This is a genomic window from Xanthobacter nonsaccharivorans, assembly GCF_043194755.2.
In the GTDB taxonomy this organism is placed as follows: Bacteria; Pseudomonadota; Alphaproteobacteria; order Rhizobiales; family Xanthobacteraceae; genus Xanthobacter; species Xanthobacter autotrophicus_G.
Window position 1 is genome coordinate 4,660,006 of sequence record NZ_CM195526.1, and the last position, 55,481, is coordinate 4,715,486.

At 69.7% G+C, this 55,481-nt stretch carries 53 protein-coding genes (1 of these 53 running past the window's edge); 29 read left to right on the forward strand and 24 right to left on the reverse strand.

The annotated features are described in order from the left end of the window. The 4 genes from sufB to V5F59_RS21265 all read right to left on the reverse strand — a co-directional run. Positions 1 to 725, reverse strand: the beginning of a protein-coding gene (gene sufB, locus V5F59_RS21250) for a Fe-S cluster assembly protein SufB (protein WP_393981055.1). Its footprint begins 760 nt before the window's first position; only the first 725 of its 1,485 coding nucleotides appear in the window; its start codon is at positions 723 to 725; its stop codon lies beyond the left edge, outside the window. A 278-nt stretch (positions 726 to 1,003) separates the two neighbouring features. Then, positions 1,004 to 1,198 carry a 4Fe-4S binding protein gene (locus V5F59_RS21255; protein WP_393981053.1) on the reverse strand — a complete coding sequence of 65 codons (195 nt, stop codon included), beginning with the start codon at positions 1,196 to 1,198 and terminating at the stop codon, positions 1,004 to 1,006. A gap of 382 nt (positions 1,199 to 1,580) precedes the next feature. Continuing rightward, positions 1,581 to 3,341, reverse strand: a complete 1,761-nt coding sequence (nifA, locus tag V5F59_RS21260) for a nif-specific transcriptional activator NifA (RefSeq protein WP_393981051.1) — start codon at positions 3,339 to 3,341, stop codon at positions 1,581 to 1,583. A 332-nt stretch (positions 3,342 to 3,673) separates the two neighbouring features. Next, entirely contained in the window at positions 3,674 to 5,938 is a 2,265-nt protein-coding gene (locus V5F59_RS21265; protein WP_509211139.1) for an EAL domain-containing protein, read from the reverse strand. Between the two features lie 327 nt (positions 5,939 to 6,265). Between V5F59_RS21265 and coaBC the strand changes: the two genes are divergently transcribed. From coaBC to cysK, 4 genes are read left to right on the forward strand one after another with little or no spacing between them, the layout of a single operon-like run. Then, complete coding sequence (gene coaBC, locus V5F59_RS21270; protein WP_393981047.1) at positions 6,266 to 7,483, forward strand: bifunctional phosphopantothenoylcysteine decarboxylase/phosphopantothenate--cysteine ligase CoaBC; 1,218 nt, start codon at positions 6,266 to 6,268, stop codon at positions 7,481 to 7,483. Next, positions 7,480 to 7,956, forward strand: a complete 477-nt coding sequence (gene dut, locus V5F59_RS21275) for a dUTP diphosphatase (RefSeq protein WP_393981045.1) — start codon at positions 7,480 to 7,482, stop codon at positions 7,954 to 7,956. Before coaBC ends, dut begins: the two co-directional genes overlap by 4 nt. Before the next feature lie 10 nt (positions 7,957 to 7,966). Beyond that, positions 7,967 to 8,407: an RrF2 family transcriptional regulator gene (locus tag V5F59_RS21280; protein ID WP_393981043.1), complete on the forward strand. Its 441-nt coding sequence runs from the start codon at positions 7,967 to 7,969 to the stop codon at positions 8,405 to 8,407. A gap of 51 nt (positions 8,408 to 8,458) precedes the next feature. After that, positions 8,459 to 9,445 carry a cysteine synthase A gene (gene cysK / locus V5F59_RS21285; protein WP_393981041.1) on the forward strand — a complete coding sequence of 329 codons (987 nt, stop codon included), beginning with the start codon at positions 8,459 to 8,461 and terminating at the stop codon, positions 9,443 to 9,445. Between the two features lie 73 nt (positions 9,446 to 9,518). Here the strand turns inward: cysK and V5F59_RS21290 are convergent, their stop codons facing one another. Continuing rightward, on the reverse strand, positions 9,519 to 9,797 hold the full coding sequence (locus V5F59_RS21290) for a hypothetical protein (RefSeq protein ID WP_393981039.1): 279 nt from the start codon (positions 9,795 to 9,797) through the stop codon (positions 9,519 to 9,521). Positions 9,798 to 10,007: 210 nt separating this feature from the next. Between V5F59_RS21290 and V5F59_RS21295 the strand changes: the two genes are divergently transcribed. Further along, positions 10,008 to 10,385: a helix-turn-helix domain-containing protein gene (locus V5F59_RS21295; protein WP_393981037.1), complete on the forward strand. Its 378-nt coding sequence runs from the start codon at positions 10,008 to 10,010 to the stop codon at positions 10,383 to 10,385. 3 nt (positions 10,386 to 10,388) lie between these two features. Further along, on the forward strand, positions 10,389 to 10,967 hold the full coding sequence (locus V5F59_RS21300; RefSeq protein WP_393981035.1) for a DUF6456 domain-containing protein: 579 nt from the start codon (positions 10,389 to 10,391) through the stop codon (positions 10,965 to 10,967). Here the strand turns inward: V5F59_RS21300 and V5F59_RS21305 are convergent. Continuing rightward, complete coding sequence (locus V5F59_RS21305; protein ID WP_393981033.1) at positions 10,936 to 12,348, reverse strand: pyridoxal phosphate-dependent decarboxylase family protein; 1,413 nt, start codon at positions 12,346 to 12,348, stop codon at positions 10,936 to 10,938. The two genes, V5F59_RS21300 and V5F59_RS21305, sit on opposite strands and share 32 nt — an antisense overlap. 257 nt (positions 12,349 to 12,605) lie before the next feature. Here V5F59_RS21305 and ilvD point away from each other — a divergent pair, with 257 nt between their 5' ends. Further along, entirely contained in the window at positions 12,606 to 14,459 is a 1,854-nt protein-coding gene (gene ilvD, locus V5F59_RS21310) for a dihydroxy-acid dehydratase (RefSeq protein ID WP_393981031.1), read from the forward strand. 112 nt (positions 14,460 to 14,571) lie between these two features. Here ilvD and V5F59_RS21315 read toward each other — a convergent pair whose 3' ends face one another. Further along, positions 14,572 to 15,249 carry a CVNH domain-containing protein gene (locus tag V5F59_RS21315; protein ID WP_393981029.1) on the reverse strand — a complete coding sequence of 226 codons (678 nt, stop codon included), beginning with the start codon at positions 15,247 to 15,249 and terminating at the stop codon, positions 14,572 to 14,574. Between the two features lie 178 nt (positions 15,250 to 15,427). On the opposite strand from V5F59_RS21315, the gene V5F59_RS21320 reads away from it, so the two are divergent. The 5 genes from V5F59_RS21320 (at position 15,428) to rpoN (ending at position 20,545) form a co-directional block, all read left to right on the forward strand. Then, positions 15,428 to 16,048, forward strand: coding sequence for a ribonuclease D (locus tag V5F59_RS21320; protein ID WP_393981027.1), 621 nt, complete (start codon positions 15,428 to 15,430; stop codon positions 16,046 to 16,048). A 165-nt stretch (positions 16,049 to 16,213) separates the two neighbouring features. Beyond that, positions 16,214 to 17,107, forward strand: coding sequence for a hypothetical protein (locus V5F59_RS21325; protein WP_393981026.1), 894 nt, complete (start codon positions 16,214 to 16,216; stop codon positions 17,105 to 17,107). Between the two features lie 20 nt (positions 17,108 to 17,127). Continuing rightward, a complete protein-coding gene (locus tag V5F59_RS21330) occupies positions 17,128 to 17,802 on the forward strand; it encodes an LptA/OstA family protein (protein WP_393981024.1) in 675 nt (224 codons plus the stop codon). A gap of 186 nt (positions 17,803 to 17,988) precedes the next feature. Continuing rightward, positions 17,989 to 18,957 carry an LPS export ABC transporter ATP-binding protein gene (lptB, locus tag V5F59_RS21335; protein WP_393981022.1) on the forward strand — a complete coding sequence of 323 codons (969 nt, stop codon included), beginning with the start codon at positions 17,989 to 17,991 and terminating at the stop codon, positions 18,955 to 18,957. 31 nt (positions 18,958 to 18,988) lie between these two features. Then, positions 18,989 to 20,545, forward strand: a complete 1,557-nt coding sequence (gene rpoN / locus V5F59_RS21340; RefSeq protein WP_393981020.1) for an RNA polymerase factor sigma-54 — start codon at positions 18,989 to 18,991, stop codon at positions 20,543 to 20,545. Between the two features lie 44 nt (positions 20,546 to 20,589). Here rpoN and V5F59_RS21345 read toward each other — a convergent pair whose 3' ends face one another. Continuing rightward, complete coding sequence (locus V5F59_RS21345; protein WP_393981018.1) at positions 20,590 to 21,018, reverse strand: organic hydroperoxide resistance protein; 429 nt, start codon at positions 21,016 to 21,018, stop codon at positions 20,590 to 20,592. A 144-nt stretch (positions 21,019 to 21,162) separates the two neighbouring features. Here V5F59_RS21345 and V5F59_RS21350 point away from each other — a divergent pair, with 144 nt between their 5' ends. Both V5F59_RS21350 and V5F59_RS21355 read left to right on the forward strand, forming a co-directional pair. After that, a complete protein-coding gene (locus tag V5F59_RS21350; RefSeq protein WP_393981016.1) occupies positions 21,163 to 21,615 on the forward strand; it encodes a MarR family winged helix-turn-helix transcriptional regulator in 453 nt (150 codons plus the stop codon). Between the two features lie 117 nt (positions 21,616 to 21,732). Further along, positions 21,733 to 22,422: an alpha/beta hydrolase gene (locus V5F59_RS21355; protein ID WP_393981014.1), complete on the forward strand. Its 690-nt coding sequence runs from the start codon at positions 21,733 to 21,735 to the stop codon at positions 22,420 to 22,422. Positions 22,423 to 22,449: 27 nt separating this feature from the next. On the opposite strand, the gene V5F59_RS21360 is transcribed toward V5F59_RS21355, so the two are convergent. From V5F59_RS21360 to V5F59_RS21370, 3 genes are all read right to left on the reverse strand, one after another. Further along, positions 22,450 to 23,880 carry a homospermidine synthase gene (locus V5F59_RS21360; protein WP_393981012.1) on the reverse strand — a complete coding sequence of 477 codons (1,431 nt, stop codon included), beginning with the start codon at positions 23,878 to 23,880 and terminating at the stop codon, positions 22,450 to 22,452. Between the two features lie 335 nt (positions 23,881 to 24,215). Next, entirely contained in the window at positions 24,216 to 25,472 is a 1,257-nt protein-coding gene (locus tag V5F59_RS21365) for an MFS transporter (protein ID WP_393981010.1), read from the reverse strand. 108 nt (positions 25,473 to 25,580) lie between these two features. Then, on the reverse strand, positions 25,581 to 26,798 hold the full coding sequence (locus tag V5F59_RS21370; RefSeq protein WP_393981008.1) for a polyhydroxyalkanoate depolymerase: 1,218 nt from the start codon (positions 26,796 to 26,798) through the stop codon (positions 25,581 to 25,583). 362 nt (positions 26,799 to 27,160) lie between these two features. Here V5F59_RS21370 and V5F59_RS21375 point away from each other — a divergent pair, with 362 nt between their 5' ends. Together V5F59_RS21375 and V5F59_RS21380 are read left to right on the forward strand one after the other, a co-directional pair. Further along, positions 27,161 to 27,811, forward strand: a complete 651-nt coding sequence (locus V5F59_RS21375) for a glutathione S-transferase family protein (RefSeq protein WP_393981006.1) — start codon at positions 27,161 to 27,163, stop codon at positions 27,809 to 27,811. A 5-nt stretch (positions 27,812 to 27,816) separates the two neighbouring features. Continuing rightward, entirely contained in the window at positions 27,817 to 28,587 is a 771-nt protein-coding gene (locus V5F59_RS21380; RefSeq protein WP_393981004.1) for a sulfite exporter TauE/SafE family protein, read from the forward strand. Between the two features lie 31 nt (positions 28,588 to 28,618). Here V5F59_RS21380 and V5F59_RS21385 read toward each other — a convergent pair whose 3' ends face one another. The 3 genes from V5F59_RS21385 to V5F59_RS21395 form a co-directional block, all read right to left on the reverse strand. Then, positions 28,619 to 29,770 (reverse strand): patatin-like phospholipase family protein, encoded by a 1,152-nt coding sequence (locus tag V5F59_RS21385; RefSeq protein ID WP_393981002.1) that lies wholly within the window; start codon positions 29,768 to 29,770, stop codon positions 28,619 to 28,621. An 84-nt stretch (positions 29,771 to 29,854) separates the two neighbouring features. Beyond that, on the reverse strand, positions 29,855 to 30,604 hold the full coding sequence (locus V5F59_RS21390) for an acetoacetate decarboxylase (protein WP_393981000.1): 750 nt from the start codon (positions 30,602 to 30,604) through the stop codon (positions 29,855 to 29,857). A 295-nt stretch (positions 30,605 to 30,899) separates the two neighbouring features. Further along, a complete protein-coding gene (locus V5F59_RS21395) occupies positions 30,900 to 31,892 on the reverse strand; it encodes a WD40 repeat domain-containing protein (protein WP_393980998.1) in 993 nt (330 codons plus the stop codon). Positions 31,893 to 32,086: 194 nt separating this feature from the next. On the opposite strand from V5F59_RS21395, the gene hrpB reads away from it, so the two are divergent. After that, positions 32,087 to 34,564: an ATP-dependent helicase HrpB gene (hrpB, locus tag V5F59_RS21400; protein ID WP_393981179.1), complete on the forward strand. Its 2,478-nt coding sequence runs from the start codon at positions 32,087 to 32,089 to the stop codon at positions 34,562 to 34,564. A gap of 180 nt (positions 34,565 to 34,744) precedes the next feature. Here the strand turns inward: hrpB and V5F59_RS21405 are convergent, their stop codons facing one another. Next, a complete protein-coding gene (locus V5F59_RS21405) occupies positions 34,745 to 35,143 on the reverse strand; it encodes an acyl-CoA thioesterase (protein ID WP_393980996.1) in 399 nt (132 codons plus the stop codon). A gap of 402 nt (positions 35,144 to 35,545) precedes the next feature. Between V5F59_RS21405 and V5F59_RS21410 the strand changes: the two genes are divergently transcribed. From V5F59_RS21410 to V5F59_RS21450, 9 genes are all read left to right on the forward strand, one after another. Further along, entirely contained in the window at positions 35,546 to 36,742 is a 1,197-nt protein-coding gene (locus V5F59_RS21410; protein WP_393980994.1) for a linear amide C-N hydrolase, read from the forward strand. A gap of 195 nt (positions 36,743 to 36,937) precedes the next feature. Continuing rightward, complete coding sequence (gene rplU, locus V5F59_RS21415) at positions 36,938 to 37,282, forward strand: 50S ribosomal protein L21 (protein ID WP_393980992.1); 345 nt, start codon at positions 36,938 to 36,940, stop codon at positions 37,280 to 37,282. Between the two features lie 21 nt (positions 37,283 to 37,303). Beyond that, positions 37,304 to 37,576, forward strand: coding sequence for a 50S ribosomal protein L27 (gene rpmA / locus V5F59_RS21420; RefSeq protein WP_393980990.1), 273 nt, complete (start codon positions 37,304 to 37,306; stop codon positions 37,574 to 37,576). 262 nt (positions 37,577 to 37,838) lie between these two features. Further along, entirely contained in the window at positions 37,839 to 38,468 is a 630-nt protein-coding gene (locus V5F59_RS21425) for a GNAT family N-acetyltransferase (protein WP_393980988.1), read from the forward strand. 107 nt (positions 38,469 to 38,575) lie between these two features. Beyond that, positions 38,576 to 39,082: an RNA pyrophosphohydrolase gene (locus V5F59_RS21430; RefSeq protein WP_393980986.1), complete on the forward strand. Its 507-nt coding sequence runs from the start codon at positions 38,576 to 38,578 to the stop codon at positions 39,080 to 39,082. Between the two features lie 138 nt (positions 39,083 to 39,220). Next, a complete protein-coding gene (locus V5F59_RS21435; RefSeq protein WP_393980984.1) occupies positions 39,221 to 39,664 on the forward strand; it encodes a DUF2946 family protein in 444 nt (147 codons plus the stop codon). Between the two features lie 55 nt (positions 39,665 to 39,719). Further along, positions 39,720 to 40,187 carry a hypothetical protein gene (locus V5F59_RS21440; RefSeq protein ID WP_393980982.1) on the forward strand — a complete coding sequence of 156 codons (468 nt, stop codon included), beginning with the start codon at positions 39,720 to 39,722 and terminating at the stop codon, positions 40,185 to 40,187. 8 nt (positions 40,188 to 40,195) lie between these two features. Next, positions 40,196 to 40,573, forward strand: coding sequence for a copper homeostasis periplasmic binding protein CopC (gene copC / locus V5F59_RS21445; protein ID WP_393980980.1), 378 nt, complete (start codon positions 40,196 to 40,198; stop codon positions 40,571 to 40,573). Between the two features lie 7 nt (positions 40,574 to 40,580). Further along, complete coding sequence (locus V5F59_RS21450) at positions 40,581 to 41,504, forward strand: CopD family protein (RefSeq protein ID WP_393980977.1); 924 nt, start codon at positions 40,581 to 40,583, stop codon at positions 41,502 to 41,504. 7 nt (positions 41,505 to 41,511) lie between these two features. On the opposite strand, the gene paaZ is transcribed toward V5F59_RS21450, so the two are convergent. From paaZ to paaN, 4 genes are read right to left on the reverse strand one after another with little or no spacing between them, the layout of a single operon-like run. Further along, entirely contained in the window at positions 41,512 to 43,572 is a 2,061-nt protein-coding gene (gene paaZ / locus V5F59_RS21455; RefSeq protein WP_393980975.1) for a phenylacetic acid degradation bifunctional protein PaaZ, read from the reverse strand. After that, positions 43,569 to 45,659: a 3-hydroxyacyl-CoA dehydrogenase NAD-binding domain-containing protein gene (locus tag V5F59_RS21460; RefSeq protein WP_393980973.1), complete on the reverse strand. Its 2,091-nt coding sequence runs from the start codon at positions 45,657 to 45,659 to the stop codon at positions 43,569 to 43,571. The genes paaZ and V5F59_RS21460 overlap by 4 nt, the downstream gene beginning before the upstream one ends. A gap of 3 nt (positions 45,660 to 45,662) precedes the next feature. Continuing rightward, positions 45,663 to 46,871: a 3-oxoadipyl-CoA thiolase gene (gene pcaF, locus V5F59_RS21465; RefSeq protein WP_393980971.1), complete on the reverse strand. Its 1,209-nt coding sequence runs from the start codon at positions 46,869 to 46,871 to the stop codon at positions 45,663 to 45,665. A gap of 25 nt (positions 46,872 to 46,896) precedes the next feature. After that, positions 46,897 to 48,546: a phenylacetic acid degradation protein PaaN gene (paaN, locus tag V5F59_RS21470; protein ID WP_393980969.1), complete on the reverse strand. Its 1,650-nt coding sequence runs from the start codon at positions 48,544 to 48,546 to the stop codon at positions 46,897 to 46,899. Between the two features lie 123 nt (positions 48,547 to 48,669). On the opposite strand from paaN, the gene paaG reads away from it, so the two are divergent. Genes paaG through paaK form a run of 3 tightly spaced genes read left to right on the forward strand, consistent with a single transcriptional unit; the run spans position 48,670 to position 51,278 of the window. Beyond that, positions 48,670 to 49,455 carry a 2-(1,2-epoxy-1,2-dihydrophenyl)acetyl-CoA isomerase PaaG gene (gene paaG / locus V5F59_RS21475; RefSeq protein WP_393980967.1) on the forward strand — a complete coding sequence of 262 codons (786 nt, stop codon included), beginning with the start codon at positions 48,670 to 48,672 and terminating at the stop codon, positions 49,453 to 49,455. After that, positions 49,452 to 49,937: a hydroxyphenylacetyl-CoA thioesterase PaaI gene (paaI, locus tag V5F59_RS21480; RefSeq protein ID WP_393980965.1), complete on the forward strand. Its 486-nt coding sequence runs from the start codon at positions 49,452 to 49,454 to the stop codon at positions 49,935 to 49,937. The genes paaG and paaI overlap by 4 nt, the downstream gene beginning before the upstream one ends. Before the next feature lie 18 nt (positions 49,938 to 49,955). Continuing rightward, positions 49,956 to 51,278 (forward strand): phenylacetate--CoA ligase PaaK, encoded by a 1,323-nt coding sequence (paaK, locus tag V5F59_RS21485; RefSeq protein ID WP_393980963.1) that lies wholly within the window; start codon positions 49,956 to 49,958, stop codon positions 51,276 to 51,278. A 314-nt stretch (positions 51,279 to 51,592) separates the two neighbouring features. Here the strand turns inward: paaK and paaE are convergent, their stop codons facing one another. From paaE to paaA, 5 genes are all read right to left on the reverse strand, one after another. Next, entirely contained in the window at positions 51,593 to 52,741 is a 1,149-nt protein-coding gene (gene paaE, locus V5F59_RS21490) for a 1,2-phenylacetyl-CoA epoxidase subunit PaaE (protein ID WP_393980961.1), read from the reverse strand. Between the two features lie 12 nt (positions 52,742 to 52,753). Further along, the gene (gene paaD, locus V5F59_RS21495; protein WP_393980959.1) at positions 52,754 to 53,260 is read right to left on the reverse strand and encodes a 1,2-phenylacetyl-CoA epoxidase subunit PaaD; all 507 of its coding nucleotides are present in this window, start codon (positions 53,258 to 53,260) and stop codon (positions 52,754 to 52,756) included. Next, a complete protein-coding gene (gene paaC / locus V5F59_RS21500) occupies positions 53,257 to 54,033 on the reverse strand; it encodes a 1,2-phenylacetyl-CoA epoxidase subunit PaaC (protein ID WP_393980957.1) in 777 nt (258 codons plus the stop codon). The genes paaD and paaC overlap by 4 nt, the downstream gene beginning before the upstream one ends. Before the next feature lie 81 nt (positions 54,034 to 54,114). Continuing rightward, on the reverse strand, positions 54,115 to 54,402 hold the full coding sequence (gene paaB, locus V5F59_RS21505; RefSeq protein WP_393980955.1) for a 1,2-phenylacetyl-CoA epoxidase subunit PaaB: 288 nt from the start codon (positions 54,400 to 54,402) through the stop codon (positions 54,115 to 54,117). A 26-nt stretch (positions 54,403 to 54,428) separates the two neighbouring features. Beyond that, positions 54,429 to 55,415 (reverse strand): 1,2-phenylacetyl-CoA epoxidase subunit PaaA, encoded by a 987-nt coding sequence (gene paaA / locus V5F59_RS21510; RefSeq protein WP_393980953.1) that lies wholly within the window; start codon positions 55,413 to 55,415, stop codon positions 54,429 to 54,431. Positions 55,416 to 55,481 lie beyond the last annotated feature (66 nt).

The window sequence follows — 55,481 nt, forward strand, 5'->3', positions numbered from 1 at the left end:
TTGTCGGCGATGATGAGGGTGCGCTCGAACTGCCCGGTGTTCTTCTCGTTGATGCGGAAGTAGGTGGACAGCTCCATCGGGCAGCGCACGCCCGGCGGGATGTAGACGAACGACCCGTCCGAGAACACCGCCTGGTTCAGCGTGGCGAAATAATTGTCGGTCGACGGCACAACGGAGCCGAGATACTGCTTCACCAGCTCCGGATGCTCGCGCAGGGCCTCGGATATGGGCATGAAGATGACGCCCGCCGCCTTGAGCTCCTCCTTGAAGGTGGTGGCCACCGACACCGAATCGAACACCGCGTCTACCGCAATCTTCGGGCGCTCGCCCTCGGGGATCTCGATGCCGGCGAGGATCTCCTGCTCCCGCAGCGGGATGCCGAGCTTCTCGTAGGTCTTCAGGATCTCGGGATCCACCTCGTCCAGGGACTTTGGCGCCTTGAACTTCTTCGGCTGGGAATAATAATAGAGGTCCTGGTAGTCGATGGGCGGATAGTGGACCCGCGCCCACTCCGGCTCCGGCATGGTGAGCCAGCGGCTGTAGGCGTCGAGGCGCCACTGCAGCATCCACTCCGGCTCTTCCTTCTTGGCGGAGATGTAGCGGATCACCTCCTCCGAGAGGCCCTTCGGCGCCTTTTCGGATTCGATATTGGTCTCGAACCCATATTTATACTGGTCGACGTCGATGGAGCGAACCTGTTCGACTGTGTCCTGTACGGCCGCCATATGTCCCTCCGTTCAACTTGCGGCTGCGCGCTCACGGTCGGGCGCTGCACTCCGCTTCAGGCCAGGGACCCGGAACGGGTCCTGAAATCCTTCGGCCGCGCATCCGGAAGTCGGACGGCCCGCGGCCACGTGGGCAAGTCGGGAGGGGATGGACACGGTGTCATCGCGGCCCTTCACCCGTCCCTCCCTCGGGAGCGCCCTGGACGGGCACTCCGGGGAGCCCGGCCCGACATTGCGCCGCCGAGCGGCGCGCCGCAGGGCCGCCCGCCGTCAGGCCGTCACGCCGGAACGCAGGTGTTCTCGACCGGACACACCACAGCGCACTGGGGGGTGTCGAAGCTCCCCTCGCATTCGGTGCACTTCTTGGGGTCGATGACATACATGTCCCGCTTGAGGCTGATGGCGGCGTTCGGGCATTCGAACTCGCAGGCGCCGCAAACGGTGCACTGGGACGCAACGATCTTGTAGGCCATGGGCTAGCTCCGCGCTGTGCAGATAATGGCAGGCACGTCTCCCTTTCAAGTCGCGTGCCACCCGCTAACCATTTGATTATGTTTTATTATTTTTCACGCTTTCGGCGAGCCGCGCTGTCGCTCCCCCGACAGAGTGTCGCAAGTGCGACAGCTCGCATGTCGCGATCGGATGGCCTGTCGCAGCCCACCCGTTGCACGCGGCGCCGCGTAAGCCTGTCCCGCGTGGCGCCACTCCACCCACCCGTCCGCTCCGTGCGATGGCGGAGCGTCGGTCGCCACGGCGCCTTCGTCCGGCCAGAACAAAAATGCCCGGCGCAGGCCGGGCATTTTCTGGAAGGAGGGTCCGCAGCATGGACAGCCGGCCCGTATACGGGCCGGAGCCTCAGAAGCGCTTGATCTCGATGTCGTGCTTCTTCAGCGCGTAGCCGATCTGGCGGGGGGTGAGGCCGAGCAGGCGAGCGGCCTTGGCCTGGACCCAGCCGGCCCGCTCCATGGCATCCACCAGCCGGTCGCGCTCGGTCATTTCTTCCTCGCTGGTGGCCGGCCGTGCCGGAACCACCGCAGGAGCCGTCGCCACCGGCGCCGGGAGCCGCGCCACCGCGTTGGAATTGGCAGCCTCGGCGCTCACCGGCGGCGCGCTGGGCATGACCGGCAGGGGGATTTCCATGGGCCGGCGCGTGGTGGCGATTTCCGCGGGGCTGCGCCACAGGAGAGCGGAGAGGCACTCGTTGTGGCGGCAGGCGAAGTCGTCGCCGGCGATGGACCCGCCCTGGGCGAGGGTCGCCGTGCGCTGCACGCAGTTTTCCAGCTCGCGCACATTGCCGGGGAAGCCGCAGCCCATGAGCACTTCCATGGCGTCGGGATCGAACGCCAGCTCGCGGCCGTTCTCGCGGTTGAAGCGGTCCAGGAACTCGTTGGCCAGCAGCGGGATGTCGCCGCGGCGGTCCCGCAGGGAGGGCACGATCACCGGGATGACGCTGATGCGGTAGTAGAGGTCGGCGCGGAACTCGTTCTTTGCCACCGCTTCCTCGAGGTTGCGGTTGGTGGCCGCGACGACACGCACGTTGACCTTCAGCGTGTGGCTGCCGCCCACGCGCTCGAACTCCTGCTCCTGCAGCACGCGCAGCAGCTTCGCCTGGAAGGCGGGCGAGATCTCGCCGATCTCGTCGAGGAAGAGCGTGCCCTTGTCCGCCAGCTCGAAGCGGCCCTTGCGGGCCCCCACGGCGCCGGTGAAGGCGCCCTTCTCGTGGCCGAACAGCTCGCTTTCCAGCACCGATTCGGGCAGAGCCGCGCAGTTGAGCTTGATGAAGGGCCCCTTGGCGCGCGGCGAAAGCTCGTGGATGGACTTGGCGATCAGCTCCTTGCCGGTGCCCGATTCCCCGCGCAACAGCACCGGCGAGTGGGACTTGGCGACGATCATGATCTTGTCGAGCAGCGCGCGGATCTCGCGGCTGTCACCGATGATCCCGTCCACATAGACGCGCTTGCGCTCGCGGCTGGGCTTCAGCTCGGACAGGGCCTTCTGCAGGCGGCCGCTCTCGGCCATCAGGCGCTCGCGATCCCGGGAGACGACGCGATGCAGCTGCACGGTCTGGCCGATGAGGTTCGCCACCATGGTGAGGAAGCGCACGTCGGAATCGAGCCGGAAGACGGAGCGCCCGTCCCACACCCGGTCGATGGTCAGGGTGCCGATGACCCGCGAGGCGACGCGGATCGGCACGCCGATGAACGACACGCGGGATTCTTCCGTCGCCCCGAGGGCGGCGGCATCCGCCTCGCTGAAGGCGGGATGGGAGGCGACGTTCTCGGCGATGAGCGGAACAGCGGTGGCGATCACCTGGCCGATGGCCTTTTCCGGCAGGCGCGCGCGATAGCGCGCATCCGTGCCCTCGTGCCAGCCCACGCCAACCGTGATGTCCGGGATCCCGTCATCCTCCAGCAGGGAGATGACGCCGTGGCGCATCTGCATGAAGGACGACAGGAGATTGACGACGCTCGACAGCGTGGTCTCGAGCCGGTTGGGCGCCGTCAGGATCTTCGATATCTCATAGATGCCTGTCAGAGCGACATCGCTCAGGGACACCAGAGGAACGTGGGCCGGGGCCGCATCCCGTTCGACTTGCAACGCTTCTTGCTGAACCATGGTGCTGTCTCCATCACCCCAGGCTCTCCATCCCACCGTTTTTGTATGATTAGCGACACTTTGATTTAGTTTCATTCTGATGTCGTGCCCAACCTGCGGGCAAACCTTGCTGTCTGTTTGGGCACAATCCTGCAAAGGTCTATCAAAGCGCCGAAATCGGTCACGATCCGGCCGAATTTTCCGGAAGGGTTGTCAGGAAAGGGACGAAATGTCTCAGGCGCCGAAAAAAGATTTCGCTTTGCGAAAGCTTTCCAGCATTCGCCTGCCGCAACTTTCCTCAGCATTGGATCAAACCTTTCGCACCCCGCGCACACACGGGAGCGCCGGCCGGCTCAGCCCGGCATGAACAGGGCGAGGCGGGCCGCAGCCGCTCCGTCGCCTTCGGCCCGCAGGACGTCGGTCATCTCCGCAACGCCGAGCGGACGGAAGAAAAGGAAGCCCTGAGCCTGTTCGCAGCCCTTCTCGCGCAGGAAGCGGGCCTGGCCCGCGGTCTCCAGCCCCTCGGCGACCACGTGCATCCCGAGGTTCCGCCCAAGCTCGATGACCGCGCACACGATGGCCGTGTCGAAGGCATCGCTCTCGATATCCTTCACGAAGCTCTGGTCGATCTTGATGGTGTCGATGGGCAGCTGCTTCAGATGGATGAGGCCGGCATAGCCGGTGCCGAAATCGTCGAGGGCGATGCGCACGCCGGCGCGGTACAGCTCGTCGAGAATGGGCGCCACGTGGTCGGAGCTGCGGCCGAGGAATACCGTCTCGGTGATCTCCACGTCGAAGGTGGAGGGCTCCACGCCGGCGGCATGGAACTGGCGCAGCAGGGTGGCCGCGAGGTCGCGGTGGGTGAACTGGGCGGACGAGAGGTTCACCGCCACCCGCCCGCAGTCGAAGCCGGCCTCGACCCAGCCGCGCACGTCGCTCGCCACCCGGCGTACCATGCGCTCGCCGATGAGCACCGCCAGTTCCGGATCGGCCAGCGCCGCCTCGAAAGCCGAGGGCGACAGGATGGAATGCGCGGAGCGCCGCCAGCGCACCAGCGCCTCGAGCCCGGTGATCCGCCCGGTCTCCAGCGAGACCTTGGGCTGGTAGAAGGGGATGATCTCGTCCTCCGCCAGCGCCGTCAGCATCGAGCGGTTCAGCGCCACCCGCTCCACCACCGCCTGCCGCATGGCCGGGGCGTAGACCACCACGCGATTGCGCCCCTGCTGCTTGGCCGCATAGAGCGCGAGGTCCGCGTCCTTCATCAGCTCGCCATAGCTGCAGTCGTGGTCCGGACAGGCGGCGATGCCGATGCTGGCGCGGGTGGCGAAGTGCCGGCCGGCATGGGGAATCGGACGCCGCAGGTCGGCGAGGATGGAGTGGGCCAGCCGCCGCCCCTGCTCCACCGGCTCCGATCCCTCCACCACCGCCACGAACTCGTCGCCGCCGAGCCGGGCCAGCAGGCCCTTGCCCTCCAGCAGCAGGTCGAGCCGGTGCGCCGTCTCCAACAGCACCGCATCCCCCGCGTCATGGCCGAGGGTGTCGTTCACGTCCTTCAGCCCGTCGAGGTCGATGAGCAGCACGCAGATGCCCTGCCCCTCCGTGCGGCGGGCCAGGGCCGCATCCAGATTGGCGTGGAAGTCGGCCCGGTTGGGCAGGCCGGTCAAGGAATCGTGGGTGGCGGCATAACGGGCCTGCTGCTCGGCCACCAGGCGGTCGGTCACGTCCAGGAGCGCGCTCACCATGCCGGGCGACTGGCCTCCGGGCGTGACCGCGGAGGCGATGACCACCCGGCGCTCCGTGCCGTCGGCAAGGTGCAGCGGCACCTCGAAACCGGCGGCGCTGCCATCCTCCACGAGGCGCCGATGCAATTCCGCGCGGTCTTCCGGGGTGAGGCACAGCTTGCACAGGCTGCCCGGCGCATCCAGCGTGCCGCTCGGCCCAAAGTAGCGGCGGGCGGCCTCGTTGGCCTTCAGGAGCGTGCCGTCGTCGATCCGCGTCACCACTAGCGGGATGGGCACGGCCTGGAAGGTGTTCTCAAGGATGTTCTCGCTGGCCCGCAAGCGCTCGTTGACCGCACGCTGGGACAATTCCGAGGCCCAGTACTGACGTTCCATCCGGTTCATGCGCGAGACCAGCAGCACCAGCGTCACATTCAGCACGGCGACGCCGAGGGCGAGGCCGGTGGCGAACTGCCAGCTCATCTGCCAGTCGAGATAGCCGGCCAGCATGAGCACGCTGCAGCCGACGCCCCCTGCCAGTTGCCAGGCAAAGGGCACCGGCACCGCCAGATAGAAGACCGTGGGCAACAACAGCACCACGAACAAGGCGAGGTCGCTCTGCGAGCTGACCAGCACGGCGACCGCCAGCGCCGTGCTCCACTGCCACACGATATATATGGCATCGGTGAACCGGACCGTGCCGGCGACCTGCACCGCGATGAGGCAGGCCAGAGATACGGCGACCACCGTGAGGCGCGCCGCCACTGCGACGAAGAAGTGGGACGTGCCGGCGAAGCGCCAATCGCTCAGCAGGAACAGGGAATTGAGGATGACCGAGGTGGCGAACAGGATACGCGCGTGCCGGCGGCTCTCATCGAGCCGGCTGAGGCGGAACATCATCTCCCGCGCCCGATCGAGGAATTCCCCGCCGACCGCCGTGAGCTGAAGTCCGACAGCGTCCGGCGTTTGCCCCGGATCGCCGGAATGCGATGAGCCCCTCATATGTAAAGTGTAACAAGGTGGAGCGCCACAACGCCAGCTTCCCGAGCAAATCCCCAAACAAATTAAACGGTTGCATGCAAACACAGGATCCCTTCGCGGTAGGTCCGTGCCGGCGCCGGCGCCCCGCGCGGGACGCGTTCGCGCGGGGCCACCTCGCATCGCCGCGACGCGCACGCTATATGGCGCTGAAATGGCTACGCCGCGCGCACCGGGAGGGGCAGGTCCATGCTCGACGAGAAACGCATCCTGCTGATCATCTCGGGGGGCATCGCCGCCTACAAGAGCCTCGACCTCATCCGCCGCCTGAAGGAGCGCGGCGCCCGGGTGCGGGCCATCCTCACGCCCGCGGCGCAGCAGTTCGTCACCCCGCTCACCGTGGGCGCCATCACCGGCGAGCGGGTGTTCACCGACCTGTTCGACCTCACCGCCGAGCACGACATCGGCCACATCCGCCTCTCGCGGGAGGCCGACCTGCTGGTGGCGGCGCCCGCTACCGCCGACCTGATCGCCAAGATGGCGCACGGCTTCGCCGACGACCTCGCCACCACGGCGCTGCTGGCCACCGACACGCCGGTGCTCATCGCCCCCGCCATGAACCCGCGCATGTGGGCGCACCCGGCGACCCGCCGCAACATGGCCCGGCTGACCGCGGACGGCATCGCCACGGTGGGCCCCAATTCCGGGGCCATGGCCGAGCGCGACGAGTTCGGCGAAGGCCGCATGGCCGAGCCTTTGGAAATCCTCGCCGCCATCGAGGCCCACTTCAAGGTGCGGGAGGCCCCTCCGCTGAAGGGTCGGCGCATCCTCGTCACCTCCGGCCCCACCCATGAGCCCATCGATCCGGTGCGCTACATCGCCAACCGCTCGTCCGGAAAGCAGGGCCATGCCATCGCCGCCGCCGCCCAGGCCGCAGGGGCCGAGGTGGTGCTGGTGGCCGGGCCGGTGGAGGTGCCCGACCCGCGCGGCGTGCGCGTGATCCACGTGGAGAGCGCCCGCGAGATGATCGCCGCGGTGGAGGAGAACCTGCCCGTCGATGCCGCCGTCTTCGCTGCCGCGGTAGCCGACTGGCGGGTGGCCGACGCCGCGGAACAGAAGATCAAGAAGGGGGCGGACGGCGCCCCGGCCCTCCATCTTGTGGAGAATCCGGACATCCTCGCCTCCATCGCCCGGCATCACACCCTGCGTCCGCGCCTAGTGGTGGGCTTTGCGGCGGAGACCGAGCGCGTGGTGGCCCACGCCCGCGAGAAGCTCGCCCGCAAGGGCTGCGACTGGATCGTCGCCAACGACGTCTCCCCGGCCACCGGCATCATGGGCGGAGATGCCAACACCGTGCATCTGGTGACGGCCGGGGGCGTGGAGGACTGGCCTTCCGCCTCCAAGAGCGAGGTGGCGCGCCACCTGGTCGCCCGCATCGCCGCAGAACTTGCCGGAGGAAACGCGTGACCCGCCCGCTCGTCCACATCCAGCGCCTGCCCCACGCCGCCGACCTGCCCCTGCCCGCCTATGCCACGACAGGCGCGGCCGGGCTCGACCTCGTCTGCGCCGCGCCGGAGGACGCGCCGATCACCCTTCAGCCCGGCGCGTTCGCCGCCGTTCCCACCGGCTTCGCCCTCGCCCTTCCCGAAGGCTACGAGGGACAGGTGCGTCCCCGCTCGGGCCTCGCGCGCAATCACGGCGTCACGGTGCTCAACACGCCGGGAACGGTGGATTGCGACTATCGCGGCGAGGTCATGGTGCTGCTCATCAATTTCGGGCAGGCGCCGTTCCCCGTCACGCGCGGCATGCGCATCGCCCAGATGGTGGTGGCGCCCGTCACCCAAATAATGCTGGAAGAATCCGGAGATTTGAGCGAAACTGCACGCGGTTCCGGTGGTTTTGGCTCAACAGGCCTCGGGACAGCGTTATTGAAGAAATAGCTACATCCCGATGCCGCGTTTATCCGACAAGAGCCTCCTCGCCATCGCCGCCGTGGTGGACGTCGCCGTCCACGCTCGTGGCACGCCCGTCGCCGCGAAGGCCCTGGCGGCACGCCACGGCCTGCCGCCGCGCCGCCTCGAGCCCGTGCTCCAGGCCCTGGTCCATGCCGGCGTGCTGAAAGGCGTGCGCGGTCCCCGTGGCGGCTATGAGCTCGCCCGCGAGCGCCGGCGCGTGTCGGTGGCAGAGATCGTCCGGGTCGTCGAGGGGGCGGAGGAGGAGAAGGAGATCATCCTTCCGCCGCTGGTGATCGAGGTGGTCCAGCCGGCCGTGGCCTCCGCCGAGGACACCTTCGACACCGCGCTCGATGCGGTGACGCTGGAGGATCTGTGCCGCTCTGCCGACGAGAAGGGCCACGGATCCGAGCACGAGCGTATCGATTTCACCATCTGAAGGGCGCACGCCGCCCGCCCGCCGGGCGGCGAAACGAAGAGGAGACCGCCCATGGCCGAACCCGCCGCAAAGATCGTGCCTGCCGCCTTGCCCCGCCCGGGGCGCGGCCGGGTCTATGATTCCATCACCGAGACCATCGGCAATACCCCCCTCGTGCGCCTGAAGCGCCTGCCGCAGCTGCGCGGCGCCAAGGCCGAGATCCTCGCCAAGCTCGAGTTCTTCAACCCCATCGCCAGCGTGAAGGACCGCATCGGCGTCGCCATGATCGACGCCATGGAGCAGGCCGGCGTGCTGGACGAGGACACCGTGCTGGTGGAGCCCACCTCCGGGAACACCGGCATCGCCCTCGCCTTCGTGGCGGCGGCGCGCGGCTACCGGCTGGTCCTCGTCATGCCCGAGAGCATGTCGGTGGAGCGCCGCAAGATGCTGGCGCTGCTGGGCGCCGAGCTGGTGCTTACCCCCGCCAACCTCGGCATGAAGGGCGCCGTGGCCCGCGCCGAGCAGCTCATCGCCGACCTGCCCAAGGCGGTGATGCCGCAGCAGTTCAAGAACAAGGCCAATCCCGAGGTGCACCGTCGCACCACGGCGGAGGAAATCTGGAACGACACCGACGGCAAGGTGGACGCGGTGGTGGCCGGCGTGGGCACCGGCGGCACCATCACCGGCATCGGCCAGGTGCTGAAGCCGCGCAAGTCTTCGGTGCGCATGATCGCGGTGGAGCCCGAGGATTCCCCGGTGCTCTCCGGTGGCCCTCCCGGCCCCCACAAGATCCAGGGCATCGGCGCCGGCTTCGTGCCGGAGGTGCTCGATCGCGCCATCATCGACGAGGTGGTGACGGTAGGCAACCAGACCGCCTTCGACACCGCCCGGGCGCTGGCCCGCTACGAGGGCATCCCCGGGGGCATCTCCTCCGGCGCGGCCGTGGCGGCTGCCCTCGAGGTGGCGGTGCGTGACGACATGGCCGGCAAGTCCATCGTCGTGATCGTGCCCTCCTTCGCCGAGCGCTATCTCTCCACCGCCTTGTTCGAGGGCCTCTGAGCCCGCAACCGCCGCTCCGGCCTGCGCCGGGGCGGCGGCTTTTACAAGGTACGATCGCAGACGGGAAAGGGAATCAGACCACCCTCCCGCAGGAGCCGCAGCGCGGCGCCCCCTCCCCGCCTCGCGCGGACCCGCCTTGTCGCGCCAGCCGCACCAGGGCCGCATGCCGGGCAGGATCATAGCCCGCCGCACCGGAGCGCGCCGCCTTCCGGGCCTCGCGCAGCGCCCGCGCCAAGCCCGCCGGAGCACCGAGGAACGGCGCGAGGCCGGACATAAGCCGCAGCACCTGCGCCTCGCCATCCTCGCACGCGAAGCCACGCACGCGCGAAAACCCCCGACCTGAAACATCCATCGCCTGCCTCCCGTAAGGCGGCAATGGTGGCGCGCGTGGCGCAATGGGGGATAAATTCCTATTTTGCTACCTACCGAAGCCGGGCAGAAGCCCTTCGAGACGCTTTGATGTATTGATTTATAGGGATTTTGCCGCGAGCGACTTATCCACCCGCCCTTGAACCACGGCAATATGCGTGTAGGAATTTTTACCTACAATCAGGGGTTTTGCATGTCGTCCCTTTCAGCCGCCCCCGCAGGCCTCGCCGTCCCGGCAGAACCCCGCCCCCAGAGATCCAGCCCGCCCTCCCACGATCTGGCCTGCCGCATGGCCACCGCCCTCGTCGCCGCCACCACGGGGGTGGACGTGGATGTGATGCTCGGCCGGCGCCGCTCCGCCGCCCCCGTCGCCGCGGCGCGCCAGCTCGCCATGTACCTCGCCCATGTCGCCCTCGGCCTGACGCAGACCGAGGTCGCCCAGGCCTTCCAGCGCGACCGCACCACCGTTGCCCATGCCTGCCGGCGGGTCGAGGATCTGCGGGACGAGCGGGACTTCGACCGTCAGGTGGCCCGCATGGAGGAGTGCCTGCGCTGGGTGATGGAGCACTGAGCCATGGCGCGCCGCCCCACCACAAGCCGCAGGCCCGCCACCGGGGCATCCCGCACGCCCCCGCCCGTCGACACCCCTGCTGCCCCCCTGCTGAACCCGGCCGAGAGCCCTCTTGCCTGGCTGGCCCGCCGCGGCATGGTGGACGCCACCCAGCTCACCGCCGGCGAACGCCTGCGGGCGGATTTCACCCGGGCGCAGCTCACGCCACGGGTCACCAGCCGCTGGACCGAGGTTCGCGGCGCCGGCACCCCCGAGGCCTTCAGCGACATGGTGCTCGCCGCCAAGCTGCGGCTGGCGCGCGCCATGGCGGCGGTCGGGCCGGAATTGTCCGGCGTGCTGCTCGACGTGTGCTGCTTCCTGAAGGGACTGGAGCTGGTGGAGCGCGAGCGCCAGTGGCCGGCCCGCACCGCCAAGGTGGTGCTGGGCCTCGCCCTCGACCGGCTGGCCTCCCATTATGGCCTCTCGCGCAGCACGACGGGACGCCCCCGAGCCCCCATGCGCAGCTGGCAGGCCCCGCCTGCCCCCGACGGCACCGTGGTCGAGGATGACCTCAGGACAGCGCCCGCGCCGTGTCCCGGATGACCTCGAAGGCGCGCTCCACGTCGGCCTGCGTCGCGTCCATGGACCCGGCCTGGAAGCGGATGGCGAGGCGCCCGTCCACCCGCGTGGGGGTGAGATAGATCTCCCCCGCGTCGTTTATGGCCTGGAGCAGCGCCAGCATGTGGGCATCCCCGTCCCGCCCGTCGCCGGGATCGTGGCGGAAGGTGAAGAGCGAGAGCACCGGCGCGGAAGCAAGCGTGAAGCCGGGCTCGGCGGCGATCCGCCGGGCCAGGGCCTGCCCCCAGCGCACATGGTTGCGGATCATCTCCCGCAGGCCCGAAAGGCCGTGGGCACGCAGCACGAACCACAGCTTCAGCGCGCGGAAGCGCCGCCCGGTCTGGATCGACCACTCGCTATAGTTGACGATGCCGTCATGCCCGTGGGTGCGCAGGTATTCCGGCTGGATGGCCAGGGTATCGAGGTGCTGGTCCACGTTGCGGATGAAGTGCGCCGAGCAGTCGAACTGGGCGCCCAGCCATTTGTGCGGGTTCAGCACGATGCTGTCGGCCCCCTCCGCGCCCGCCCACAGCGACCGGAACTCCGGGCAGATCATGGCATTGCCGGCCCAGGCCGCGTCCACATGCACGAACAGGTCGTGCCGGCGGGCGACCTTCACCACCGCCGCCACGTCATCCATGGCGCCGATGCCGGTGCCGCCGACGCAGGCCACCACGCCGCCCGGCAACAGCCCGGCCGCCTTGTCCGCGACGATGGCCGCCTCGAGCGCGGCCGGATCCATCCCGCGCAGCACCCCCTGGGTGGGAATTCGGACGAGATTGCGTTCACCGATGCCACTGATCCAGGCCGCCTTGTCGATGGAGGTATGCACCTCGGCGGAGGCATAGATCCGCACCGGCGCCTGCCCGGCGAGGCCCTCCCGGTTGCCGGTGAAGCCTAGCGCCCGCTCGCGCATGGTGAGGAAGGCGGTGAGGGTGGCGGACGAGGCGGAATCCTGGATCACCCCGCGCCATCCCTCCGGCAGGCCCACCGCCTGGCGCAGCCAGTCGATGGCCACCGTCTCCACCTCGGTGGCGGCGGGGGAGGTCTGCCACAGCAGGCACTGGGCGCCCATGGCGGCGGTGAGCGCCTCGGCGATCACGCTCGCGGGGCTCGCATTGGCCGGAAAGTAGGCGAAGAAGCGCGGATGCTGCCAGTGGGTCATGCCCGGCACCACGATGCGCTCGAAATCCGCGAACAGGTCGGCCATGGGCTCGGCCTCTTCCGGCGGCGCGGCGGGAAGGGCGGCGACGATCTCCCCCGGCCGGGTGCTGGCGCGCACGGGCAGATCGCGCAGCCCCGCCCGGTAGCGCACCGCGAAATCCGCCGCGGCCCGCGCCCAGTGCCGGAAATCCTCCCCGTCCATGGTCCGTTCCCTGCCTCGTGTTTGGGCGGGACATAGCCGACTTGAGCCCGGCGGGGAAACCCGGAACCGAGCCCCGCCCGCGCGGCCGCCCCGCCGAAGCGGCCTCCCGCCTTCGTGCGCGGGGGTGCCCGCGCAGGCGTGATAGAGTGACGCATCAAAGGCCTTTCGCCTTGGCTCGCATGGTTCTAAGACGACCGGCAGCCGTCGCGCCTAAATCGTTTCCGCCGGCGCGCAACGCATAAGAGGCAAGAGAGGATATGCCCCAGTACCGCTCCCGCACGTCCACCCACGGCCGCAACATGGCCGGCGCCCGCGGCCTGTGGCGCGCCACCGGCATGAAGGACGGCGATTTCGGCAAGCCCATCATCGCGGTCGTCAATTCCTTCACCCAGTTCGTGCCGGGTCACGTGCACCTGAAGGACCTCGGCCAGCTGGTGGCGCGGGAGATCGAGAAGGCCGGCGGCGTCGCCAAGGAATTCAATACCATCGCGGTGGACGACGGCATCGCCATGGGCCACGACGGCATGCTCTATTCGCTGCCGTCCCGCGAGATCATCGCCGACAGCGTGGAGTACATGGTGAACGCGCACTGCGCCGACGCCATGGTGTGCATCTCCAACTGCGACAAGATCACTCCCGGCATGCTGATGGCCGCCATGCGCCTCAACATCCCGGCGGTGTTCGTCTCGGGCGGGCCCATGGAGGCCGGCAAGGTGCTGCTCTCCACCGGCGAGCGGAAGGTGGACCTGATCGACGCCATGATCTCGGCGGCCGACGACAAGGTTTCCGACGCCGACGTGCAGGTGATGGAGCGATCCGCCTGCCCCACCTGCGGCTCGTGCTCCGGCATGTTCACCGCCAATTCCATGAACTGCCTGACCGAGGCGCTCGGCCTCGCCCTGCCCGGCAACGGCTCGGTGCTCGCCACCCATGCCGACCGCCAACGCCTGTTCGTGGAGGCCGGCCACCTCATCGTCGATCTCGCCCGCCGCTACTATGAGCAGGACGATGCGAGCGTGCTGCCGCGCGCCATCGCCAGCTTCAAGGCGTTCGAGAACGCCATGACGCTCGACATCTCCATGGGCGGCTCCACCAACACGGTGCTGCACCTGCTCGCCGCCGCCAATGAGGGCGAGGTGCCCTTCACCATGGCCGACATCGACCGCCTGTCGCGCCAAGTGCCGGTGCTTTGCAAGGTGGCCCCGGCGGTTGCCAACATCCACATGGAGGATGTGCATCGGGCCGGCGGCATCATGGCCATCCTCGGCGAGCTCGACCGCGGCGGCCTCATCCACACCGAGCTGCCCACCGTGCATGCCGCGACCCTCGGCGAGGCGCTGGACCGCTGGGACGTGAAGCGCACCAACAGCGAGAGCGTCACCACCTTCTTCCGCGCGGCCCCGGGCGGGGTGCCCACCCAGGTGGCCTTCAGCCAGGCGAGCCGCTGGGACGATCTGGACCTCGACCGCGAGGCCGGCGTCATCCGCGACGTGGCCCATGCCTATTCCAAGGACGGCGGCCTCGCCGTGCTCTATGGCAACATCGCCCTGGACGGCTGCATCGTGAAGACCGCGGGCGTGGACGCCTCCATCCTGACGTTCACCGGCAAGGCCCGGATCTTCGAGAGCCAGGACGCGGCGGTGGAGGCCATCCTCTCCAGCGGGCGGATCCAGCCGGGCGACGTGGTGCTGATCCGCTACGAGGGTCCGCGCGGTGGCCCCGGCATGCAGGAGATGCTGTACCCGACCTCCTACCTGAAGTCGAAGGGCCTCGGGAAGGCGTGCGCCCTGGTCACCGACGGGCGCTTCTCGGGCGGCTCCTCGGGCCTGTCCATCGGCCATGTCTCGCCCGAGGCGGCCGAAGGCGGCGCCATCGGCCTCGTGGAAGAGGGCGACACCATCGAGATCGACATCCCGAACCGCATCATCCGGGTCGCGGTGTCGGACGAGGTGCTGGCCGAGCGCCGCGCGGCCATGGAGGCCAAGGGCGATGCCGCCTGGAAGCCGGAGAACCGCAAGCGCGTGGTCTCCCAGGCCCTGCAGGCCTATGCGGCGCTCACCACCTCCGCCGCCCGCGGCGCGGTGCGCGACGTGAGGAGCCTCAAGCGCTGAGGCAGCGGCCGGGCCGCAACCGCAACGAAAAAAGGGGGCGCCCGCGCGCCCCCTTTTCTTTTGCGGCCTCCGTGGCAGGAGCCGTCACCTCAGGCCCGTCACGACACGCCCGTCACCTGCAGACGAGGTTGCCGTTCTGGTTGGAGATGTCGCGCCCCGGCCGGCACTGGTTGAGGTTGAGCGCCGTCGGGTTCCACAGGCCGTTCACCCGCTGGCACTGGGCGCGCAGCATGCCGGCACCGCCCACCGTCACGTTGCGGCAGGTCTGCAGGTAGGAGCCGGGAGGCGGCGGCATCTGCCGGCGCGGCGGGCAGGTGAGCGTGCCGTTCTGGTTGGAGATGTCCGCGCGCGGCTCGCAATTGAGCGTGTTGAGAACGCTGGGCTGCCAGTTGCCCATGACAGTGCGGCAGAAGGCGCTCAGCACGCCATTGCGGAACTCGATGCGCGTGCAGCTCCGGTTGTAGGAACCGGGCGGGCCGAAGCCGTGGGGACCGGGAGGCGGCCCGGGCGGAGGCGGGGCGGGACGCCGCTCGCACCAGAGCTGGCCGTTCTGGTTGGAGATGTCGCCCCGGCAGCTCGGAAAGTCGTTGAGGCGGGCGCCCACCCACTGGCCGTTGCGCGTGGCGCAGAAGGCGACGAGATTCCCGCCACCGCGCACCTGGGCGTCGCGGCAGCTGCGCAGGTAGCTGCCGGGCGGCAGCGGCTGCGCCTCGGCAGCGCCGAGGCCGGCCAGCCAGCCAAGCGCGAGAAGCAGGCCGGCAAGGCCCGCGGCGACAAACCTACGCTTCATGAATGCCCCCCTTGAATACCTGCGCGCCTCTTACCACGCGTCAGCAGGAGACGCACGCGGCCTCGCACACTGCCGTGCGCCCGTCCGCGCCCCCGCCGCCCATTCCTGCGGCGGGGCATCGACAGGCCGGCACCGCTCCGCTAAAAGCCGAAACGTTCCAAAGCATAAAGACAGACCGATGACCATTCGCCTGCACCGCGGCGACCTGCCTGCCGATTTCGTCGCCGCGCCGGTTGTGGCGATCGACACCGAGACCATGGGGCTCAACCCCTTCCGCGACCGGCTCTGCCTCGTCCAGCTCTCCAACGGCGACGGCTCCGCGGACCTCGTGCAGATCCCCCAGGGCGCCGACGCCAGGAGCGCGCCCAACCTCACCCGCCTGCTCGCCGATCCCAAGGTGACCAAGCTGTTCCATTTCGGCCGCTTCGACATCGCCGTGCTCCAGCACACCTTCAAGGTGATGCCCCAGCCGGTGTGGTGCACCAAGATCGCCTCGCGCCTGGTGCGCACCTACACCGACCGGCATGGCCTGAAGGACCTGCTGCGGGAGCTGCTGAACGTGGACATCTCCAAGCAGCAGCAGAGCTCGGACTGGGGCGCCGCGGACCTCAGCGACGCCCAGCTCGCCTATGCCGCGTCGGACGTGCTCCATCTCCATGCGGTCAAGGTGAAGCTGGAGGAAATGCTGGCCCGTGAGAATCGAACCGGCATCGCCGCCGCCTGCTTCGCCTTCCTGCCGGCCCGCGCCGCCCTCGACCTGTCGGGCTGGGCGGAGGAGGATATCTTTGCCCATAGCTGAGGCCGGGCGAGAAAAGCGAGTTGTGCCAAGGCCCTGCCCCCGACCCTTGCGTGGAGCCGGTATTTCGGACAATTTGACCCTGCGCGTGGGGCGACGCGTCGGCCATGAGGGGACGAAGGCCGCGGACAGGCGCAAGCGGGGCTGGCCCGCCGCCGGAACAGGGCCATGAACCGACACGTGCCGCCACACGATTTCGAGCCTGAGGGCGATCTTCAGCAGGAAACGGACCCGCGAGCGGCGGGCCGTCGCGATGCTGCGGCCTTCTCGCCGCGCGCCACGCCGGACTTTCACATCGCCCGCCGCCACAGCACGCGCGTGCGGTGGATCAAGCGGCTTCTGCCCGTTTCCATCGTGCTGGCGGCGGTGATCATCGGTGGCGTGTCGCTGCTGTCGCGGCTCAGCCTGAGCATCGACCTGCCGTTCGACATCGGCCACCTGACCCTCAGCGGCTCGCGCCTCACCATGGAACTGCCCAAGCTCTCGGGCTTCACCGACGACAACCGCGGCTACCATGTCACCGCCAAGACGGCGACCCAGGACCTGACCCATCCGGACGTGATCGACCTGACCGACGTGGAAGCGCGGCTTGAGCTCGCCGACAAGGGCTGGGCCAGCGTGCTCGCCAAGATCGGCACCTTCGACACCAAGAAGCAGTTCATCACCCTGGGCGAGGGCGTGAACCTCTCCATGGCCGGCGGCTATGCCGGCCGCCTGCAGGACGCCGATGTGGACGTGAAGGCCGGCACCATCTCCACCCCCCATGCGGTGGAGTTCACCTATCTGGACGGCAAGCTCATCGCCGACCGCCTCACCGTGACCGATCGCGGCAAAAGGGCGATGTTCGAAGGCAATGTGCAGCTGGACTTCCGCCCCTCGCACCTGCCCGGGCAGACCGATGGCGGGCCGGCCAAGCCGGTCGCGGAGGCGGGCCCGGCCCATCCCGCTGCGGGCCAGGCCAAGGCGGCGCCCGCAGCGACCCCACCGGCGGCGCCCCCTGCGGCCGCCGCCCCGATCCCCAGTGCTCCGCTGCCGCCGCGCCGCCCGGTGCCGGCCCCCTGATGCGTTTCGAGATGACCGGCATGACCGACAAGGCCGCCCCGAGGGCGCCCCTCCTTCGCCCTGCACCTTCGCGCCTCGCCGTTTTCCTCGGCACCGCGCTCGCCGGCCTGTGCCTGATGGGGCCGGGCGCCATGGCGCAGACCTCCACCAACGTGCCGAACGCGCTTCAGGGCTTCGCCCGCAACCGCGACCAGCCCGTGCGCATCAATGCGGATTCTCTGGAGGTGCGGGACAAGGACAAGGTGGCCGTGTTCTCCGGCAACGTGGTGGTCACGCAGGGCGATACCACCATGCGATCCAAGGACCTGATGGTGTTCTACGACGGCTCGGTGGCCGGCGTGCAGGGCGGCGACCAGCCGGTGCAGAAGGGCCAGATCCGCAAGCTGGAAGCCACCGGCGGCGTGCTGGTGAAGACCAAGGAGCAGACCGCCTCGGGCGACAGCGGCACCTTCGAGATGAAGTCCAACACGGTCACGCTCGTGGGCAAGCCGGTGGTGCTCACCCAGGGCCCCAATGTGATCCGCGGCCAGAAGCTGGTGGTGGACCTGGTGAGCGGCGTGTCCAAGTTCGAAGGCGGGCGCGTGGAGAGCCTCATCATCCCCGGCACCCTCAAGCAGGACGGCAAGGGCGAGCAGGGCAAGGGCGAGCAGGGCCAGGCGGGCCAGGGCCAGAACGGCCAGGCGCCCAAGCGCTGAGGCCTCGACACCACAGCCGCCGGGGGAGATCTTCCCCGCACCCGGCCGGGCGGGATGGGCCCACCTCGACCGATGAGACCCTGCAACGCGGGCCGGATTCCGGCCCGCTATTTGCATGGACGCATTGCATCCCCGGCACGGACGTTCTAAACCCTTCACTCTGGGGGCCGGGGTCCGGAGGTTGCGTTGAACGTCCTGTCCATGTTCGGCAAGTCGAAATCGGGCGGCGCAAAGTCGGGCGGCAGGGGCCGCAGCGGGCAGGAGCCCTCGCCCGTCACCGAGGATTGGGATCGGCAGAACGGTGTCCCCTACGACGCCGCCCGCCACGACGATGCCCGCTACCGTGATCCAGCCTGGGACGACGCCTATGGCGACGACCTGCCGGACGAGGGCCCCTTCGGCGACGATTCCGGCATCGAACCCTTCGATAGCACCAGTTCCCTTGCCGCCTTCGGCCTCGCCAAGTCCTACGGCGGCCGCCAGGTGGTGCGCGACGTGAGCCTGAACGTCCGCCGCGGCGAGGCGGTGGGCCTGCTCGGCCCCAACGGCGCGGGCAAGACCACCTGCTTCTACATGGTGACCGGCCTGGTAAAGGCGGATGCGGGCCGCATCGAGCTCGACGGCCATGACGTCACGCCCATGCCCATGTACCGCCGGGCGCGGCTCGGTGTCGGCTATCTTCCGCAGGAAGCCTCCATTTTCCGGGGCCTGTCGGTGGAAGACAACATCATGGGCGTGCTGGAGGTGACGGAACCGAACCGCGCCCGCCGCCGGGAGGAGACGGACGCCCTCCTCGAGGAATTCAAGATCACCCACGTGCGCAAGTCGCCGTCCATCGCGCTTTCGGGCGGCGAGCGGCGCCGCCTGGAGATCGCCCGCGCGCTGGCCAGCCGCCCCTCCTTCATGCTGCTGGACGAGCCCTTCGCCGGCATCGACCCCATCGCGGTGGGCGACATCCAGGCCCTGGTGCGGCATCTGACGACGCGCGGCATCGGCGTGCTCATCACCGATCACAATGTGCGCGAGACGCTGGGCCTCATCGACCGCGCCTACATCATCCATTCCGGCTCGGTGCTGATGGAGGGGGATCCCGAGGCCATCGTCTCCAGCCCGGAGGTGCGGCGCCTGTATCTGGGCGAGGAATTCCGTCTATGAGCGCCGCCCGGAGAGACCGGAGGGCCGCGCCATGGCGATGAGCCCGAAGCTGGAGTTCCGCCAGAGCCAGTCGCTGGTGATGACGCCGCAGCTGATGCAGGCCATCAAGCTGCTGCAGCTCTCCAACATGGAGCTCGTCGCCTATGTGGAGGCGGAGCTGGAACGCAACCCCCTGCTGGAGCGGGTGAGCGAGGACGGCCCGGCGGACGCGCCGGGCGATGCCATGAACGGCGCCGCCGAAGGCGCCGAGCCCGCGGCCCCCGACCGCGACGCCCCCTCCTCCGGCGACTGGATGGAAGGCGACGTGGAACCGAGCCGCGCGGCCATGGAGACGCGGCTCGACACCGACCTCGGCAACGTCTTCCCGGACGACGTGCCGGCCGAGCGCGGCTCCCCCGGCGGCGGCTCCACCGGCTCCAGCCCCTCCACCGGCGAATGGGGCGGCGGCGAGCGGGGCGAGGACTACAACCCCGAGGCCTTCCTCACCGCCGAGACCACGCTGGCCGACCATCTGGAGGCGCAGCTTTCGGTGGCAGTGAGCGATCCGGCGCGACGGCTCATCGGCTTCAACGTCATCGGCCTCATCGACGAGGCCGGTTACTTCACCGGCGATCTTGACCAGCTGGCGGAGCAGCTCGGCGTTCCGCGCGCCGAGGTGGAGGCGATGCTGAAGCTGGTGCAGACCTTCGAGCCTTCGGGCGTGGGCGCGCGCAACCTGGCCGAATGCCTCGCCATCCAGCTGCGGGAGCGCGACCGGTTCGACCCCGCCATGCAGGCGCTGGTGGCGAACCTGGAATTGCTCGCCCGGCATGATCGCAACGCGCTGAAGCGCATCTGCGGGGTCGACAACGAGGACCTCGTCGACATGATCGGCGAGATCCGCCGGCTCGACCCCAAGCCCGGCCTCGCTTTCGGCTCCGGCGTGGTGCATCCGCTGGTGCCGGACGTCTATGTGCGCCCCGGAGCGGACGGCACCTGGATCGTCGAGCTGAATTCCGAGACCCTGCCCCGCGTGCTGGTGAACCAGACCTACCACGCCACCGTGGTCAAGCATGCCCGCTCGCAGGAGGAAAAGAGCTTCCTCGCCGACTGCCTGCAGAGCGCCAGCTGGCTCACCCGCTCTCTGGACCAGCGGGCGCGCACCATCCTCAAGGTGGCGAGCGAGATCGTGCGCCAGCAGGACGCCTTCCTGCTCCATGGCGTGCGGTTTCTGCGGCCGCTGAACCTGCGCACGGTGGCGGATGCCATCGGCATGCACGAATCCACCGTCTCGCGGGTGACGTCCAACAAATATATCTCCACCCCGCGCGGCGTGGTGGAGATGAAGTTCTTCTTCTCCTCGGCCATCTCCGCATCCGGCGGCGGCGAGGCTCATTCGGCCGAGGCGGTGCGCCACCGCATCAAGTCGCTGATCGAGGCGGAAAGCGCGGACGATGTGCTGTCCGACGACACGCTGGTGCAGAAGCTGAAGGACGACGGCATCGACATTGCCCGCCGCACCGTCGCCAAGTACCGGGAGGGCATGAACATTCCCTCGTCCGTCCAGCGTCGCCGCGAGAAGATGTCGGCGCGCAGCGCCGCGAACTGAGCGCCGCGCGCCGGTTCCGGCCCCTTCAAGAAGGGGCCTCCGCCTCAGACGAGGCTCAGCTTCACGTCGATATTGTTGCGGGTGGCGTTGGAATAGGGGCACACCTCGTGCGCCTTGGCGATCAACGCCTCGCCGGCCGTCCGGTCCACCCCTGGCAGGGACACCGCCAGCGCAATGGCAAGGCCGAAGCCGCCTTCCGAGCGGGGGCCGATGCCCACGGTGGAGGTGACGCTGGCGTCCGCCGGCACCTTCGCGGGGCCGCCCTGGGATGCCACGAACTTCATGGCACCGAGGAAACACGCCGCATAGCCGGTGGCGAACAGCTGCTCGGGATTGACGCCATCCCCGCCGGCGCCGCCCAGTTCCTTTGGCGTTGTCAGCTTGACATCAACCTTGCCGTCGAGGGTCGCGGAGTGGCCATCACGGCCTCCGGTGGCGCGGGCGGACGTGGTGTAGAGGACATTGACGGGCATGTTTGACTCCTTCAGCTGTCGCATATGCTTCATATACGATTAAATCGTGTACGATACAAATACGCGGACCGAACCTGCCCGTCAAGCGGTTGCGATTAGATCGTGCGATAATTATTTTTGGACCAGTATTCCGGACACCGACCCATGCCTGACGAAACTCCTGACATTCCCCCGGTGGATGGGCTGCTCTGCTTCAGCTTCTATGCGGCGAGCCACGCCTTCACCCGCCTCTACAAGCCCCTGCTCGACCGGCTGGGCGTCACCTACCCCCAATATCTCGTCCTGGTGGCCTTGTGGGACAAGGACGACCAGGCGGTGGGCCGCATCGGCGAAACCCTGGGGCTGGAGTCCAGCACGCTGACCCCGCTGCTGAAGCGCCTCGAAGCCCTCGGCCACGTCACCCGCACCCGCGACCCGGCAGACGAGCGGGTGGTGCGCGTCCGCCTCACCGCGCAGGGCCGCGCCCTGAAGGGGGAGGCCCGCGCCATCCCGGCATGCATCCTTTCCGCCACCGGACTGGAACTCCCCGAGGCGGAACGGCTCCTCCGCGAGGTCACACAGCTGCGCGCCGCATTGGAGCGCGCCACGAAGGCCTGAGCGTCAGTGAGCCCCCTGGGGGGAGCTTCATCTCCCGTTGCGCATACGGTACACCAGATACGAACAGCCGGACGCGTGCGCGCCAACCGGCAGCCTCTGGAAACGCGCAAGGCCCCCATGCTCGACCCGCACCTCGCCGGCCACATCCGCTTCGCCCCCACCCCGCCCACGCTGCCGCCCCTGCCGCCCGGACAGCACGCCCTGGGGCTCTCGGAAGAACGGGACGCGCTGCTGGTGGTGCCGGAGGGGCTCACGGCCGGCGCGCCGGTGCCGCTGATGGTGCTGTTCCACGGCGGCGGCGGCAGCGCACAGAAGATCCTGCCCATGATGGAGGCGCACGCGGCCCGGCACCGCTTCCTGCTGCTGGTGCCGCAATCCACCTTCCCCACCTGGGACATCGTGATCGCCGGCAACGGGCCGGACCGGGAGCGGCTGGAGGCGGCCCTCGGGATGGTCGCCCGGCATTTCGCCATCGATCCCACCCACATTGCCTTTGCCGGCCATTCAGACGGCGGCAGCTATGCCCTTTCGCTCGGGCTCACGAACGGGCATTTCGTGACGCACGTCATCGTCTCCTCCGCCGGCTTCATGTCGGTGCATCGGCAGGAGGGGGCGCCGCGGGTGTTCATCTCCCACGGCGTCAACGACGAGCAGATCCCCGTCGGCCGCAGCGGGCGGGTGCATTCGGCCCTGCTGAAGGAGGCCGGCTACGACGTGACCTATGTGGAATACAACGGCCCCCACGCCTGGCAGCCGCCGGTGGTGGGCCTCGCCGTGAATTTCTTCATGGGTGCCGCCGGCGCCTGAGCGCCGGCGGGCAGGATCAGGTCGCGCTCAGCGCACGATGATGTTCTTGAACTGCCAGGGATCTTCCAGGTCGAGATCTTCCGGAAAGAGCTTCTGGCGGCCGGTCAGGGGCGTCCAGTCCGTATAGGTGCCGATCATCGGGCCGAGATAGGGCAGCTGCACTTCGAGGCAGCGGCGGAAGTCCACCTCGTCGGCCTCGACGATGCCCGCGTTCGGGTTCTCCAGCGCCCAGACCATGCCGGCGAGCACGGCGGAGGTCACCTGCAGGCCGGTGGCGTTCTGGTAGGGGGCCAGCTCGCGCGTCTCCTCGATGGAGAGCTGGGAGCCGAACCAGTAGGCGTTCCGCGCGTGGCCGTAGATGAGAACGCCCAGCTCGTCGATGCCGTCGACGATCTCGTGCTCGTCCAGGATCTTCCAGCTTTCCTGGAAGTGGCCGCCATTGCCGAACATCTCGTGCAGCGACAGCACCGCGTCGTTGCAGGGGTGGTAGGCATAGTGACAGGTCGGCCGGTAGACCACCTGGTCCCCGTCGCGCACCGTCAGATAGTCGGCGATGGAGATGGACTCGTTGTGGGTCACGAGGAAGCCGTACTGGGGCCCGGGCGTCGGCGTCCACGAGCGCACGCGGGTGGCGGCGCCGGGGGAGAGCAGATAGATGGCCGCGCCGCAGCCCGCCTCGTGGGTGCGCCCGTCCGGCGGCAGGGCCTTCTCATGGGTGCCCCAGCCCAGCTCGGCCGGCTGCAGGCCCTCGGAGACGAAGCCCTCCACCGACCAGGTGTTCCAGAACTGGCCCATCACCTTGGGCTCGCGGGCGCGCTGGGTGTCGCGCTCGGCGATGTGGATGCCCTTCACGCCCAGGGCGCGGGACAGCTGGGCCCATTCCTCGCGGGTGGTGGGCTCGGGCCGGTCGACGCCGGTGTCGCGGGCGATGTTGAGCAGCGCCTGCTTCACGAACCAGGAGACCATGCCGGGATTGGCGCCGCAGGTGGACACCGCCGTGGTGCCGCCCGGGTTGCGCCGGCGGGCGGCGAGCAGGCTCTCGCGCAGCGCGTAATTGGTGCGCGCGGCGTTATCCATGGTCTCGTCGAAATAGAAGCCCTTCCAGGGCTCGATCACCGTATCCACGTAGAGCGCGCCGAGCTCGCGAGTGAGCTCCATGATGGCGATGGAGGACACGTCCACCGAGAGGTTGACGCAGAAGCCCTGGCCGCCGCCGGTGGTGAGCAGCGGGGTGAGCAGGTCGCGGTAGTTCTCCGCCGTCACCTCGGACTGGATGAAGCGGATGCCGCGCGCCTCGAGCAACTTGTGGTGGTCCGCCACGGGGTCGATCACCACCATGCGCTCGCGGTCGAAGTCGAAGTGCCGCTCGATCAGGGGCAGCGTGCCCCTGCCGATGGAACCGAAACCGATCATCACGATGGGGCCGTCGATCTTCGCGTGGACCGGCCAGTCGCTCATTTTCTACCACTCCTGTCGGGCGGCGGCGCGTTCCGCTCCATCTGGAGGGGGCGCCTTGGCTCCATGATCCCGGCCGTGATCCGCCTGCGCGGATGTCGCGACTTCGGAAAAAGGCCCGGGACAAGTCGCCCGCGGTCGTGCGGGCGGCGGCACCATGGGAAAAGCGCGGCCGCACGTCAACCGACGAGGCGCCGCAAAGCCGGCAAACAAAAGGCTTTCGCTCGAAGCGCGGTCCGGCGGCCTGGAAACAATCCTGTTCCCGGACGGCCGATGAAGCGCCCTCCGGGCCTTGAGACGCGGAACCCGTCACCCGATCGGATCTCCCGGGGATCTGGTCAGCGCAGGCCCTGGGCGCGAGCCGGCATGCGGGCCGGCATCCGGTCCACCCGCCGCAGCTCGGGGAACAGGCGCATCCACAACAGGGCGACCGCGATGGTGCCGAGCCCGCCCACGAGCCCCGCCCCCACCGCCCCGAACAGGGCCGCCGTCATCCCGGATTCGAACTCGCCGAGCTGGTTGGACGTGCCGACGAACAGGGAGTTCACGGCGCTCACCCGGCCGCGCATCTCATCCGGGGTGGAGAGCTGCACCAGGGAGGAACGGATCACCACGCTCACGTTGTCCGCCGCCCCGAGCGCGAACAGCGCGGCAAAGGACAGGGGGAAGCTCCGCGACAAGGAGAACACCACCGTCGCCAGCCCGAACACCGCCACCGCCGCGAACATCTTGGGGCCCACGTGGCGCGCGAGCGGAAGGCGCGCGAGCAGCAGCGCCATCAGCGTCGCCCCCACCGCCGGGGCGGCGCGCAGCGCGCCGAGCCCGGTGGAGCCCACATCGAGGATGTCGCTGGCATAGATGGGCAGCAATGCCGTCACCCCGCCAAGCAGCACGGCGAACAGGTCGAGGGAGATGGAGCCCAGCACCACCTTGTGGTCGCGGATGAAGGAAAGGCCCGAGAGCACGCTCGCCAGCGTCGCCCCGCTGCGGGCCGTCGCCACCGGCGGATGGCGCACGCAGGCCATGGCGGTGGCGGCGGCCGCATAGCACAGGGCCGCCCCCGCCAGCGGCACCGTGGGCCCGAAGGCATAGGCGAAGCCGCCCACCGCCGGCCCGGCGATGGTCGCCATCTGCAAGGCGGAGGACGACACCGCCAGCGCCCGCGGCAGCACCGGCCCGGGCACGATGCGCGGCAGCAGGGCCGCGAGGGTGGGATGCTCGAAGGCGCGGCAGGCGCCGATCATCACCACCGCCGCATAGATGGCGGGAAGCTCGACGCCGCCTCCGCCGAGGCCGAGGGCGAGCAGGGCGAGGGTGAAGGCGGCGATGGCCTGCCCGGCCAGCACGATGCGCCGCCGGTCGAACACATCCGCCACATGGCCGGCCACGAGGGTGAGCACCAGGATCGGCACGAACTGGGCGAGCCCCACCAGCCCCAGCGCCACCGCGCTGCCGGTGAGGGCATAGACCAGCCAGCCCACCGCCACGCCGAGCATCTGGAAAGCGAGGGCGGAGGCGACGCGGCTCACCCAGAAGAACAGGAAGGCGGGATGATCCCGGAGCCGCTCCGGGGCGGGCTCGGCGCGCGCTGTCACGTCAGGGGCTGTCACATCAGGTCACGGGGCGGGAGACAGGACCCCCTCCCCGTACCCCCCGGATCGCCGCGCCGCAACCCGCTGACGTTGCGGCGCGCGGATCGCGCCCTAGTCGCTGGCGAGGATGTGATTGCGCACGATGGGATAGACCTGCCCCGCCCACTTGCGGCCGGAGAAGACGCCATAATGGCCCACGCCCGCCTGCATGTGATGGCGCTTCTTGTGGGGGCGCAGGCCCGAGCAGAGGTCCTGCGCAGCCATGGTCTGGCCGATGGAGCAGATGTCGTCCCGCTCCCCCTCCACCGTCAGAAGCGCCGTCTTGCGGATGGCGCGGAAATCGACGGGCCGGCCGCGATAGGTCAATTCCCCCTTGGGGAGACGGTATTCCTGGAACACGTAGCGCACCGTCTCCAGGTAGAATTCGGCGGCGAGGTCCAGCACGGCGAAATACTCGTCGTAGAAGGTCTTGGTCGCCTCCGCCTTCTCCTCCTCTCCCTCGGCGAGGTCGTGATAGAGGTCGAGGTGCGCCTTGAGGTGCCGCGTCGGGTTCATGCTGACGAAGGCCGTGAGCTGCACGAAGCCGGGATAGACCCGCCGCCCCGAGCCGGGGAAGCCCTTCGGCACCGTGGCGATGAGGTTGCGCTCGAACCAGCTGATGGGCTTGGAGGTGGCGAGCTCGTTCACCTTGGTGGGGTTGATCCGGCAGTCGATGGGCCCCGCCATGAGCGTCATGGAGGAAGGGGCGGCCGGGTTCTTGTCCTGCGCCATCACCGCGGCGGCCACCAGCGCCTGCACGCAGGGCTGGCACACGGCGACCAGATGCGCCCCCGGCCCCAAGATCTCCAGGAAGCGGACCACGTGCTCCACATAATCGTCGAAGCCGAACGGCCCGGCCTCCAGCGGCACGTCGCGAGCGTTGTGCCAGTCCGTGATGTAGACGTCATGATCCGGCAGCATCGTCTTCACGGTATTGACGAGCAGCGTGGCGAAATGGCCGGAGAGGGGCGCCACCACCAGCACCCGTGGCTGGGCGATGTCCACGTCCTTCTTGAAGCGCAGCAGCGTGCCGAAGGGCAGCACCGCGGTCTTCTCCTCGGTCACCTGCACCTCGCGGTTGCCCACCTCCACCTGCTCGATGCCGAAGCGGGGGCGGCCGTGGCTGAGGCCGGCGCGCTCGACCAGCTCATAGGCGGCCGCCAGGTGACGCAGGCCCATGTGGCCATAGCCGTTGACCAGCGGCCCGGTGAGGGTCTGCCGCGCGAGCCCCGCGAGGAAGCGGATGGGACTCAAAAGGTCCGCCTGAGCCTGATACGCCAGATACATCATGGCCGCCCGTACCCCACCCCCGGGTGTCCCCACCCCGGACAAGAAGACCTGGAAGATTGTTGCAGCATAATGCCGTTAGGTCCTTCTGCTCCGCGTCCCCCGAATGCCGACGCCCCCACGGACGGCGGGACCTTTAAGTTGTTGTCACAAGCCCGTTTTTTTTGCTTTGCAGCAATCCTGTTCGGATGTACCTGTTATAAGAATATTGAAGCGGGCCGTGGTGCATTGCAACACGCATCCGCTCGAAACCCGAAACGGGAACTCGCAGACGGTGCCGCCGCCCCGCTGCGCCAGCAGACGGTGAGCCGGCGGCGGATGGGTCACGGGATCGGACATCCAAGGCGCAGGACAGGCGATCAGGCATGGCGACACTCACCATCTCAAGCAAGAACTATTCCTCCTGGTCCCTGCGCGGATGGCTTCTGTGCAAGATGGCGGGCCTCTCTTTCGAGGAGGAACGGGTTCCGCTCGACGATCCGGACATGAAGGCGGAGCTGCTGCTCCTCTCCCCCTCCTTCCTGGTGCCGCGCCTGGTGCATGAGGATGTCACCGTTTGGGACACCCTCGCCATCGCCGCCTTCCTGAACGAGGTGTTCCCCCAGGCCGGGCTCCTGCCGGCCGACCGGGCGGTGCGCGCGCACTGCCTCTCCATTTCTGGGGAGATGCACTCGGGCTTCGTCAACCTGCGCTCGGCCCTGCCCATGAACATCAAGGCGCACTATCCCGGCTTCAAGGTCTATGCCGGCGCGCTGGCGGACATCGAGCGCATCGTCGCCATCTGGCGCGGCTGCCTCACCGCCCATGGCGGCCCGTTCCTGATGGGCGCAAACCCCACCCTGGCGGATGCCATGTACGCCCCGGTCTGCTCCCGCTTCACCACCTATGACGTGAAGCTCGATGCCGAATGCGAGGCGTACCGCGCGCGCATCATGGCCCTGCCCCTGATGCAGGAATGGATCGCCGGCGCCCTGGACGAGCCGGAGGAGCTCGAGGAGCTCGGCGCCGAGTTCTGACCCCCATGAGCCACGACGCCGCCGGCGCGGGCATCGCCCTCGCCGGCTTCTGCGTGCTGGTGCTCGCCGGCACGGTGAAGGGCCTTCTCGGCATGGGCTTGCCGACGGTGGGCATCGGCCTGCTCAGCCTCTTCCTCACCCCGGCGGAAGCGGCGGCGGTGCTCATCGTGCCGTCCACCGTCACCAACCTGTGGCAGTATTTCACCGGCCCGAACGTGGTCGCGACCGCCCGCCGCTTCCGGCTGATGATGATTGCCCTGGTGGCCGGCACGCTCGTCGGCGGCCTTCTCATCGGCGGCCTGACGTCGCCGCTCGCCCTGCCGGCCCTGGGCGCCACGCTGCTCCTCTACGGGGCGGTGGGCCTGTCCGCCGTGCCGCTGCGACTGCCGGCCGGCGTCGAGGGGTGGATGTCGCCCCTCATGGGGCTCCTCACCGGCATCGTCACGGGAACCACCGGCGTCTCGGTCATGCCCTCTGCGCCGTATCTCCAGGCGCTCGGGCTCAGCCGCGACGACCTTGTGCAGGCCCTCGGCCTCACCTTCACCATCTCCACCTTCGCCCTTGCCGTGGTGCTGGCGAAGCCGGGGGAGGATGGCGCCGTGCTGGCCGACCCGAGGATCCTCCTCGCCTCGCTGGTGGCGCTGGCCCCGGCCTTCCTCGGCATGGAGATCGGCCGGCGGGTGCGCCGCGCGGTCTCGCCGCTGGTGTTCCGCCGCGCCTTCTTCGCCGGGCTCGCCTTGTTGGGCGCCTACATGCTGGCGCGGGGGCTGGGGTAAGCCCGCGCGCCGACGGCAGGACCGCCGCCCCTCACTCGGAGAGGCGGTGGATGTCATGCACCACGATGCCGATGGAATCGTCCGGCTTCTTCAGCCACTCCCCCCGGCGCAGGGTCTTCACCGTGTCCTCGTAGCCGGTCTGCCAGTGCTCACGCATGGAGGCGACGGAGAATTCGTAGTCCTTGAACTCCCGCTCGTAGGCTTTCTCCTGATAGATCAGGTGGCAGATGTTGACCGGGCCGGAGCTGCTGTAGTCCTCGATCAGGGCGAGGTCGTCCTCCGTGCGGAGCTGCTCGGGAATGCGCTGGAGCGCGTCGTAGAGCTTGCCCCTGAGGTCCTGCACCCGGCGGAACACGTCGGTGGTGTAGCGCGTGCGGCTCGAATAGCCGATGTCCTTCTGCCGCTCGCTGACATCAAACATGTCGCGCGGCAGCGGCCCCCGGGCGCTGAACAGGTCCACCTGGAACACCAGCGCGCTCGGATGGTCCGGCTGGTCGAGCAGGAACTGGAGCGGCGTGTTCGAGACCACGCCGCCGTCCCAGTAGTACTCACCATCGATCTTGACCGCCGGAAAGCCGGGCGGCAGCGCGCCGGAAGCCATCACGTGCTCGGGCACGATGGTGGTTTCCTTGTTGTCGAAATAGATGAAATTGCCCGTGCGCACGTTCACCGCGCCCACCGAGAAGCGCTTCTCGCCCGCGTTGATCCGGTCGAAGTCCACGAGCCGCAGCAGCGTGTCCCGCAGCGGGGCGGTATCGTAGAACGAGGTCGCGCCGGTCGCGCCGGACGGCATGAGCCACGGGTTGGGGAAGCGCGGGATGAAGAAGCCCGGCTGGCCCTGGAAGATGGTCCGCCAGGAGGAGAGCTGGTTGCGCCACTGGCGGTAGATGTCGCCCTCCAGGTTGAACGGCACCAGGCGCCGGGAGGTGATGGTCTCCCAGAACTCCCTGAGCTTCGGCACCCGGTCCTGCGGCGCGTTGCCGGCGATGATGGCGGAGTTGATGGCGCCGATGGACACGCCGGAGATCCAGTTGGGATCGCAGCCCACCTCGTGCAGCGCCTCATAGACGCCGGCCTGGTAGGCACCGAGCGCCCCGCCGCCCTGGAACACCAGGGCCACGCGCTTGTATTCGTTGATGGTGTCGCACAGGTCGGCGGGGAGGTGGGAGGGCCGCGGATTCATGAGCCTGCCTCTGGAAATTCGGGCCGATGGGAGAGCTGCGGCGGCGCGAGGGCCACCGCAGCCAGGCGTCGGGGCGGGACCTCCTCAGCCCTCGCCGTCCTTCAGATAGTCGAACACCACCTCGCCGAGGCCGAGGGTGAGGTCGGTCTTGATATGGAGGGCGGAAATCACCTCCAGCACCGGCAGCTGCGACACGTTGCAGAGCGCATGCGGGAACAGGCCGAGGGCGCCGGGGCCGGTCCAGCACTCCTTGATGGTCACATCTTCTAAATAATAGCGCACCAGCTCGCAGATGCGCGGGGAGGCGTCCACGTCGGGGATGATCTTCAGCAGGAAGCTCGGCGCCAGCAGGGAGGCGAGCACCTTCTCCTTGTCGCAGGGCACGTGCTTGTAGCCCATGGTGGCGGAGGCGCAGAGCACGCTGCCGTAATGGAGCGTGCCCACCAGCGTGTCCTTCTCCACGGCGAGCTTGGGCTGGGCGAACTTCTTGGGGAAGCCCCACAGCTCGCGGCCGCCGGCGATGGGCGACTCGTCGTCCAGATACATGGAATGGACGTAGCCGCCTTCCTGCCCGTTGAAGCGCACCGGGATCACCTGTCCGGTCTCGGTATAGTCGCCGAAGCCGGTGGAATCGGGCATGCGGATGAATTCGTACTTCACGATCGGCTCGACGATCTCGAGCGGCTCGGGCACCACCTTCTCCAGCGCCGCGAGATCGGTGCGATAGGTGATGATCATGAATTCGCGGTCGATGAAGCGGTAGGGCCCCGGCGGAAACGAGGGGTTCACGAGCGGCATCGAATAGGCGGTGCGGCGGACATCGGCGATCTTCATCGGGTGTCTCTCGTGCTGCAGGGCCAGCTTCGCATCTGCGAACGGCGGCGCCACCTTAGAGCGCGTTCCGGCCGCATGGAAACAGAATCTGTCTCCAGGCGGCCAGGGAACCGTTCTCTAACATTCTGATAAAGAGGCGGATTCGCCGCCCCGGCGCGGGCGCGCCAAGGCCGAGGCCGTCCGGCGCCCACCGGCCGGCGGCGCGGCGGTCAATCCATGGAAAGATGACGCGACGCGCCATCCGGCCTGCCCCATAGTCACGCTCCGTGACGGCGCGACGACAGGTGGCCCTGCATCAGAAGGAGAGGAGGCCGCCCTTGCCGCCGACGGTGGCGAAGGCCACGGCGCCCCCGCTCGGATGCCAGGCGATGGCGCTGGCGGCGTCGGCATCGGGCACGCGCAGCAGGATCTCGGCGCCATCGGAGATGCGCGCCATCATCACCATGCCGTCCTCATAGCCGACGGCGACCACCGGGTCCTTGGGATGGGGCGCCACCACCGTGACCCGGGAGGTGGGCGAGGGCGCGAGCATGGCCGGCTCCTTGCCCATGGGCCCGTCCTTGGCCTGGAACGGCCACAGGATGGCCTCGCCCGAGCCGGAGGTGGCGAGCCACTTGCCATCCGCCGTGAAGGCGAAGGACTTCACCCGCGAGGGGTAGCCGGACATGCGCATGTGCGCGCCGTCCACCACCCGCCAGCCGTGCAGCGCCGGCTCCTGCATGATGGTGACGAGGAAGCGGCCGTCCGGCGAGAACTTCACGCCGAGGTGCGAGCCCTTCCAGCCGAACACCTCGGGCTTGGCCGCCCCCGCATTGGGGAACCAGAGCGTCACGCCGCCATAATGGGCGACGGCGAGCCGCAGCCCCTTGGGCGCGAAGGCGAGCCCGCCCACGGTGGAAGGCACGTCCAGCGTCTTCACCTCGCCCTTGGGCTGGAGCACATGGGCGGTCTTGCCAGCCGAATAGGCGACGACGCCGTCCGGCCCCAGGGCCACCCGGTCGATCCAGCGGCCCTTGTGCTCGGCGAGCACGCGGGTCGTGCCATCCGCCCGCAATTCCACCACGCGGCCGTCGTCGCCGCCGGTGACGAGGCGCCGGCCATCGCAAGCCGCCTCCAGCACGGTGCCCGCGTGCAGGGCCACGGCGCGAGGCTCCGCTCCCGCCAGGTGCGCCGCGCCGTCGGCGCTGACGAAGACAGGCGTCGCATCGAGAAAGCCGACGGCCAGGATCTCGGCATCGAAGCCGAGGGGCTGGACCTTGCCGGCGAGGCTGGATGGGGCGGAGGACATGAAGGATACGCTCCCGGTTGAGGGCGTGCTTCTTAACGCATCGAACCGGGTAGCTGGCAAGGGTGCCCGGCAAGGGGGCCGGCGCGGGGAGGCGGGAACGACCGGCCGGCCCAGCCTTTGCCATCCGCCGCGCATCCCTTAAGAGCGGGCGACATCCTTCTCCCCAACCCGACGCCCCCTTGTCCGCCACCCTCATGTTCCCCACGCCCCTGCCCATCGACGCCGTGCTCGGCGACCTCCGCGCGGTTCTTGCCGGCGCCCCCTGCGCGGTGCTGGTGGCCCCGCCGGGCGCCGGCAAGACCACGCGCGTGCCCCTGGCCCTCCTCGGCGAGCCCTGGGTGGCGGGCGGGAAGATCCTGGTGCTGGAGCCCCGCCGCCTCGCCGCCCGCGCCGCCGCCCGGCGCATGGCCCAGACCCTCGGCGAGGGCGTGGGCGAGACCGTGGGCTTCCGCACGCGCCTCGCCTCGGAGGTGTCGCGGCGTACCCGCATCGAGGTGGTCACGGAAGGCATCTTCACCCGCATGGTGCTGGACGATCCGGAATTGCCGGGCGTCGCCGCCGTGCTGTTCGACGAGTTCCACGAGCGCAGCCTCGATGCGGACCTGGGCCTCGCCCTCGCCCTCGACACCCAGCGGGGCCTCAGGGAGGACCTGCGCCTCCTCGCCATGTCGGCGACGCTGGACGGTGCCCGCGTCGCCGCCCTGATGGGCCCGGACGGCGCCGCCGCGCCGGTGATCGAGAGCGAGGGCCGCGCCTTTCCGGTGGAGACCACCTATCTGGGCCGCGCGCCGCGCGTGCCCGTCGACCGGCAGATGGCGGACGCCATCCTGCGCGCCCTGCGGCAGGAAAGCGGCTCCATCCTCGCCTTCCTGCCCGGCGCGGCGGAGATCCGGCGCACGGAGGGGCTGCTGCTCGACCAGGTGCGCGACCCGGCGGTGGACGTGGTGGCCCTGTTCGGCGCCCTCGACGCGGCGGAGCAGGACCGCGCGGTGCTGCCGGCCCCGCCCGGCCGCCGCAAGGTAGTGCTCGCCACCTCCATCGCCGAGACCTCCCTCACCATCGAGGGGGTGCGGGTGGTGGTGGATTGCGGCCTTGCCCGCGTGCCGCGCTTCGAGCCGGACGTGGGGCTGACGCGGCTCGAGACCGTGCGCGTCTCCCGCGCCGCCGCCGACCAGCGCCGGGGCCGCGCCGGCCGCACCGAGCCCGGCGTGTGCTACCGCCTGTGGGGCGAGGGCGAGACGGGAAGCCTGCCCGCCTTCGCCACGCCGGAGATCCTCGCCGCCGATCTGACCGGCCTCGTGCTGGACCTCGCCCGCGTCGGCGTGCGCGATCCGTCCTCCCTGCCCTTCCTCGATCCGCCGCCCGCCCCGGCGGTGGCCGAGGCGAAGACCCTGCTGCGCCTCCTCGGCGCCCTCGACCCCGAGGAGGCCGTGACACCGATGGGCCGCCGCATGGCGCGCCTTCCCCTGCCACCGCGCCTCGCCCACATGGTGGCGGCCGGGGCCGATCGTGGCGCCGCGCGGGAGGCGGCGGAGATCGCCGCCCTCCTGACCGAGCGCGGCCTCGGCGGCGACAGCGTGGACCTCCTCCACCGCCTGGACGGGTTCCGCCGCGAGCGCTCCCGCCGGGCCGAGGACGCCCGCCGCCTCGCCGGCCGCTGGGCCGAGAGCGCCGGCGGCAGCTCGCGGGCCGAGGCCGGCGCGCCCTCCCCCGCCGCCCTGCTCGCCCTCGCCTTTCCCGACCGGGTGGCAAAGGCGCGTGGCGACGGCACCCGCTTCCTCCTCGCCAACGGCCGCGGGGCGGTGATGGACCCGGCCTCCTCCCTGGCCAAGGCGCCGTTCCTCGCCATCGCCGAGGTCGGCGGGCGGGCGGAGGCCGCGCGCATCTCGCTCGCCGCCGCCCTGTCGCAGGCCGAAGTGGAAGAGATGTTCGCCGCCGACATCACCAGCGGCACGGAGATCGCCTTCGACCCGGAGGCAGCGGCCGTGCGCGCCCGCGAGGTGCGCCGGCTGAAGGCCATCGTCCTTTCTTCCCAGCCCCGCCCCGTGCCGGCGGATGCGGAAACGGCGCGGGTCCTGGCGGAGGGCCTCGCCGGCCTCGGCCTGGAGCGCCTGCCCTTCGGCGCCGCCGCGCGGCAGTGGCGCGAGCGCGTCCTGTTCCTGCGCGCGGCGGAGGGGGAGCCGTGGCCCGATCTTTCAGATGACGCGCTCAACGCCACGGCCAGCGCATGGCTCGCGCCGTTCCTCTCCGGCCGGACGGCTTTGTCCGAGATCACCGCCGGCGACCTCGCCAATGCGCTCCACGCCCTGCTGCCTTATGAGCTGACCGCGCGGCTGGAGGCGGAAGCCCCGACGCATTTCACCGCCCCCACCGGCTCGCGCCTGCCCATCGACTACGGAGCCGAGGGCGGGCCGGAAGTGAGCGTGCGGGTGCAGGAACTGTTCGGGCTCACCGCCCATCCGGCCATCGCCGGCGGGCGCGTGCCCCTGACCCTCGCCCTGCTCTCCCCGGCGCACCGCCCCATCCAGGTGACGAAGGACCTGCCGCAGTTCTGGCGCGGCTCGTGGCGGGACGTGCGCGCCGACATGCGCGGGCGCTATCCCAAGCATCCCTGGCCGGAAAATCCCGCCGAGGCGCCGCCCACCACACGGGCAAAGCCCAGAGGGACCTGACGAGGGAACCGGGGGCTGTCCTCAGACCACCGGCCCCGGTCTTTGGCCGGTGCCAAGTAGCCGGTGCCAAGTAGCCGGTGCCAAGTAGCCGGTGCCAAGTGGTCAGTGCCAAGAGGGCCGCCCAAGCGCCGCGCAGGCTTGACCAGAAAGCCCGCGAGCCAGGCTCGCGGGGCTCTGGCGTCACACCCCCTCGGCGGGAATGGGGCGCGGACGGCCGGTCTCGTCGATGGCGACGAAGGTGAAGACCGCTTCCGTCACCTTGGTGGTCTCCTCGCTGGCGCGGGCGCGGCGCCAGGCCTCCACCTCGATGCGCATGGAGGTGCGCCCCAGCTTCACCACGCGGCCGAACAGGCTCACCTCGTCGCCCACCGCCACCGGCGACAGGAAGCTCATGGCCTCCACCGCCACCGTCGCCGCGCGGCCGCGGGACCGCCGCGCCGCCACGTTGCCGGCGGCAAGGTCCATCTGCGACATCAGCCAGCCGCCGAAGATGTCCCCGTTCGGATTGGTGTCCGCCGGCATGGCAATGGTGCGGATGACCGGAACCTCGTCCGGCATCTGCGACTCCTTGTCGAGCATCCGTCTCTCCACGCGCCTGAGGCGCATTCGCCCAAAGTCTGAGACTGCCCATAGCCAAAAAAGTGTTCTTCGGCAGCCAAATTTGATCCATCTCAGAGAAAGGGGGTGGGGGTGATGCTCTTATGCACTTGTCCATGTCTTTTCGGGGCAGACAGGGCATGGATGACCGGCTCCGCCTTGCTGTGTGGGCGGAGCCGGTATCTCCCCGCTTCCTTCTCCATCCTGCGCGTGTCCTCGCCGGTCCCTCGACCGGGTCCGCGCGGCTGCGAACGGAGCACACGAACCCGCCTTCCTTTTGAAGCCGTCGACCCGGGGCTCTCCCCGGCGGGCCGCGATCGGGCTTGCCGGTGACCCGCGGACCTCTGGTATAGGCAGATGAGCCATTCGCCGGAGGCCCCGAAGATGCGCGCCGTTTCCGCTCCCCACGCCCCCTCGCCCCGACAGCCCCGCCCCGGGAAGCGCCCGCTCGCCGCCCGCCTGCTGTGCGCGGCGGTGCTTGGCATCGGCAGCCTCCAGGGGCCGGGCCTGGTCGCGGCCGGCCTTGGAGCGGCGGGGACGCTGGCGCTCGGGGCGACGCCCGCCGGCGCCTGCACCCGCGCCGTCTATCTCGGTAGCGACGACGTGGTGATCACCGGCCGCTCCATGGACTGGGCGGACGACATGCGCACCAACCTGTGGGCCCTTCCAGCCGGCATCGCCCGCAGCGGCGCGGCCGGCGCCAACACCCCCAGGTGGGTCTCCCGATATGGCAGCGTCATCGCCTCCGGCTATGACGTGGGCACCGCCGACGGCATGAACGAGAAGGGCCTCGTCGCCAACCTGCTCTATCTCGCCGAATCCGAATATGCGAAGCCCGATGGCCGGCCGGCCCTCTCCATCAGCCTGTGGGCGCAATATGTGCTCGACAATTTCGCCACGGTGACCGAGGCGGTGGAGGCGCTGGCGAAGGAGCCCTTCGTGGTGGTGACGGCCAACTTGCCCAACGGGCGGGCGGCGCAGCTCCACCTCGCCCTGTCCGACGCCTCCGGCGACAGCGCCATCTTCGAGTATCTCGGCGGCAAGCTGGTGATCCACCATGGCCGGCAGTACCAGGTGATGACCAATTCGCCGTCCTACGACCAGCAGCTCGCGCTCAATACCTATTGGCAGGAGATCGGCGGCAACGTCTTCCTGCCGGGCACCTACCGGGCGGCGGACCGGTTCGCGCGGGCGAGCTACCTCATCCGCGCCATTCCCACCAAGGCGGAGCCGGCCATCATCACCGCCGTGCCGGACCAGTCCTACGCCAACCAGGCGGTGGCCAGCGTCGCCGGCGTCATGCGGGCGGTGAGCGTGCCCCTCGGCCTCTCGACGCCGGGGCAGCCCAACCTCTCCTCCACCCTGTGGCGGACGGTGAGCGACCAGAAGAACCGCGTCTACTTCTTCGATTCCTCCACCAGCCCCAACAGCTTCTGGGTGCCCCTCGGCGAGCTGGACCTGAAGCCCGGCGCGCCGGTGAAGAGGCTGACGCTCACCGGCGGCAAGGTCTATTCAGGCGATGCCGTGCCGCAGTTCGAGCCAGCCGAGCCGTTCGTCTTCATGCCGGTGAAGGTGGACTGAAGGGCCGCCCGCGCGCGGGGGAAACACAGGAAGGACACGCGAAAGGCGCAGGTTCGCGGGCGTCCAACGTTGACTTTTCGGCGGGCCATGGTGTATCGGACCCACTTCGCGTGGGTACCTGTGCCTGCATCCCGAAAACCCGACCGGAAGAAGCCCGCCCTTCGAGGCGCGGCGGAACACGAAAGCGAGACAAGAATGTTCGCGGTCATCAAGGCAAACGGCAAGCAGTATCGCGTTGCCGCCGCTGATGAAATCACCATCGACCACCTCGACGCCGAGGTCGGCTCCATCTTCACCTTCCCGGTGCTGCTGCTGAGCGGCGCCACCGTTGCCGTCGGCGCGCCCCATGTGGACGGCGCCACCGTGACCGGTGAGATCGTCGAGCACACCCGCGGCGACAAGGTGATCGCCTTCAAGAAGCGCCGCCGGCAGAATTCCCGCCGCAAGCGCGGCTTCCGCGCCGACCTCACCGTCGTGCGCATCACCGAGATTTCCGGCCTGGGCGAGACCGTCAAGGCCGAAGCCGCCGCTGGCGCCTGATAGAGAACGAGGAGAGCAACAATGGCTCATAAAAAGGCAGGCGGCTCGTCCCGTAACGGTCGCGATTCCGACGGTCGCCGTCTTGGCGTGAAGCGCTTCGGCGGCCAGGACGTGGTGTCCGGCAACATCATCGTGCGTCAGCGCGGCACCAAATGGCATCCGGGGACCAACGTGGGCATGGGCAAGGACCATACCCTGTTCGCCCTCGTGGAAGGCAAGGTGTTCTTCCAAACCAAAGCCAACGACCGCACCTACGTATCCGTGATCCCCGCCGCCGCCGAGGCGGCCGAATAAACGGCGAGACCTGACGAAATGCAGGATCCCGCCGGTCTCGTCGAACCGGTGGGCGCCTGAGCGGGCCTCTTCAAAGCTCAGACACGAACCGGGGAGACGGGACAACCCTCTCCCCGGTTTTCGTTTGTCCGGAGCGCGATCCGATCCGATTGAACCAATCCGATCGGTGAATCGCCCTCCAAATCTGAGAAGGAGAACGCGTTATCCGATCGGATTGCGATGCAATCGGATCGGCGCGTACTCCGGCCTTGAGGAGCCCGCCATGACCTTGTGTGAGACGCCATCCGGAGCGCTGCTCGCGGAAAGCTGTATCCCCGTCCTCGAAACCGAGCGGCTGGTGCTCCGCGCGCCGCGCCTCGAGGACATTGCCGCCGTCGCGGAGCTCGCCAACAATCGCAAGATCGCGGAAATGACCGCGAACCTGCCCTTCCCCTACCGCCAATCCGACGCCCACGCCTTCGTCGAGACCCTCGCGGCGACGCCGGACAGCGCCACCTTCGCCGTCTTCATGAAGGGCGAGGGCGCCCTCGCCTTCGCCGGCATGGTCTCCTTCGGCCGCCGCCCGCCCGAGCCGGCGCCGGAGATCGGCTACTGGATCGGCGAGCCCTTCTGGGGCCGCGGCATCGCCACCGAGGCCGTCCGGGCCGTGATCGACTACGCCTTCTCCGAAACCGGGCTTTCGCTCCTCCTCGGTTCGGCGCGCGTGGTCAATCCGGGCTCGCGCCGGGTGCTGGAGAAGTGCGGCTTCCAATGGTCGGGCGTCGGCCTCACCCGGGTCCGGGCGCTGGGCGCCTCGGTGCCGGTGGACCGCTTCCAGCTCGACCGGCGCACCTGGGCCTCCCTGCGGGCCTGGGGCTCCACCGCCCTCCCGCGCCACAGCACCGCGCACTGAGGGCCGGGATCGGGAAGATGCGCCCTGCCCGCCGGACTGGGCCTTGCGCGGCGACGCCGCGCGGGCCATCAGGGGCGCGCACACCACCCAGAGCGCGGACCTTCCCGATGAGCAAGCATCACGATCTCCCCTATCGCCCCTGCGTGGGCCTGTGCGTGTTCAGCGGCGCCGGCAAGGTCTTCCTCGGCCGCCGCATCGGCGGGCCGGAGCATGTGGACGCGACCCATTCCTGGCAGCTGCCCCAGGGCGGCATCGACAAGGGCGAGGATCCGTTCGACGCGGCCCTGCGCGAGCTCTATGAGGAAACCTCCATCCGCTCGGTGACGAAGCTGGGCGAGATCGAGGACTGGCTCTCCTACGACCTGCCCGGCCGCATCGCCGGCGAGGCCTGGAAGGGCAAGTACCGGGGGCAGACCCAGAAGTGGTTCGCCCTGCGCTTCACCGGCCTCGACGGCGAGATCAACATCTCCAAGCCGGGCGGCGGCCACCACAAGCCGGAATTCATGGACTGGCGCTGGGAAAACCTCGACGCCGTCACCGATCTTGTCATTCCCTTCAAGCGCGACGTCTATGGCGAGGTGGTGCGCCACTTCCGTCGGTTCGCCGAGGGCTGAACGGCAAAAGGTGCGGCCGTTCGGCCACAAAGGCGGGCGGCCCGCCGCGCTGACCTGACATAAGACATTGCGGCCTTCCGCGGCGCAGGTAAGCTTTCCCGGCACGAGGAGCGATCGGGCGTGGGACGTCAGCGCAGCATGCGGAGCCAAGGGGGACGGGCGAACGCCCGGGCCGCCGCCGCGCGCGTGCTGCTCTCCTGGGCCGTCCTCCTCGCCTTCCTGCTCAATGTCCCGCTCCTCGGCGCGCGGGCCGGCGTCGATGCCGGCCGCCTGCAGGCGGCGGCCCAGATGCAGGCCCTCGCCGACGCTGGCGTGTTGTGCACCCACGATGCCGCGCAAGGGGGAGAGCAGGGCGGCAAGGGCGAAAGCGGCCACCCCTGCTGCAACGACTGCCTCGCCTGCCAATGGGCCGCCGACCTGACCGGTCCGCTGCCCCGGCCGGAACCGGCGGCGGCGATGCCCCGCATCCGCGCCCTCGTCCTTGCCGTTCCCCGCACCGAAGTCATCGGCGCCGCCGCCTTCAAGCGCGGGCCACCACCCCGCGCACCGCCCCACCTCATGGAAGCCGCTCAGGCCGCCTGAACCGGCGTGCGCCCCCTGCGCGCGCCGACTTTTCGGTTTTCCAGGAGGTTATCAGATGCATCGCCGCCTCGCGGCCGCCAGCTTCACAGCACTGGCCGGCCTGACCCTCGCCTTGCTGCCCCAAGCCTTGCGACCCCAAGCCTTGCGCCCCCAGGCCGCCGCCGCCCATGGCATTGCCGGCGACCGGGTCGTCACCTGGGGCCTGTCGCTGCAATACAGCCTGTCCTATCTCGACCAGCATGTGCGCGCCATGACCGGCGCGCCGGACTTCCTCAGGCAGCTCACCCCCATCATCGAGGCCTCGTTCGAGACGCCCGCCTCCCACATCGGCGACGGGCCGCGGCGGGCCACCGGCATCATCAACCCCGGCCTCATCTGGGCCAACGGGGCGGTGCAGGTGGGCGTGGAGGCGCTCATCCCCATCAATGCCGCGAGCAGCAGCCATGTGGGCGTGATCGGGCAGCAGCATGTCTTCCTCGACGACATCTTCCCCAACACCCTGGGCAAGCCCCTCTTTCCGTGAGCCGCACCATGAACCGCACCCGCTCCTTCATCGCCTGCGCCGCCCTGGCCGGTCTCCTCAGCCTCGGCGCCAGCCTTCCGGCCGCCGCCCACGCCCACCTCGAGAAGGCGGTCCCGTCCGTCGGCGGCACCGTCGCCGACGGACCCACCGAAGTCCGCCTCACCTTTAGCGAGCCGGTGGAGGCGAAGCTCTCCTCCATCCAGCTCACCCGCGCCGACGGCTCGGCCGTCGCCTCCGGCGCCGCCGCCGATCCCGCCGATCCGAAGGGGCTGGTCCTGAAGCTCGGCAAGGCGCTGGCCAATGGCGTCTACAAGGTGCGCTGGAAGGTGATCTCGGTGGACAGCCACAAGATCGAAGGCGGCTTCAGCTTCACCGTCGGGAACTAGCCGCGTCATGTGGCCGGTCCTGCTCAGCGCGCGGTGGGTCCACTTCGCCGCGCTCTTCGTCCTGTTCGGCGCGCCGCTGTTCCTCCTCTACGGCCTCCCCCACGGGGCGGAGGGGGACCGGGCGGTCGCGCGCCGGTGGGTGCGCCGGGCGGCGGCCATCGCCGCGCCGCTCGCGCTCCTCTCCGCGCTTGCCTGGGCCGGCTGGTCGCTGGCGGACATCACCGGCGATCCCCTGGGCTTCATGGATGCGCAGGTGATCAGCGTGATCCTCCTTGAGACCGGCTTCGGCCGGGCGTGGCTGCTGCGCCTCGTCCTGCTGGCGGTGCTCATCCTTGCCGTCTGGCGTGCCGGAAAGAGCGAGGCTGCGACGGCTCCGGTCGCCGTCCTGGCGGGCCTGCTGCTGGTGACGCAAGCCTGGCTCGGCCACGCGGCGGCGGGCAGCGGCTTCAGCCGCATCGGCCTGCCCCTCGCCTACGGACTTCATCTGCTGGGCGCCGCCGCCTGGATCGGCGGGCTCGTGCCCCTCGCCGCCCTGCTCCTGCACTGGCGGCGGATCACGCTCCAAGGAGCCGCGCCGCAGGAAGCCGCCCGGCGCGCCGCGCCGGTGCTGTGGCGGTTCTCCCGCATGGGAATAGGCGCGGTGGCGCTGACCGGGCTGGGCGGGGCGGCGAACGCCGCCCTCCACCTTTCAACACCGGGCGAACTCATCTCCACCGCCTACGGGCAGATCATCCTGGCGAAGGGGCTGCTGTTCGCGCTCCTTCTGCTCCTCGCGACCCGCAACCGCAGCCTCTCGGCCCGCCTTGTCCGCGCGCGGGACCCGGCCGGCGACCTCGGCCGAGTGTGCGTCAACATCTTCGCCGAGCTGGGGCTGGCGCTCGGCGTGCTCGCCCTCGCCGCCGTGCTGGGGGTGACCCCGCCGGGGCCGTAGAGCGGGATCAGCTCGCCGCCGCCAGCGCCGGCTCGGTGAGGCGCGCGCTCATGGTCAGGAGCTCGTAGCGCGCCACCGTGTCGCCGTCCTGGTTGAACACCTCCACGTCCCAGCGGACCTCACCATATTCCGCCTTCCGCGCCGGCTGCTTCTGCTTGACGGTGAGCCGCACGCGGATGGCGTCGCCCGGCGAGACCGGCTTCAGGAAGCGCAGGTTGTCGAGCCCGTAATTGGCCAGAAGCGGCCCCGGCGCCGGATCCACGAACAGGCCCGCGGCGAAGGACAGGATGAGGTAGCCGTGCGCCACGCGGCCGGGGAAGAAGGGGTTCGCCTTCGCCGCCGCCTCGTCCATGTGGGCGTAGAAGGTGTCGCCGGTGAAGTGGGCGAAGTGCTCGATGTCCTCGATGGTGATGGTGCGCGCGGGTGTCTCCACCGTGTCGCCGATGGCGAGGCGGTCGTAGTCGCGCCTGAAGGGATGTTCCTGCGGGACGGGAGCCGGCGCGCCGGGAAGCCAGGTGCGCGTGAGGGCCGAGAGCCGCGCCGGCGAGCCCTGGAGCGCGGTGCGCTGGAGATAATGGAACACGCCGCGCAGGCCGCCCATCTCCTCGCCGCCTCCGGCCCGTCCGGGGCCGCCATGGACAAGCCCGGGCAGCGGCGAGCCGTGGCCGGTGGATTCCTTCGCGCAGTCGCGGTCGACGACCAGCACGCGCCCGTGGAAAGCGGCGATGCCGAACACCAGCGCCTCCGCCACTTCTGCGTCATAGGTGAAGACGGAGGCCACGAGGCTGCCCTCGCCCTTCGCCACGAGCGTCACGGCATCGTCCAGGCTGTCATAGGCCATTACCGTGGCGACGGGGCCGAAGGCCTCCACCGCGTGGGGGGCCACCGCCTCCAGCGGCGCGGGGCAGCGCAGCAGCACCGGCGCCATGAACGCCCCCGCCGCGGCATCGCCGCCCACCGGCGCGACCATCTCCGGATCGCCGTGCACGATCTCCGCTTCCGCCGCGATGGCGGCGATGGCCGCCCGCACCGCCGCCCGCTGGCCAAGGCCCACCAGCGGGCCCATCCGCACGTCGTCCCGGCGCGGGTCGCCCACCGCGATGCCCGAGAGCTGCGCCTTGAGCGCCGCGATCACCGCGCTTTCCTGCGCCCGCGGCACCAGGATCCGGCGGATGGCGGTGCACTTCTGGCCCGCCTTCACCGTCATCTCGCGCACCACCTCCTTCACGAATAGGTCAAATTCCGGCGTCCCCTCCCCCGCATCCGGGCCGAGCACGGCGGCGTTCAGGGAATCCTGCTCGGCGATGAACTTCACACTGTTGCGCGCGACCGCAGGATGATCCCTAAGCACACGGGCGGTCTCCGCCGATCCGGTGAAGGAAAGCACGTCCTGCCCGGTCAGGTGGTCGATGAGGTCGCCCGTGCCGCCGCAGACGAACTGCAACGCTCCCGGCGGCAGGATCTTCGCCTCGACGATGAGGCGGACCACCGCCTCCGCCACGTAGGAGGTGACGGTGGCCGGCTTGGTGATCACCGGCACGCCGGCGAGAATGGCGGGGGCGAGCTTCTCCAGCATGCCCCAGCAGGGGAAGTTGAAGGCGTTCACATGCACCGCGACGCCATGGAGCGGAGTGAGGACATGGCCGCCCACGAAGGTGCCACCCTTGGAGAGGCTCTCCGGCGCGCCCTCCACCACGAAGCGCTCGCCCGGCAGCTCCCGCCGCCCGCGCGAGGCATAGGCGTAGAGCGTGCCGATGCCGCCGTCGATGTCGAAGAAATTGTCCCGCTTCGTCGCGCCGGTGTCCACGGACAGGGCGTAGAGCGCCTCCTTGCGGGTGGAGAGGTAGGCCGCGAGCGCCTTCAGCATGTCGGCGCGCTGGTGGAAGGTGAGGGCGCGCAGGGCCGGCCCTCCGACCGTGCGGGCGTGGCGCACCATGGCGGCGAAGTCGAGCCCCTGGGTCGAGGCGCGGGCCACCGGATGGGCATCGATGGCGCTGGGGATGTCCGCGAATCCTCCGGTCGCGCCGAACCAGCGGTCGAGGGCGTAGCTTTCCAGGATCCGGGTCATTCTTCTTCTCCCTGCCGCCATCCGGCGAATGTGCATCCCTTGCGGACCAGCTCGACGAGGAGCGGCGCGGGCTCGGAGCCTGCGCCTCCCGCCTGGTGGGCTGCTTCCACTTCCCTGAGCACCTCCGTCAGGCCCATGGCGTCGGCGGCCCACATGGGGCCGCCCTTCAGGCGCGGGAAGCCGTAGCCGTTGACGAAGGCGAGATCGATGTCGGAAGCCCGCAGCGCGATGCCCTCGGCGAGCGCCTTCGCCCCCTCGTTGGCCATCACCGCCAGGAGCCGGCGCTGGATGTCCGGCGCGCTGAAAGCGCGTGGCGCGATGCCCTTCTCCGTCCGCGCTACGGCGATGATCTCCGCCACGACGGGATCGGCGGATTTCGTCCCCGCCGCGTCGTAGGCGTACCAGCCGGCCCCCGTCTTGCGGCCAAGCCGGCCCTGCTCCACCAGCCGGTCGGCGATGGCCACGTAGCGCTCGTTCGGATCACGGGTCGCCGCGCGGCGCTGGCGCATGGCGTAGGCGATGTCGAGGCCCGACATGTCGGAGACCGAAAAGATGCCCATGGCGAAGCCGTAGGCCTCCAGCGCCGCATCCACCTCCTCCGGCGCGGCCCCGTCCTCCACCAGATATTCCGCGTGCCGGCGGTAGACGGCATAGATGCGGTTGCCGATGAAGCCGTCGCAATTGCCGGCGACGATCGCCTGCTTGCCCATGCGCCGGCCCAGCGCCAAAGCGGTGGCGAGCACGTCTGGCGCGGTGCGTGCCGCCCGGACCACCTCCAGCAGCTTCATCACGTTGGCCGGGGCGAAGAAGTGCAGGCCCACCACGTCCTGCGGACGCGAGGTCGCGGCGGCGATAGCGTCAAGGTCCAGATAGGAGGTGTTGGTGGCGAGCACCGCGCCGGGACGTGCCACCGCATCGAGGCGGCGGAAGATATCCGTCTTCACGCCCATGTCCTCGAAGGCGGCCTCCACCACCAGATCGGCGGACCCAAGCTGCGCCCAGTCAGCGGTTGGCGCGACGCGGGCCAGCTTCTCCGCCATTTGCGCCTCGGAGAGGCGGCCGCCCTTCACCTGCCGCCCATAGAGATCGCGCACGCGGGCGATGCCGGCCTGCGCGGCATCCGCGTCCCGCTCCACGAGGGCGACCTCCAGGCCGGCATCCGCCATCGCCACCGCGATGCCCGCGCCCATGGTGCCGGCGCCGATCACGGCGACGCGCGCGAGGGGCCGCGCCACAGCGCCCTGAAGGCCCGGCACCTTGCCGGCCTCGCGCTCGGCAAAGAACAGATGGCGGAGCGCCTTCGCCTCGGCGCTCTCGCGCAAGGCGAGGAAGGCTGCCCGCTCGGCGGCAAGCCCGGCGGCGAAATCCCCCTCCCCCGCGGCGCGGATGACGTGGATGGCCTCGGCGACGGCCGGAACGCCCTTCGCCGCCTTGCGGGCCCGGGCCGCAGCCGCATCCTCCGCCGCCGCGTCGCCGGCCGGCACCGCCGCGGCGGAGAGCCGACGCTTGGCGATGGCTGGCGCCCGGTCGATGGCGGCGGCCAGGACATCGCCCTCCACCACCGCATCCACGAGGCCAATGGCGCGTGCCTCCTCCGCCTTCAGCACCCTGCCCTCGCCGATGAGGGAGATGGCCTGCGCCGTGCCGAGGAGGCGCGGCAGCCGCTGCGTGCCCCCCGCGCCGGGGATGATGCCGAGCCGCGTCTCGGTGAGGCCCACCAGTGCCTTCGGTCCGGCGAGGCGCGCATCGCAGGCGAGGGCGATCTCGCATCCACCGCCCAGCGCCGCGCCGGCGATGGCCGCGACCACGGGCTTGGCGCAGGCGTCGATGGCCGCCACCACCTCGGGCAGGAAGGGCGCATCGGGCGGGAGATTCATCTCGCGGATGTCGGCTCCCGCGATGAAGCGCCCGGGCCCGCCGCTGATGACGATGGCGATGACCGACGGGTCGGCGCAGAGCGCGGCGAAGGCGTCGAGCAGCCCCTGCCGCACCGCCCTGGAGAGGGCGTTCACCGGCGGATGATCAAGGGCGACGACGGCCACACCGCCGTGGCGTTCGATGCGGACGGGAGAGGTCACGGCGTCCATCGCTCAGACCCTCTCGATGAGGGCGGCGATGCCCTGGCCGACGCCGATGCACATGGTGGCCACCGCGCGCCGGCCGCCCCTTGCCTCCAGCGCGCTCACCGCCGTCATGGCGAGGCGGGCGCCGGACATGCCCAGCGGATGACCGAGCGCGATGGCGCCGCCGTGGGGGTTCACATGCTCCGCATCGTCCGGCAGGCCGAGCTGGCGCAGCACGGCGAGCGCCTGCGAGGCGAACGCCTCGTTGAGCTCGATCAGGTCGATGTCGTCGAGAGACAGCCCGTTCTTCTCCAGCAGCTTGCGGGTCGCCGGAGCCGGGCCGATGCCCATGATGCGCGGCGGCACGCCCGCCTGCACCACCGAGACCACCCGGGCGCGGGGCGTGAGGCCGTATTTCTTGGCGGCGGCCTCGGAGGCGAGGATGAGGGCGCCTGCCCCGTCGTTCACGCCCGAGGCGTTGCCGGCGGTCACCGTGCCCCCTTCCTTGCGGAACGGCGTCTTCAGGGCGGCCAGCTGCTCCAGCGTGGTGTCGCCGCGCGGGTGCTCGTCCCTGTCCACCAAGGTGGCGGCGCCCTTCTTGCCTTTGACGGCGATGGGCGCGATCTCGCGGGCGAAGAAGCCAGCCTGCTGCGCCGCCTGCGCCCTCTGCTGGGACCGCCAGGCGAACAGGTCCTGGTCGGCGCGGGAGACCTGGAAGTCCGTCGCCACGTTCTCGCCGGTCTCCGGCATGGAATCGACGCCGTACTGCGCCTTCATCAGCGGGTTCACGAAGCGCCAGCCGATGGTGGTGTCGAACACCTCGGCCTGCCGGGAGAAAGCGTCCGCCGCCTTGCCCATGACGAAGGGCGCGCGGGTCATGCTCTCGACGCCGCCCGCGACGATGAGATCGGCATCGCCGGTCATGATGGCGCGCGCGCCGATGCCCACCGCATCGAGGCCCGAGCCGCAGAGCCGGTTGACGGTGGTGCCCGGCGCGCTCACCGGCAGGCCGGCGAGCAGCGCGGCCATGCGGGCCACGTCGCGATTGTCCTCTCCCGCCTGGTTGGCGCAGCCGAGGACCACGTCGTCCACGGCCTCCCAGTCCACGCCGGGGTTGCGTTCCTTCAGCACGCGGATGGGATGGGCGGCGAGGTCGTCCGCCCGCACGTCCTTGAGGGCGCCGGCATAGCGGCCGATGGGCGTGCGCGCGAAGTCGCAGATATAGGCATGCGCCATGATCATCTCCGGGGGATAGGTTGGCTCAGGCGGCGGCGGGGCGGCGCACGCACACCACGCGGAAGCGGCCGGCGACGAACGCCGCGTCGGTGAGGCAGGCGTTGCCCGCCGGGTTCGCGCCCGAGACGTGGTAGTCGCTGAAGGCGGCGCTCTGGTTCACATAGATGCCGCCGGTGAGGTTCACCGAGAGGGCGACGCCCGCCCGGGCATAGGCCGGCACGGCGCTGGCGATCTCGGCCTCGTCGACGGAGTAGAGCGCCGCCGTGATGGCGCCCTTCTCCCGCGCGGCGGCGGTGGCGCGGGCCACGCCCTCGGCGGCGTCCGCGACCGCGACCACGAAGCTGATGGGGCCGAAGCGCTCTTCCAGATAGGCCCCGGTCTCCGCCGCATCGACGGCGAGGATGAGGGGTGTCGCCGTGCGTGCGCCTTCCACCTGCAGCGCCGTGCTGTCGCGCACGATGCGGCCGAGGCCGCGGGCCGCCTCGATGCGGGCGAGCGTCGCGGAGCTCTGGATCGCGCCCAGCACGGCCGCGGCCCGGGCCGGCTCGGCGAGCAGCGCGTCCACCGCCCCGGCGATGCCCCGCGCCACCTCCTCGAAGCTCTTGTGCCCCTCGTCGGTCGCGATGCCGCCGGCCGGCACGAAGATGGTCTGCGGCGCCGTGCACATCTGCCCGCTGTAGAGCGAGAGCGAGAAGGCAACATTCTGGCACATGGCCGCGAAGGCCTTCGTGGAGGAGATGACGATGGTGTTCACCCCCGCCTCTTCCGTGAAGAGCAGCTTGTCGCGCAGGTTTTCCCTGAGCCAGCCGCCGAACACGGAAGAGCCGGTGAAATCCACGATGCCGACGGAGGGATGGGCGGCCAGATCCTTCGTGATAGGCCGCTCCGCCGTATCCGGCGCCAGCTGCACCACGTCGGGATCGAACCCCTCCTCGGCGAGCACCTCCCGCGCGACCCTCACGGTGAGGGCGAGGGGCAGGATGGCCGCCGGGTGCGGCTTCACGATCACCGCATTGCCGGTGACGAGGTCGGCGAAGAGCGCCGGATAGCTGTTCCAGGTGGGAAAGGTGGCGCAGCCGATGACGAGGCCGACGCCGCGCGGCACCACATGGAAATCCTTATCGAGCCGGATGGTGGAGCGGCCCGCCGGCTTCTCCCAGCGCACCGCGCCGGGCACGCGCGCCATCTCCTGCCAGGCATAGGCCACCGCTTCCAGGCCGCGGTCCTGCGCATGCGGGCCACCGGCCTGGAACGCCATGGGGCCGGCCTGGCCGGTGGTGTGCTCCACCGCCTCGGCGATGAGGAAGCTCGCCTTGTTCAGCCGCGCCAGGATTTCCAGCGCGATGCCGACGCGCGTCTCCACGCCCGCCTCGGCCCAGGCCGCGCCGGCCTTTTCGCCCGCTGCCACCAGCGCTGCCACATCTGGCGCCGGGTAGGTGATGCCGAGCGCCGGACCGAAGGGCGAGACTTCCGCCCCGACGCGATCCGCCGCCGCGACACCCGGCAGATCGAACGGCGCGTTCAGCAGCGCCGCGAACGCCGCCTTGCCTTCGGCGGCCGCCCCTTCGGCATAGGTCTTCGGATTTTCGGAGAAGGCCGCCCAGAAGCCACGCTGGCGCGACGCCTCGACCGCGCCGTCCAGCAGCGCGCGATGCGCCTGATAGAGATCACTCATGGCCTTCTCCCTGGTCTGGGGCGTTGTCCGACGGTGTTGACAACCGTGCCCCTTGCGCTAAAGATTAACCGATCGATCGGTTAATTCAAGAGGCTCTTGAAGAGCCCAGCAAGGGAGGACGAAGTGGAGCCATCGCTCATCGTGGCGTATCACGAGGGCTGGACGGAGCTGACGCTCAACCGCCCGGACCGCCTCAACGCCTTCAACGAAGACCTGCACCGCCAGCTCGCCGCGGCGCTCGACCGCACGGCCGACGACGCCTGCCGCGCCGTGCTGCTGACCGGTGCCGGGCGCGGCTTCTGTGCCGGGCAGGATCTCGGCGACCGGGTACAGAGCGATGCGCCGCCGGACCTCGGCGCCACCATCGAGGCCTTCTACAATCCGCTGGTGCGTCGCATCCGCGCCCTGCGCAAGCCGGTGGTGTGCGCGGTGAACGGTGTCGCCGCCGGCGCGGGAGCCAACCTTGCGCTCGCCTGCGACATCGTCCTCGCGGCGCGCTCGGCCAAGTTCATCCAGGCCTTCTCCAAGATCGGCCTCGTGCCGGATTCGGGCGGCACCTTCTTCCTGCCGCGCCTCATCGGCGATGCCCGTGCCCGCGCCCTCGCCTTCCTCGCCGAGCCGCTCGGCGCGGAGAAGGCGGAAGCCTGGGGCCTCATCTGGAAGGCGGTGGACGACGCCAGCCTGATGGACGAGGCCCGCGCGCTCACCACCCATCTCGCGCGCCAGCCGACGCAGGGCCTCGCCCTCACCAAGGCGGCGCTCAACGCCTCCGCCGGCAATACGCTCGACGCGCAGCTCGATTTTGAGCGCGACGCCCAGCGCGAAGCGGGCCGCACGCCGGACTATCGCGAAGGCGTGAGGGCCTTCATGGAGAAGCGCCAGCCCACCTTCACGGGACGCCCGGCATGACCGCGGCCACGACCCTCCGCTCCCCCGAGGAGACCGCGCGCCTCAGCGCCGCAGCCATGTGGGCCACCGACCTTGCGAGCCAGGGCCTCGGCATGGAGATCCTCGAGGTGGGCCCCGGCACCGCAACCCTCGCCATGACGCTCACCGAGCGCATGTGCAACGGCTTCGGCATGGGCCACGGCGGCTTCATCTTCTCGCTCGCCGACAGCGCCTTCGCCTTCGCCTGCAACACCTACGACGCGCGCACGGTGGCGGCCCACTGCGCCATCACCTTCCTGAAGCCCGGCACACGCGGCAAGCGGCTGGTGGCCCGGGCGCGGGAGATCAGCCGCTCCGGCCGCTCGGGCATCTATGACGTCCAGGTGATGCAGGACGGCGTGGTGATCGCCGAATTTCGCGGGCATTCTCGAACCATCGGCGGGTCCCTCATCGATCCGCCGGACAGCGCGCCGAAGAGCCGCGACAGCGAACAGCCCTATTGAGTGGAGGAGACGATGAACATGGCTCTGCCGGCAGTTTCCTTTGGCCGGTCCAACGAGGCCGGCCTCGACGCCACCGAGCGGGCGTCGCGCGACGAGATCATGTCGCTGCAGCGCGAGCGCCTCGCCTGGTCGCTCCGCCACGCTTATGAGAACGTGCCCTTCTACCGGCAGAAGTTCGACGCGGCGGGCGTGCACCCCTCCGACCTGCGCGACCTCTCCGACCTCGCGAAATTCCCCTTCACCGTGAAGACGGACCTGCGCGACAACTACCCGTTCAACATGTTCGCCGTGCCGCGCGAGAAGCTCGCGCGCATCCACGGCTCGTCCGGCACCACCGGCAAGCCCGTCGTGGTGGGCTACACCAAGGCCGACCTCGACATGTGGGCGGACGTGATGGCCCGCTCCATCCGCGCGGCCGGCGTGCGGCCCGGCATGATGGTGCACGTGGCCTACGGCTATGGCCTGTTCACCGGCGGCCTCGGCGCGCACTATGGCGTGGAGCGGCTCGGCTGCACCGTGGTGCCCATGTCCGGCGGCATGACCGACCGCCAGGTGCAGCTCATCAACGACTTCCGCCCCGACGCCATCATGGTGACGCCGAGCTACATGCTCGCGCTCCTCGACGGCTTCGCCAAGGCGGGGCTCGACCCGCGCGAGACCTCGCTCAAGTTCGGCATCTTCGGCGCCGAGCCCTGGACCAACGCCATGCGCGAGGAGATCGAGCGCGCGTTCGACCTCCAGGCCACCGACATCTACGGCCTGTCCGAGGTCATCGGCCCCGGCGTCGCCCAGGAGTGCGTGGAGACGAAGGACGGCCTCCACATCTGGGAAGACCACTTCCTGCCGGAGATCATCGATCCCGACACCGGCGCGGTGCTGCCGGAGGGCGAGAAGGGCGAGCTGGTGTTCACCTCCCTCACCAAGGAGGCGTTCCCCATCATCCGCTATCGCACCCGCGACCTCACCCGCCTGCTCCCCGGCACGGCGCGGCCCGGGATGCGGCGCATGGAGAAGGTGACCGGACGCTCCGACGACATGATCATCCTGCGCGGCGTCAACGTCTTCCCGACCCAGATCGAGGAGATCCTGCTGGCGCATCCCCTGTGCTCGGGCCACTACCAGCTGGAGCTCATCCGCGAAGGCCGCATGGACGAGATGACCGTCCATGCCGAGTTCCGCGAGGGCGTGGAGACGAGCCTCGCCTGCGCCGGAGAGATCCTCATCCGCATCAAGGACACCATCGGCATCACCACCCGCATCGAGATGCACGGGCCCGGCGGCATCGAGCGCACCGCCGCCGGCAAGGCCAAGCGGATCATCGACCGCCGCCCGAAGGACTGAGGCGGAGTGGAGCGGCGAAGGCCGCTCCACCCACCGGTCGCGCCCTGGAGCGCAAGGACGCAAAGAAAAAGAAAAGGCCCGGCATTGCCGGGCCTTTCGAGCTTTCAGGGCGCATCTGCGCGCTGCCACGAACAGTCATCCGGGCTGCGCGACGGCTCATGACATCGCCGTCATGCCCCGGCTTGTCCGGGGCATCCATTCGCGGCGCCGGGGTGCTTCACGCCCGGAGGCGCCAGCCCGGTCACGGAGTGGATCCCTGAGGAACTCGGCTGGCGTCGAGGCCCATCTCCTCCGCGGGAGGATGACCGCGCCCCTCAGACCTGGTCGAAGTCCACCACGATCCGCGCGCTGGTAGGCCGCGCCTGGCAGGTAAGGACGTAGCCGCCCTGAACCTCCCACGGCTCCAGCGAATAGTTCACATCCATGGCCGCGGTGCCCTCCACGATCTTGGCCCGGCAGGTGGAGCACATGCCGCCCTTGCAGGCGAACGGCAGGTCCACGCCGGCCCGCAGGGCGGCGTCCAGGATCGCCTCGCCTGCCGCGACCGGCACGTCACGGCGCTTGCCGTCGACGATGAGGGAGGCGACATGCGCAGGCGGCGCGTCCGGCGCCACGACGGGCGTCACGCGAGGCTTGCCGTCATGGGCGGAGACGAAACGCTCCACGTGGATCTTCTCCGGCGGAAGGCCCAGATCCTTCAGCGTGCCTTCCAGATCGTCGATCATGCCCGCAGGCCCGCAGACGAAGGCGTGATCGACGGCGGCGGCGGGCACCATGACGCTGAGAAGCAGGCGCACCTTCTCCCCGTCGAGCCGGCCGTTGAGCACCGGCACGTCCTGCTCCTCGCGGGAGAGCACGTGGAACACCGAGAGACGGCCGAGGTTGAGATCCTTCAGCTCCTCCAGCTCCGTGCGGAACAGGATGTCGGCCGCGGAACGGTTGCCGTAGAAGAGGAAGAAGCGGCTGTTCGGCTCCCGCGCCAGAACACCCCTCACGATGGACAGGATGGGCGTGATGCCCGAGCCGGCCGCGAACCCCACGTGCAGGCGGCCATCCCCGGGATTCCGGCCGAGGCCGAAGCGCCCGGTCGGCGTCATCACGTCGATCTCGTCGCCGGCGGAAATGGCGCTGTTGGCCCAGGTGGAGAAGAGGCCGTTGTCCACCTGCTTCACCGCCACCCGCAGCTCGCCCTCGTCCGGGCCGGAGCAGATGGAATAGGAGCGGCGCACCTCGGCCCCGTCGAGCATCGTCTTCAACGTCAGGTACTGGCCCGGCGCGAAGGCGAAGTCGGCGGCAAGGGCGGGCGGCACCTCGAAGGCGATGGAGACGGCGTCCGGCGTCTCCCGCCGCACCTCCCGCACCTGCAGGCGATGGAAGCGCGGCGCGCCGGAACGCGAGGCAGGGGCGCCCCCCTCCACCACGGAAGACGCGGCAACCTCGGAAGATGTGGCGACAGAAGTCATGGCGTCACCCGTTCAATGGCATTTGAAGTAATCGAAGGGTTCCCGGCAGCTGTTGCACCGCCAGAGCGACTTGCAGGAGGTGGAGCCGAACGCGGCGATCTCCGCCGTATCGGTGGAACCGCACCGGGGACAGGCCACCTCGTCCACCCCGAACAGCGCGCGCCGGCCACCGCCTTCGCGCGGCGGGGCGATGCCATAGGCCCGGAGCTTCTCGCGGCCCTCGGCGCTCATCCAGTCGGTGGTCCAGGCGGGCGCGAGGACCGTCTTCACCTCGACCGGGCCGAGCCCCGCCTTGGCGATCGCCAGCTCGATCTCCAGCGCGATCATGTTCATGGCCGGGCAGCCGGAATAGGTGGGCGTGATGACCACCTCCACCCGTCCGTCGATGATCCGCACGTCGCGCAGCACGCCGAGGTCGGCGATGGAGAGCACCGGAATTTCCGGGTCCGCGACCTCTCCCGCCACGCGCCAGACATCGCGCCGGAGCGCATCCTGATCGCGGTGCGCCGCGGCGCTCACCAGGTTGCCCCCGGATAGGTCCGCTGCAGATATTGCAGCTCGGTGAGCATGGGGCCGAGGTGCTCGGAGTGGCGGCCGTCGCGCCCGCCCTTCTGCATCCAGCGGTTCCGCGGCACGACGAGCGTCGCCTCGGCCAGCACCGCGTTGACGGTGTCGTGCCAGACGTCCCGCAGCCTCTGCGGATCGGGCACGATGCCCTCCGCGATCAGCCGCTGCTCCGAGGCGTCGGCCTCGAACAATTCGCCGGTGAAGGCCCACAGGCTCTCGATCGCCGCCTGCGTGCGGCGGTGGCTTTCCGCCGTGCCGTCTCCAAGCCGCACCACCCATTCGGAGGCGTGGCGCAGATGGTAGGCGCTTTCCTTCTCCGCCTTGGCCGCGATGGCGGCGAGCGTCGCGTCGGCGGAGCCGATCAGCAGCCGCCAATAGGGATCGATGAAGGCGGAATAGAACAGCTGCCGCACCATGGTGGCCGCGAAGTCGCCGTTGGGCTGCTCCACCAGGAGCAGGTTGCCGTAGGCGCGCTCGTTGCGCAGGTAGGCGTAGTCGTCCTCGGTGCGGCCGGCGGCCTCCACCTCGGCGGCGTAGGCATAGAGCGCGCGCGCCTGCCCGATGAGGTCGAGGCCGGTGTTGGCCAGCGCCATCTCCTCCTCCATGATGGGCGCGTGGCCGCACCATTCGGACAGGCGATGGCCGAGCACGAGGGCGTCGTCGGCACGGCGCAGCAGATAGCGGACGAGAGGCGTCTCCGCCACGGCGATGGACGTAGTGGCCATTGGGGTTCCTCAACCTCTGCCCGCGCGGGGCGACAGGATGCTTCTTGGAGGTGCCGGCCTTTTGGCTCGCCGGCGCCCCGGTCACATGTGCCCGACTTCGTCGGGGATCTCGTAGAAGGTCGGATGGCGGTAGACCTTCGATGCGGTGGGCTCGAACATCATGCCCTTGTCGGCGGGGTCAGACGCGACGATAGCGTCGGACGGCACCACCCACAGGGACAGGCCCTCGCCGCGGCGGGTGTAGAGATCGCGCGCGGCCTGCAGCGCCAGCGTCGCGTCGGCCGCATGCAGCGAGCCGACATGCTTGTGGGCAAGGCCATTGCGGCTGCGGATGAACACCTCCCAGAGCGGGACGGCACGTTCGGTCATGGTCGTTTCCTCCGGATTGTCCTGCGTTACGCAGCCGCCCGCGCGCGGCGCTTGTCGGCGAAGGCGAGCGCCGCCTCGCGCACCCAGGCCCCCTCGTCATGGGCCTTGCGGCGCGCCGCCATGCGGTCGCGGTTGCAGGGGCCGTTGCCGGCGACGACCTGCTTGAACTCCTCCCAGTCGATGGCGCCGTAGCGCCAGTGGCCGGCGGCCTCGTCGAAGGACAGCGCCTCGTCCGGCAGACTCAGGCCGAGGAAATGGGCCTGGGGCACGGTGGCATCCACGAACTTCTGGCGGAGCTCGTCGTTGGAGAAGCGCTTGATCTTCCAGCGGGTGGAGGTGTCGGAATGCTCACTCACCGCATCGGGCGGGCCGAACATCATCAGGCAGGGCCACCACCAGCGATTCAGCGCGTCCTGCGCCATCTCCTTTTGCTCCGTCGTGCCGCGGGCGAGCGTAAGCATGATCTCGTAGCCCTGGCGCTGGTGGAAGGATTCCTCCTTGCACACGCGGATCATGGCCCGCGCATAGGGCCCGTAGGAGCAACGGCAGAGCGGGATCTGGTTCATGATCGCCGCCCCGTCCACCAGCCAGCCGATGGCGCCGATGTCCGCCCAGGTGAGCGTCGGATAGTTGAAGATGGACGAATACTTGGCCTTGCCCGACAGCAGCTGGTCCACCAGCTCTTCCCGCGAGGAGCCGAGCGTCTCGGCGGCGGCATAGAGATAGAGGCCGTGGCCGCACTCGTCCTGCACCTTGGCCAGCAGGGCCGCCTTCCGCCGGAGCGACGGCGCGCGGGTGATCCAGTTGCCCTCCGGCAGCATGCCGACGATCTCGGAATGGGCGTGCTGGGAAATCTGCCGCGTCAGCGTCCGGCGATAGGCGGAGGGCATCCAGTCGTTGGGCTCGATCCGCTCCTCGGCATCGATGCGGTCCTGGAAGCGCGCGGCAAGGGCTGCGTCCTCCAGCTGGCGGTCTCCGGTTTCCGGATTGCTGTTGAGGGCCTGCGTGTACATGGGCTCTCCTCCCTGGGTGCAGTCTTTATATATTACAAAATAGTTCTATTCAACGATTTTTCGTAA

Coding starts and splice junctions, on each gene's coding strand:
- cysK (WP_393981041.1), top strand. CDS start 8,459: ATGGCCGAACCCGCCGCAAAGATCGTGCCTGCCGCCTTGCCCCGCCCG.
- paaK (WP_393980963.1), top strand. CDS start 49,956: ATGGCTCTGCCGGCAGTTTCCTTTGGCCGGTCCAACGAGGCCGGCCTC.
- ilvD (WP_393981031.1), top strand. CDS start 12,606: ATGCCCCAGTACCGCTCCCGCACGTCCACCCACGGCCGCAACATGGCC.
- V5F59_RS21325 (WP_393981026.1), top strand. CDS start 16,214: ATGAACCGACACGTGCCGCCACACGATTTCGAGCCTGAGGGCGATCTT.
- V5F59_RS21355 (WP_393981014.1), top strand. CDS start 21,733: ATGCTCGACCCGCACCTCGCCGGCCACATCCGCTTCGCCCCCACCCCG.
- V5F59_RS21255 (WP_393981053.1), bottom strand. CDS start 1,198: ATGGCCTACAAGATCGTTGCGTCCCAGTGCACCGTTTGCGGCGCCTGC.
- V5F59_RS21320 (WP_393981027.1), top strand. CDS start 15,428: ATGACCATTCGCCTGCACCGCGGCGACCTGCCTGCCGATTTCGTCGCC.
- paaE (WP_393980961.1), bottom strand. CDS start 52,741: ATGACTTCTGTCGCCACATCTTCCGAGGTTGCCGCGTCTTCCGTGGTG.
- paaC (WP_393980957.1), bottom strand. CDS start 54,033: ATGGCCACTACGTCCATCGCCGTGGCGGAGACGCCTCTCGTCCGCTAT.
- paaZ (WP_393980975.1), bottom strand. CDS start 43,572: ATGACCCGGATCCTGGAAAGCTACGCCCTCGACCGCTGGTTCGGCGCG.
- V5F59_RS21435 (WP_393980984.1), top strand. CDS start 39,221: ATGCGGAGCCAAGGGGGACGGGCGAACGCCCGGGCCGCCGCCGCGCGC.
- V5F59_RS21440 (WP_393980982.1), top strand. CDS start 39,720: ATGCATCGCCGCCTCGCGGCCGCCAGCTTCACAGCACTGGCCGGCCTG.
- copC (WP_393980980.1), top strand. CDS start 40,196: ATGAACCGCACCCGCTCCTTCATCGCCTGCGCCGCCCTGGCCGGTCTC.
- pcaF (WP_393980971.1), bottom strand. CDS start 46,871: ATGGCGCATGCCTATATCTGCGACTTCGCGCGCACGCCCATCGGCCGC.
- V5F59_RS21410 (WP_393980994.1), top strand. CDS start 35,546: ATGCGCGCCGTTTCCGCTCCCCACGCCCCCTCGCCCCGACAGCCCCGC.
- V5F59_RS21460 (WP_393980973.1), bottom strand. CDS start 45,659: ATGGACGCCGTGACCTCTCCCGTCCGCATCGAACGCCACGGCGGTGTG.
- V5F59_RS21350 (WP_393981016.1), top strand. CDS start 21,163: ATGCCTGACGAAACTCCTGACATTCCCCCGGTGGATGGGCTGCTCTGC.
- hrpB (WP_393981179.1), top strand. CDS start 32,087: ATGTTCCCCACGCCCCTGCCCATCGACGCCGTGCTCGGCGACCTCCGC.
- V5F59_RS21390 (WP_393981000.1), bottom strand. CDS start 30,604: ATGAAGATCGCCGATGTCCGCCGCACCGCCTATTCGATGCCGCTCGTG.
- V5F59_RS21425 (WP_393980988.1), top strand. CDS start 37,839: ATGACCTTGTGTGAGACGCCATCCGGAGCGCTGCTCGCGGAAAGCTGT.
- rpoN (WP_393981020.1), top strand. CDS start 18,989: ATGGCGATGAGCCCGAAGCTGGAGTTCCGCCAGAGCCAGTCGCTGGTG.
- V5F59_RS21295 (WP_393981037.1), top strand. CDS start 10,008: ATGTCGTCCCTTTCAGCCGCCCCCGCAGGCCTCGCCGTCCCGGCAGAA.
- V5F59_RS21280 (WP_393981043.1), top strand. CDS start 7,967: ATGCCGCGTTTATCCGACAAGAGCCTCCTCGCCATCGCCGCCGTGGTG.
- V5F59_RS21265 (WP_509211139.1), bottom strand. CDS start 5,938: ATGATGTTCCGCCTCAGCCGGCTCGATGAGAGCCGCCGGCACGCGCGT.
- V5F59_RS21315 (WP_393981029.1), bottom strand. CDS start 15,249: ATGAAGCGTAGGTTTGTCGCCGCGGGCCTTGCCGGCCTGCTTCTCGCG.
- V5F59_RS21300 (WP_393981035.1), top strand. CDS start 10,389: ATGGCGCGCCGCCCCACCACAAGCCGCAGGCCCGCCACCGGGGCATCC.
- V5F59_RS21430 (WP_393980986.1), top strand. CDS start 38,576: ATGAGCAAGCATCACGATCTCCCCTATCGCCCCTGCGTGGGCCTGTGC.
- paaI (WP_393980965.1), top strand. CDS start 49,452: ATGACCGCGGCCACGACCCTCCGCTCCCCCGAGGAGACCGCGCGCCTC.
- V5F59_RS21385 (WP_393981002.1), bottom strand. CDS start 29,770: ATGAATCCGCGGCCCTCCCACCTCCCCGCCGACCTGTGCGACACCATC.
- V5F59_RS21370 (WP_393981008.1), bottom strand. CDS start 26,798: ATGATGTATCTGGCGTATCAGGCTCAGGCGGACCTTTTGAGTCCCATC.
- V5F59_RS21305 (WP_393981033.1), bottom strand. CDS start 12,348: ATGGACGGGGAGGATTTCCGGCACTGGGCGCGGGCCGCGGCGGATTTC.
- rpmA (WP_393980990.1), top strand. CDS start 37,304: ATGGCTCATAAAAAGGCAGGCGGCTCGTCCCGTAACGGTCGCGATTCC.
- V5F59_RS21405 (WP_393980996.1), bottom strand. CDS start 35,143: ATGCTCGACAAGGAGTCGCAGATGCCGGACGAGGTTCCGGTCATCCGC.
- paaA (WP_393980953.1), bottom strand. CDS start 55,415: ATGTACACGCAGGCCCTCAACAGCAATCCGGAAACCGGAGACCGCCAG.
- V5F59_RS21395 (WP_393980998.1), bottom strand. CDS start 31,892: ATGTCCTCCGCCCCATCCAGCCTCGCCGGCAAGGTCCAGCCCCTCGGC.
- V5F59_RS21450 (WP_393980977.1), top strand. CDS start 40,581: ATGTGGCCGGTCCTGCTCAGCGCGCGGTGGGTCCACTTCGCCGCGCTC.
- V5F59_RS21330 (WP_393981024.1), top strand. CDS start 17,128: ATGACCGACAAGGCCGCCCCGAGGGCGCCCCTCCTTCGCCCTGCACCT.
- paaB (WP_393980955.1), bottom strand. CDS start 54,402: ATGACCGAACGTGCCGTCCCGCTCTGGGAGGTGTTCATCCGCAGCCGC.
- paaN (WP_393980969.1), bottom strand. CDS start 48,546: ATGAGTGATCTCTATCAGGCGCATCGCGCGCTGCTGGACGGCGCGGTC.
- rplU (WP_393980992.1), top strand. CDS start 36,938: ATGTTCGCGGTCATCAAGGCAAACGGCAAGCAGTATCGCGTTGCCGCC.
- V5F59_RS21290 (WP_393981039.1), bottom strand. CDS start 9,797: ATGGATGTTTCAGGTCGGGGGTTTTCGCGCGTGCGTGGCTTCGCGTGC.
- V5F59_RS21380 (WP_393981004.1), top strand. CDS start 27,817: ATGAGCCACGACGCCGCCGGCGCGGGCATCGCCCTCGCCGGCTTCTGC.
- nifA (WP_393981051.1), bottom strand. CDS start 3,341: ATGGTTCAGCAAGAAGCGTTGCAAGTCGAACGGGATGCGGCCCCGGCC.
- V5F59_RS21345 (WP_393981018.1), bottom strand. CDS start 21,018: ATGCCCGTCAATGTCCTCTACACCACGTCCGCCCGCGCCACCGGAGGC.
- V5F59_RS21375 (WP_393981006.1), top strand. CDS start 27,161: ATGGCGACACTCACCATCTCAAGCAAGAACTATTCCTCCTGGTCCCTG.
- coaBC (WP_393981047.1), top strand. CDS start 6,266: ATGCTCGACGAGAAACGCATCCTGCTGATCATCTCGGGGGGCATCGCC.
- V5F59_RS21360 (WP_393981012.1), bottom strand. CDS start 23,880: ATGAGCGACTGGCCGGTCCACGCGAAGATCGACGGCCCCATCGTGATG.